The organism is Acidovorax sp. DMC1, from assembly GCF_056314325.1.
In genome coordinates this window covers 56174-110370 of record NZ_JBQUYO010000011.1, presented here as the reverse complement: position 1 = coordinate 110370, position 54197 = coordinate 56174, and the positions used below count along the sequence as shown (strand labels likewise).

The following is a 54197-nucleotide window of genomic DNA, read 5'->3' as shown; positions in this document are numbered from 1 at the left end:
CGGAGACCTGAGCAAGGTGATTGCGTTGGTCGATAAAACGGTGATGCCCAACGTCAACTTCCGCCGTATGACGGCAGCTGCCGTCGGCCCCGGCTGGCGCCAGGCCACGCCCGAGCAGCAAAAGCGCCTGCAGGACGAGTTCAAGATCCTGCTGGTGCGTACCTATGCCGGTGCGCTGGCCCAGGTCAACGACCAGACCATCCAGGTCAAACCCTTGCGCGCCGCCGCCGAAGACAAGGACGTGCTTGTCCGCACCGAAATCGTGGGCCGGGGCGACCCCATCCAGCTCGACTATCGCCTCGAAAAGACTCCTGGCGATGGTGCAGGCTGGAAGATCTACAACCTGAATGTGCTGGGTGTCTGGCTGGTGGAAACCTACCGTGGCCAGTTCGCGCAGGAGATCAATGCCAAGGGCATTGAAGGCCTGATCGACACACTGGCCGCCCGCAACAAGACCAATGCGGGCACAGCCAAGGGCTGACAGCCTCCTCGCCATGCTGGTGCTGCCCCCCGAACTCACCCACCGTCAGGCCACCGCCTGCCTGCACATGCTCAAGCAGGGGTTGCGGGTGCACCGCGACAGCACGGTGGTGGTGGACGCCCATGCGCTGACGGTGTTCGATACCTCGACCCTCGCCGTGCTGCTCGAATGCCGGCGCGAAGCCTTGTCCGAGGGCAAGCAGTTTGCCGTGCAAGGCATGCCCGCTGGTCTGGCGGGCATGGCGGGGTTGTATGGGGTGGATGCGCTGCTGGTCGCCGCACCTTGATACGAAATAACTTTCATGGTCCCGGGTGGCTTTGCCGCCCAGGCCATGAAACTGAGGGCCCGCAGCGCCCGCCAGGGGCCATTGAAGCGGCCGCCCCGCCTGCAGAGGGCTGAGGCCTTAAAATCGAAGGCTTCATGCCCGCAGTCTCCTTCCAAGCCATCTCCAAGACCTTTGCCACGCCCAAAGGCCCTTTTCAGGCACTGAACCAGGTCAACCTGGACATCGAGGAGGGCGAGTTCTTCGGGCTCCTCGGCCCCAACGGTGCCGGCAAAACCACCCTGATCAGCATCCTGGCCGGCCTGGCGCGTGCCACCAGCGGCCGCGTGCTGGTGCAGGGCAGTGACGTGCAGGCCCAGTACGCCGACGCCCGCCGCAAGCTGGGCATCGTGCCGCAAGAGTTGGTGTTCGACCCCTTTTTCAACGTGCGCGAGGCGCTGCGCATCCAGTCGGGCTACTTCGGCGTTAAGAACAACGACGCCTGGATCGACGAGCTGCTCGAAAACCTGGGCCTGGCCGACAAGGCCAACGCCAACATGCGCCAGCTCTCGGGCGGCATGAAGCGCCGCGTGCTGGTGGCGCAGGCGCTGGTGCACAAGCCGCCCATCATCGTGCTCGACGAGCCCACGGCCGGCGTGGATGTGGAACTGCGCCAGACCCTGTGGCACTTCATCGCCCGCCTGAACAAAGAGGGGCACACCGTGCTGCTCACCACCCATTACCTCGAAGAGGCCGAAGCCCTGTGCGGCCGCATCGCCATGCTCAAGGCCGGGCAGGTGGTGGCGCTCAACCGCACCAGCGAGCTGCTCAAGGCCGCCTCGGGCAGCGTGCTGCAGTTCAAGACCGACACGGCCCTGCCGCCCGCGCTGGCTGCCGTGGCGCGGGTCACCGGCCGCATCGTCCAGTTGCCCGCTCACGACGCGGCAGAGATTGAAAACCACCTGGCTGCCTTGCGCGTGGCCGGGGTCGAGGTGCAGGACATGGAGATTCGCCGGCCTGATCTGGAGGATGTGTTCCTGCAGGTGATGTCGGGCACGTCGGCGTCCAACATCCCACTGGAGGGCGTTGCGCTATGACCGGCTGGCAAACGCTGTTTTACAAGGAAGTACTGCGCTTCTGGAAGGTCAGCTTCCAGACCGTCGCGGCCCCCGTGCTCACGGCCGTGCTGTACCTGCTGATCTTTGGCCACGTGCTCGAAGACCATGTGAAGGTCTACGACCGCATCAGCTACACGGCCTTCCTGGTGCCGGGCCTCGTGATGATGAGCGTGTTGCAGAACGCGTTCGCCAACAGCTCGTCCAGCATCATCCAAAGCAAGATCATGGGCAGCCTGGTGTTTGTGCTGCTCACGCCGCTGTCGCACTGGGCGTGGTTCTGCGCGTACGTGGGCTCGTCGATCGTGCGCGGGCTGGTGGTGGGCCTGGGCGTGTTCATCGTCACGCTGGCGTTTGCGCGGCCCGAGTTTGCGGCGCCGCTGTGGATTCTGGCCTTTGCGCTGCTGGGCGCGGCGCTGCTGGCCACGCTGGGGTTGATCGCGGGGCTCTGGGCCGACAAGTTCGACCAGATGGCTGCGTTCCAGAACTTCATCATCGTGCCGATGACCTTCCTGTCGGGCGTGTTCTATTCGATCCAGTCGCTGCCTCCGTTCTGGCAGGCCGTGAGCCACCTCAACCCGTTCTTCTACATGATCGACGGCTTCCGCTACGGCTTCTTCGGCCAGAGCGACACCTCGCCCTGGCTCAGCCTGGGCATCGTGGGCATCGCCTGGCTGGCCGTGAGCGCGCTGGCCGTGCACCTCTTGCGCACGGGCTACAAGATTCGGAATTGACATGACTGCTGACCAACTCAAAGACATCATCACCGCTGGCCTGGCCTGCGAACACATCACGCTCGAAGGCGACGGCCGCCACTGGTACGCGACCATCGTCTCGGCCGAGTTCGAGGGCAAGCGCGCCATCCAGCGCCACCAGCGCGTGTACGCCACGCTGGGCGCGAAAATGCACACCGACGAGGTGCATGCGCTGTCGATGAAGACCTTCACCCCGGCCGAATGGGCTGCCCAGGCGCAGTAGCGCCTGCATACCCACTAGAACTCACTTTTTGATAGCTGCTGGCGCATATTCCACTAGCGCAAGCGGCACTTTTGACCCTATTTTGGTGATTTGAGATGGACAAACTCCTGATTCGCGGCGGACGCAGCTTGCAAGGCGAGGTGCTGGTCTCCGGCGCCAAGAACGCCGCCTTGCCGGAGTTGTGCGCCGCCCTGCTCACGGCCGAGCCCGTGACGCTGCTCAACGTGCCCCAGCTGCAGGACGTGAGCACCATGCTCAAGCTCATCCGCAACATGGGCGTGGCGGCGGAGAGGGCTGACGACGGCACGGTGCGCATCAACGCCAGCGCGCTGAGCACACCCGAGGCGCCCTACGAGCTGGTCAAGACCATGCGCGCCTCCGTGCTGGCCCTGGGCCCGCTGCTGGCGCGCTTTGGCGAGGCCACGGTGTCGCTGCCCGGCGGCTGCGCCATTGGCTCGCGCCCGGTGGACCAGCACATCAAGGGCCTGGCCGCCATGGGAGCCGAGATCGTGGTGGAGCACGGCTACATGATCGCCAAGCTGCCCGCCGGCTGGAAGCGCCTCAAGGGTGCGCGCATCACCACCGACATGGTCACGGTGACGGGCACCGAAAACTTCCTCATGGCTGCCGCGCTGGCCGAGGGTGAAACGGTGCTCGAAAACGCCGCGCAAGAGCCCGAGATTTCGGACCTGGCCGAGATGCTGATCGCCATGGGCGCAAAGATCGAAGGCCACGGCACCAGCCGCATCCGCATCCAGGGCGTTGAGAAGCTGCATGGCTGCACCCACCGCGTGGTGGCCGACCGCATCGAAGCAGGCACCTTCCTGTGCGCTGTGGCCGCCACGGGCGGTGATGTGGTGTTGCGCCACGGCCGCGCCGACCACCTCGACGCTGTGATTGAAAAGCTGCGCGAGGCCGGCGCCACCGTGCAGGCCGTGGACGGCGGCATCCGAGTGCAAAGCGCGGGCGGCGCCACGCTCAAGGCCCAGGGCTTTCGCACCACCGAATACCCCGGTTTCCCCACCGACATGCAGGCCCAGTTCATGGCGCTCAACTGCATTGCCCAGGGCACGGCCACGGTGACCGAGACGATTTTTGAAAACCGTTTCATGCACGTCAACGAGCTGGTTCGCCTGGGCGCCAAAATCCAGGTGGATGGCAAGGTGGCGGTGATTGAGGGTGTGCCCCGCCTGTCCGGCGCCACCGTCATGGCCACCGACCTGCGCGCGTCCGCCAGCTTGGTCATCGCGGGCCTGGTGGCCGACGGCGAGACCGTGGTGGACCGCATCTACCACCTGGACCGCGGCTACGACTGCATGGAAGCCAAACTGCGCGGCATCGGCGCTGACATCGAACGAGTAAAAGCATGAGCAGCAGCAACATGATCACCCTGGCGCTTTCCAAGGGCCGCATCTTTGACGAAACCCTGCCGCTGCTGGCCGCCGCAGGCATCGAGGTACTGGAAGACCCCGAAAAATCGCGCAAGCTCATCCTGCCCACCAACCAGCCCAACGTGCGCGTGGTGCTGGTGCGCGCCACCGACGTGCCCACCTATGTGGAATACGGCGGTGCCGACATCGGCGTGACCGGCAAGGACACCCTCATTGAGCATGGCGGTCAGGGCCTGTACCAGCCGCTAGACCTGCGCATTGCCAAGTGCCGCGTGAGCGTGGCCGTGCGCAACGACTTTGACTACGCCCAGGCCGTCAGGCAGGGCTCGCGTCTCAAGGTTGCCACCAAGTACACCGGCATTGCGCGCGACTTCTTTGCCAGCAAGGGCGTGCACGTGGACATGGTCAAGCTCTACGGCAGCATGGAACTGGCGCCGCTCACCGGCCTGGCCGATGCCATCGTGGACCTGGTCTCCACCGGCAACACCCTCAAGGCCAATAACCTCATCGAAGTGGAGCGCATCATGGACATCAGCTCCTACCTGGTCGTGAACCAGGCCGCGCTCAAGCTCAAGCAGGCGCCGCTGCGCCGCATCATCGATGCGTTTGCCTCGGCCATACCGGCTGACAAAAACTGATTCACCCTACGACTGACACTATGACTTTGGTAGCTGCTCCCGCCCGTCTGTCCACCACTGCGGCCACTTTTGAGGCTGATTTCGCAGCCCGCCTGCATTGGTCTGCCGACACCGACGCGGCCATCGAGCAGCGCGTGGCCGACATCCTGGCCGATGTGCAAAAGCGCGGCGACGCGGCCGTGCTGGAGTACACCGCCCGCTTCGACGGCCTCAGTGCCCCCAACATGGCGGCGCTGGAGTTGACGCAAGCCGACTTCAAGGCCGCGTTCGACGCCATTCCGCAGGCCCAGCGCGACGCGCTGCAGGCCGCTGCCAAGCGCGTGCGCAGCTACCACGAGGCGCAGAAGAAGGCCTCGGGCGAGAGCTGGAGCTACCGCGACGAAGACGGCACCCTGCTGGGCCAGAAGGTCACGCCGCTGGACCGCGTGGGCATCTACGTGCCCGGCGGCAAGGCTGCGTACCCGTCCAGCCTGCTGATGAACGCCATCCCGGCCCATGTGGCGGGTGTGCAGGAAATCATCATGGTCGTGCCCACCCCCGTGCGCGGCAGCGTGGCCACGGGCGGAACGGGCGAGGGCACGTCAACGAAGGGCGAGCGCAACGAGCTGGTGCTGGCCGCCGCCTACGTGGCGGGCGTCACCCGCGCGTTCACCATCGGCGGTGCACAGGCCGTGGCAGCATTGGCCTACGGCACGGCGACCGTGCCCAAGGTGGACAAGATCACCGGCCCCGGCAACGCCTACGTGGCCAGCGCCAAGAAGCGCGTGTTCGGCACCGTGGGCATCGACATGATTGCGGGCCCGAGTGAAATCCTGGTGCTGGCCGACGGCACCACGCCGCCCGACTGGGTGGCGATGGACCTCTTCAGCCAGGCCGAGCACGACGAACTGGCCCAGTCCATCCTGCTGTGCCCCGACGCCGCCTACCTCGACGCCGTGCAGCGCGAGATCGACCGCCTGCTGCCCACCATGCCGCGCGCCGAGATCATCGCCAAGAGCCTCACCGGCCGCGGCGCGCTGATCCTCACCAAGGACATGGAAGAAGCCTGCGCCATCAGTAACCGCATCGCGCCGGAACACCTTGAAGTGAGCAGCACTGACCCACACCGCTGGGAGCCGCTGTTGCGCCACGCCGGTGCCATCTTCCTGGGTGCCTACACCTCCGAAAGCCTGGGCGACTATTGCGCAGGTCCGAACCACGTGCTGCCCACCAGCGGCACGGCACGCTTCTCGTCCCCGCTGGGCGTGTACGACTTCCAAAAGCGCAGCAGCCTCATCGAGGTGAGCGAGGCCGGTGCCCAGGTGCTGGGCACCATCGCCGCCGAGCTGGCCTACGGCGAGGGTCTGCAGGCCCACGCACAAGCTGCAGAGATGCGGCTGACCACGCCCGTCAAGCCGCGCTGATGGCGCCCCGGGGCAGGGGGCTCTGCGTGGGGGCCGTTGCCTTGGGCTGAGAGGCTGCGGCCGGCGCGGAGGCTGTAGAGGGCGTAGGCGGATACGCGGCACCTTCCACGGCCCGGTGCTGTGCCCAGCTCAGCCGTGCAGGCCGGTGGCCTTCGGCGCTGACGCGCAGCCGCACCGGTCCGGCGAACGACAGGCGCTGTCCAGCCTCCAGAAAATAATCCTCCAGCAGGCCATCACAGGTCACCCAGACGCGGCCCTGTTCGACTTCGAGCAGAGCGATCTCGCCCGCGCGGAAGTCCAGCACCTGGACGGCCTGCAGCGGCGGCAGGGGCTGGCGCTTCCATTGCAGGGTGAGGGGCACCGCAGGCGGGGTGGGCAGCGTGGGCAACGGTGGGGTGGGGGTGTGTAGCGTGTTCATGCCTTCACTGTGCGGCCAGCTGCCGTGGGCCACCAGCCACAGGCGCGTGCGATCTGGCCCAGTACAGAACAGCGAACCGGCCCATCTGTACTGTACGCACTGGGCAGCCTCTGTACTGTCTGCCGGTCAGAGTGCCAGTACAGAATGCAGCATGGCCACCGATGACGCACCCCCGCTGTACCTTCAAATCGCCGAACAGCTTGCGCAGCTGATCCGCAACGGCACCCTGGCGCGTGGGGAAAAGCTGCCCTCGGTGCGCGAGCTGGCGCGCCAGCACGGCGTGGCGCAGACCACGGTGGTGCAGGCCTACCACTGGCTCGAAGATGCGCGCCTGATCACCGCGCGCCCACGCTCCGGCTTTTTTGTGGCGGCGCGGCCGGTGAGCCTGCCCGAGCCCAGCACGCCGCGCCCGATGCGCCGCCCGCGCGAGGTGTCGGTGGACTGGCTGGGCCAGCGCATCCTGGGGCGCAACCAGCCGGTGGATATCATTTCGTACAGCAGCGGCACGCCCGGCCCCGAGCTGTTCAACCCTGACCGCGTGCGCCGCGCCGTGGTGCGTGCCGCGCAGCGCCACCGCAATCTGCTGTGCACCTACCCCGGTTCGTCGGGCCACGAGGATGCGCGCCGCGCCCTGGCGCGCTACGCCGTCAGCCTGGGCTGCAGCCTGGACCCCGAGAACATCGTGATCACCGGAGGCTGCATGGACAGCATTGCGCTGTGCCTGCGCGCGGTGACGCAGCCGGGCGACGTGGTGGCGCTGGAGTCGCCCACGCATTTTTCGTTTCTGGAGGTGCTGCAGGGCCTGCACCTCAAGGCGCTGGAGATTCCCACCCACCCGCGCAACGGCCTCTCGCTGGATGCGCTGCAACTGGCGTTGGACACCCAGCCCGTCAAGGCCGTGATGGTGGTGCCCACGCTCAGCAACCCGCTGGGCAGCTGCATGCCCCAGGCCGAGCGCAAGCGCCTGGTGCAGATGGCGGCGCGGCACGACATGGCGGTCATCGAGGACGCGATCTACAACGACCTGGTCGAGGTGGACGAGATGCGCCGGACCGTCAAGTCGTACGACACCACCGGCCATGTGATGCTGTGCGACTCGTTCTCCAAGACGCTGGCGCCGGGCCTGCGCCTGGGCTGGCTGGAGGCCGGCCGCTGGGCCGACAAGCTGCGCGCCATCAAGGATCTGCAGGCGGGCGGCCAGTCCGCCGTGCTGGAATTGGCTCTGGCCGATCTCATCACCCAGGCGGGCCACGCCGCCGCCATGCGCCAGCTGCGCGCGGCCGTGGCGGCGCGCATGGACGAGGTGCGCCATGTGATTGCCGCGCACTTCCCGCAGGGTACGCGCGTGAGTGACCCGCCCGGCGGCCTGCTGCTGTGGCTGGAGCTGCCGCGTGCGCTCGATTCGGTGCAACTGCACGAAGCCTGCCTGGCCCGGCAGATCCTGATCGCACCCGGTACGGTGTTCAGCGCCAGCGGACGGTTCCGCAACTGCCTGCGCATCGGCGTGGGGGGCGACTGGACGCCCGCCCACCTTGAGGCGCTGCGCACCGTGGGTGACATGGCGTGCCAGATGCTGCAAGGCGGGGCACCCCGCAAGGCAGCTTGAATGGGATGTTTTAATCAACACGAAGTTCGTGGTGCACGAAGTTCGTGTAATATTTGATCCATGAAAAACATCACCGTGACCATGGACGACACCGTTGCCGAATGGGTGCGCGTGGAAGCCGCCAAGCGCGGCAGCAGCGTGTCCCGCCTGCTCGGTGAATGGCTGGCCGAAAAGATGCGCCAGGAAGACGCCTACGCCCAGGCCATGCGCGAGGCGCTGAGTTTTGAAAGCTGGGGTGCTTCGAGCGGGCCCTATGTGCCGCGCGAAACCCTGTTTCTGCGCTGAACGGGGCAGAGCGCATGGCCACCGTCCCCATCTTTGTCGATACCGAAATCCTGCTCGCCAGCGTGGACGACCGCGATGCCGAGCGCCAGGCGCGGGCGCGCGAATGGATCAGCTTTTGCTGGCAGACGCGCAGCGGCCGCATCAGCTCGCAGGTGCTCAACGAGCTGTACAACCAGGCCATCCAGCGTTTTGATGGCCCCCACGTGCTGCAGCAGGTGCGCGCCCAGGTGCGCCGCCTGCGCGTGTGGCTGCCGCCGCACCTGGACTCCTACACCGTGGACGGCGCCTGGGACCTGCAGGACCGCTACCGCCTGGGCTACTGGGACGCGCTCATCCTCTCGTCCGCCCACCAGCAGGGCTGCCGCTACCTGCTGACCGAGGCGCTGCCGCACGACCAGCCGATGGACGCCGTGCGCCCCATCAACCCCTTTCTTGTTGCACCTTCAGAACTGGACACTGCCGAATGACCACCTCCGCTGCTCCATCATCCCCCCTGCAAGCCCTGGCCCGCATCCGCCCCGACGTGCGCGCCATGCACTCCTACGTCGTGCAGCCCTCCACCGGCATGCTCAAGATGGACGCGATGGAGAACCCCTTCCGCCTGCCCGCGCACCTGCAGGTCGCGCTGGGCCAGCGGCTGGGTTCGGTGGCACTCAACCGCTACCCCGGCGACCGCATTGCCGACCTGAAGGCGGCCCTGGCGCAGTACGCGGGCATGCCCGAGGGCTATGGCATCGTGTTGGGCAACGGGTCGGACGAACTCATCACCCTGCTGGCCCTGGCATGCGCACAGCCGGGCACAGGTCAGCGCGCCACCATGCTGGCACCCATGCCCGGTTTTGTGATGTACCCGCTGTCGGCGCAGCTGCAGGGCCTGGACTTTGTCGGCGTGCCGCTCACGCCTGATTTCGAGCTGGACGAGCCCGCCATGCTGGCCGCCATCGCGCAGCACCGGCCCGCCATCACCTACATCGCCTACCCCAACAACCCTACGGCCACGCTGTGGGACGAGGGCGCGGTGCAGCGCATCATCGACGCTGCGGGCGCGCAGGGCGGCATCGTGGTCATGGACGAGGCCTACCAGCCCTTTGCCAGCCGCACCTGGATCGACCGCATGCGCGCAGAGCCTGCGCGCAATGCGCACGTGCTGCTCATGCGCACGCTCAGCAAGTTTGGTCTCGCGGGAGTGCGCCTGGGCTACCTCATCGGCCCGGCCGCCTTCGTGGGCGAGATCGACAAGGTGCGCCCGCCCTACAACGTGAGCGTGCTCAACTGCGAAGCCGCCCTGTTTGCGCTGGAACATGCCGAGGTTTTCGCTGCCCAGGCCGCTGAAATCCGTGCCGAGCGCACCACCCTCATCGCCGCGCTGCGCCAGATGCCCGGGGTCGAAAAGTGCTGGGACAGCGAGGCGAACATGGTCCTCCTGCGTGTGGCGGATTCCGCCAAGGCCTACGAGGACATGAAAAACCGCAAGGTGCTGGTCAAGAACGTTTCTACAATGCACCCATTGCTGGCCAACTGCCTGCGCCTGACGGTAGGAAATGCCGAAGACAACGCGCAAATGCTGGCCGCACTCCAAGCCTCCCTATGACTTCCTCCGCACTCGTACCCTCCGCCCCATCGGCCGACCCGATGGCCGACCGCATTGCCGAGGTCAGCCGCAACACCGCCGAAACGCGCATCAGCGTGCGCATCAACCTCGACGGCACCGGCCAGGCCAAGCTGCACACCGGCATCGGCTTCTTCGACCACATGCTCGACCAGATCGCCCGCCACGGGCTGATCGACCTCGACATCGACTGCGAAGGCGACCTGCACATCGACGGCCACCACACGGTGGAAGACGTGGGCATCACCTTGGGCCAGGCCTTTGCGCGCGCTGTGGGCGACAAGAAGGGCATTCGCCGCTACGGCCATGCCTACGTGCCGCTGGATGAAGCGCTGTCGCGCGTGGTGGTCGATTTTTCGGGCCGCCCCGGACTGCACATGGACGTGAAGTTCACGGCCGGGAGCATCGGCCAGCTCGACACGCAACTGGTGTTCGAATTCTTCCAGGGCTTTGTGAACCACGCGGGCGTGACGCTGCACATCGACAACCTCAAGGGCGTCAACGCACACCACCAGTGCGAAACCATCTTCAAGGCGTTCGGGCGCACGCTGCGTGCAGCGCTGGAGCGCGATCCGCGCTCGGCCGGTGTCATCCCCTCCACCAAGGGCTCTCTGTGAATTTTTCAGTCAAATCGGGCGTAAGCGCTTGATTTGTATGCGCTAGCAGCTATGAATATGGAAGCAAAAACAGTGGCGGTCGTGGACTACGGCATGGGCAACCTGCGCTCCGTGTCGCAGGCCGTGCAGGCCGCCGCCGAGGGCACGGGCTGGACCGTGATCGTCACCCAACGCCCCGAAGACGTGCGCGCCGCCCTGCGCATCGTGCTGCCAGGGCAGGGCGCCATGCCCGACTGCATGCGCGAGCTGCGCGAGTCCGGCCTGCAGGAATCGGTGCTCGAAGCCGCTGCCAGCAAGCCGATGTTTGGCGTGTGCGTGGGCATGCAGATGCTGCTGGACCACAGCGCCGAGGGTGACACCCCTGGGCTGGGCCTGATCCCTGGCGACGTGCTCAAGTTCGACCTGGCGGGCCGCACCCAGCCCGACGGCAGTCGCTTCAAAGTGCCCCAGATGGGCTGGAACCAGGTGCGGCAGATGCCCCACGCGCACCATGGGGGCGGCGTGCACCCGGTGTGGGCGGGCGTGCCGGACAACAGTTATTTCTACTTCGTGCACAGTTTCTACGCGGTGCCGCAAAATCCCGCCCATTGCGCCGGGCAGGCCGACTACGGCGGTTTGTTTGCTGCCGCCGTTGCGCGCGATAATATTTTTGCCACCCAGTTTCACCCGGAGAAGAGCGCGGAGCACGGCCTGGCCCTGTACCGCAATTTTCTGCACTGGAATCCCTGATCCCTTAACCCCCACCCGTTCGGGCCGAGCTGCGTCTCGCCCTTTTTCACCCGAACTTCACCACCATGCTGCTCATTCCCGCCATCGACCTCAAAGACGGCCACTGCGTACGCCTCAAGCAAGGCGATATGGACCAATCCACCACCTTTGGTGAAGACCCCGCCGCCATGGCGCGCAAGTGGGTGGATGCTGGGGCACGCCGCCTGCACCTGGTGGACCTGAACGGTGCGTTTGCGGGCGTGCCCAAGAACTACAGCGCCATCAAGTCCATCCTGAAAGAGGTGGGCGATGACATCCCCGTGCAGCTGGGCGGCGGCATCCGCGACCTGGACACCATCGAAAAATACATCGACGGCGGCCTGCGCTACGTGATCATCGGCACGGCAGCCGTGAAGAACCCCGGCTTCCTCAAAGACGCCTGCAGCGCCTTCGGCGGCCACATCATCGTGGGGCTCGACGCCAAGGACGGCAAGGTGGCCACCGACGGCTGGAGCAAGCTCACCGGCCACGAGGTCGTGGACCTGGCCAAGAAGTTCGAGGACTGGGGCGTCGAATCCATCATCTACACCGACATCGGCCGCGACGGCATGCTCTCGGGCATCAACATCGACGCCACCGTTAAGCTGGCCCAGGCGCTGACCATCCCCGTGATCGCCTCGGGTGGCCTGTCCAACATGGCCGACATCGAGCAGCTGTGCGCGGTGGAAGACGAGGGCGTGGAAGGTGTGATCTGCGGCCGCGCCATCTACAGCGGCGACCTGGACTTCGCGGCGGCGCAGGCGCGTGCCGACGAACTGAACGGCTGAAATCGACCATCCCCTGAGCGGCCTCGCCGCTTCCCTCTGGGGACGACGCCAGTGGCCTGGCGAAGCCAGTTCCACTGCGTCTGCTGGCCTCGGTAGCGCCTTATCAACGAATCGCTCACTGACATGCTCGCAAAACGAATCATTCCCTGTCTTGACGTCACCGGAGGCCGTGTGGTCAAGGGCGTCAATTTCGTCGAGCTGCGCGACGCAGGCGACCCGGTCGAAATTGCCGCGCGCTACAACGCGCAGGGCGCTGACGAGCTCACCTTCCTGGACATCACCGCCACCAGCGATGGCCGTGACCTCATCCTGCACATCATCGAGGCCGTGGCCAGCCAGGTGTTCATTCCGCTCACTGTGGGTGGTGGCGTGCGCACCGTGGACGACGTGCGCCGCCTGCTCAATGCCGGTGCGGACAAGACCAGCTTCAATTCGGCCGCCATTGCCAACCCCGACGTGATCAACGCCGTGTCGGCCAAGTACGGCGCGCAGTGCATCGTGGTGGCCATCGACGCCAAGCGCCGCTCGGCCGAAGACGCGCAACGCCTGGGCGCCAACGGCCAGCCCGTGGGTGCGGGCTGGGATGTGTACAGCCACGGCGGCCGCAAGAACACGGGTCTGGACGCCATCGCCTGGGCCACCGAAATGGCGCAGCGCGGTGCGGGCGAGATCCTGCTGACCAGCATGGACCGCGACGGCACCAAGGCGGGCTTTGACCTGGAGCTGACCCGCGCCGTCAGCGACGCGGTCAGCGTGCCCGTGATCGCCTCGGGCGGCGTGGGCAATCTCGACCACCTGGCCGACGGTATCCAGACCGGCGGTGCTGACGCGGTGCTGGCCGCCAGCATCTTCCACTACGGCGAATACACCGTGGGCCAGGCCAAGCAGCGCATGGCCGAGCGGGGCATCCCCGTGCGGATGTGATCAATATTCACTCCTGATTTGATAGCTGCTGGCGCATGTAATGCTTGCGCTTGCGGCCAAGAACGCCTGAAAAACGTGGATGCACGCCCTAGCGGGCACGGGCGCGCCACCCGGATCACCGACAATGGCTCCCATGAACTGGCTCAATGAAGTGAAATGGGATGCGCAGGGCCTGGTGCCCGTGATTGCGCAAGAGCAGGGCACGGGCGACGTGCTGATGTTTGCGTGGATGAACCGCGAGGCCCTGGCGAAGACCGCTGAGCTGGGCCGCGCCGTGTACTTCAGCCGCTCGCGCAAGAAGCTGTGGTTCAAGGGCGAAGAGTCCGGCCACGTGCAGACCGTGCACGAAATCCGCCTGGACTGCGACAACGACGTGGTGCTGCTCAAGGTCACCCAGCAGGGCCACGAGCCCGGCATCGCCTGCCACACGGGCCGCCACAGCTGCTTTTTCAGCGTGCTCAAGGACGGTGCCTGGCACGCGGTCGATCCGGTCTTGAAAGACCCCGAATCCATCTACAAGTAATGGCAATGGACGACAAGACCATGAGTTCCCACGATTCCCTGGCGCGCCTGGCCGCCGTCATCGAGAGCCGCAAGCCCGCCAACGGTGGCGACCCGGCCACCAGCTACGTGTCGCGCCTGCTGCACAAGGGGCCGGATTCCTTCCTGAAGAAGATCGGTGAAGAAGCCACCGAGGTGGTGATGGCCGCCAAGGACGTGGACCACGGCGCCGACAAGTCCAAGATCGTCTATGAAGTGGCCGACCTGTGGTTCCACACCATGGTGGCGCTGGCCCATTACGGCCTCACGCCCGGCGATGTGGTAGCCGAGCTGGAGCGCCGCGAAGGCACCAGCGGCATCGAGGAAAAGGCCCTGCGCAAGGTGGCGGAACGCGCTGCCGAAGAAGGTACACCGTGAGCGACATCATCGACGTGCAGACCAGCGAGCAGAAGGCCGAAGACCTCAAGGCCATCGGCTGGGTCAGCTATGTGCTGCACCTGATTGTGGCGCTGGGGGCGGTCATCCCGGGCGCACAGCCTGGCGCTGCGCTGCTGATCGTGGCGCTGGTGATCGACCTGGTGAAAAAAGGCGATGCCGAAGGCACCTGGCAGGCCAACCATTTCTCGTGGCGCATCCGCACGGTGATCTGGGCGGGCGTGCTTTACATCGTCACCGCGCCGCTGTGGCTGCTGTTCTTCCTGCCCGGCTGGATCGCCTGGGGCCTGATCTCCATCTGGTTCCTCTACCGCATCGTGCGCGGCATGGTCGCCATGAACAAGAGCCAGGCCGTGGATGCATGAGGCAACCCGTCCCCGCCCGCGTCTGAACCTGGCGCTGCAGGGCGGCGGTTCGCACGGCGCGCTCACCTGGGGCGTGCTCGACGCGCTGCTGGAGGACGGCCAGTGGCAGTTCGATGGTGTCAGTGGCACCAGCGCAGGCGCCATGAACGCCGTGGCCCTGGCGCACGGATTTGCGCAGGCCGCGCAGCAGCACAAGAACCCCGAAGACGCCCACCTCGCAGGCTGCGCCCTGGCCCGCGAATCGCTCACCCGGCTGTGGGAAGGGGTCGGGGCGCTGGGCAGCCTGACCTGGGGAACGCCGCTGTCCGCCGCCAACCCGCTGGTGGGCATGATGTCGCAGTGGTTCTCGCCTTACCAGACCAATCCGCTGGGCATAAACCCCTTGCGCAAGCTGCTGGAGCGCGAGGTGGACTTCAGCCTGCTGTGCTCCGCCCGCACCGGTGTGGTCGGCCCCAAGGTGTTTGTGTGTGCGACCAATGTGCGCACCGGCCGGGGCGAGATTTTCTTTGGGCCCCGGCTCAGTGCCGACGCAGTGATGGCATCGGCCTGCCTGCCCATGCTGTTCAAGGCGGTCGAGATCGAGGGCGAGGCGTACTGGGACGGCGGTTATTCGGGCAACCCCGCGCTGCACCCGCTGATCTACCAGACCGAGACTTCGGACATCCTGCTCGTGCAGATCAACCCCGTCGAGCACCTGGACGTGCCCAGCAGTGCCTCCGAGATCATGGAGCGCATGAACGAAGTCACCTTCAACGCCAGCCTGTTGGCCGAGCTGCGCGCCATCGAGTTCGTGCGCCGCCTGCTCGCCGAGGGCAAGCTCGATGCCCGCCGCTATAAAAGCGTGCGCATGCACCGCATCGATGGTGGCTCGGTGCTGGCGCCCTTCGGCGCCGACAGCAAGCTGCGCGCGGACCTGGCCTTTGTGCGCAAGCTGTTTGCGCTGGGCCGCACAGCAGGGCAGGAGTGGCTGCACGCACACCGCAAGGATGTGGGCGTGCGCCCCAGCATCAAGATCGCTGACAATGCCTAGGGATGTCCTGCATAACTCCCTGCGGTCTGTGATAGCGCGGTCTCGGGCGGTCCGCTGCGTTGCTTTTCTTGCCAATAGCCGGGCTATTGGCTGTAGAAAGACGCCTTGCGGCCCATCCCGATCCGCACTACCACCGACTCGCGAGGGTTATGCAGGACATCCCTCGCCCGCGCGCGAGGCACCCTCAGGGTTGATCCGCGCCTGTACCCCTGATTCCTTTTGCTCCGATCCCTCCCATGCACGATCCGAACTGCCTTTTCTGCAAAATCATCGCGGGCCAGATTCCGTCCAAGAAGGTCTATGAGGACGAAGAAATCTTCGCCTTCCACGACATCCACCCGTGGGCGCCGGTGCACTTTTTGATGGTGCCCAAACTGCATATCCCTTCCATGGCACAGGTCACCCCGGAGCATGCCGGCGTGCTGGGGCGCATGATGGCGCTGGCGCCGAAGCTGGCGCTGGAGCAGGGCTGCAACCCGTATCCGGATGGTGGCTTTCGCGTCGTGGTAAACACGGGGCTTGAAGGTGGGCAGGAAATCCACCACCTGCATATCCATGTGATGGGCGGACCCCGCCCGTGGCTCAAAGGCTGAACCAGGCTGACGATCGGGGCAGATACAGCGGTGCCGGCATGTCCCGGCATTGAACTCCTGTCACGCCCCCCGTCTAAAATGATTGCAATTCGTTAGGAGATATTTCATGGGCTCTTTTTCCATCTGGCACTGGCTGATCGTGCTGTTGATCGTTGTGATGGTGTTCGGTACCAAGAAGCTCAAGAACATGGGCTCCGACCTGGGCGGCGCCGTGAAGGGCTTCAAGGACGGCATGAAGGACGGCGCTTCGGACGCCCCCGCTGCTGCCACGCCCCCCGCTGGCCAGGTGGCCAACAGCCAGGCTGCCGACAAGACCACCATCGATGTCGAAGCCAAGCAAAAGAGCTGAGCGGGTGCCATCGACCTGCAGCCTTTGCCTGCCTTGTACGGGCGCCTGATCCATGATTGATATTGGTCTGTCCAAAATGGCGCTGATCGGTGCCGTGGCGTTGATCGTCATCGGCCCCGAAAAGCTGCCCCGCGTGGCCCGCACCGTTGGCACCTTGCTGGGCAAGGCGCAGCGCTATGTCTCCGATGTGAAGGCGGAGGTCAACCGGTCCATGGAGCTCGATGAGCTCAAGAAGATGAAGGACACGGTGGAGAACGCCGCGCGCGACGTGCACAACACTATCCAGACCAGCGCCAGCGAGTTCGAGAAGGACTGGAACGAGGCCATCGATTCGAGCAGCAACGCCGATCTGCGCGAGCAGGCGGCCGTGGTGCCTGCCTACAAGCACCCCGGCAAGAACTGGCGCCTCAAGCGCGGCGCGGTGCCCCAGTGGTACAAGGCGCGCAGCGGTGTGCGCACCAAGGCACAGTCTGGCGCAGCCCGCGTAGCACGCTACCGCCCCCAAAAATTCCACTGACGCAGCCTGCCGCGCCCCCTGCGCTGCATGGGCGGCCTTGACGCCCACGAAAACCCACCATGTCCGAAACCCCCTCCAAAGAAGACGAACTTGCCGGCACCGAGCAGCCGTTCGTACAGCACCTCATGGAGCTGCGCGACCGCCTGGTCAAGGCCATGATCGCCATCGCCATTGCGGCGGCCATCCTGTTCTTCTTCCCGGGCCCCGGCGCGCTGTACGACTTTCTGGCCGCCCCCCTGGTGGCCCATCTGCCCAAGGGGGCCACGTTGATCGCCACCTCGGTGATCTCGCCCTTCATGGTGCCGCTCAAGATCTTGCTGATGTCGGCGTTTTTGCTGGCGCTGCCCTTTGTGCTGTGGCAGATCTGGGCTTTTGTGGCGCCCGGCCTGTATTCGCACGAGAAGAAGCTGGTGCTGCCGCTGGTGATCTCCAGCACGCTGCTGTTTTTCGTGGGAGTGGCGTTTTGCTACTACCTGGTGTTTGGCCAGGTGTTTGCGTTCATCCAGAGCTTTGCCCCCAAGAGCATCACGGCCGCACCTGACATCGAGGCCTACCTGAGTTTTGTGCTGTCCATGTTCCTGGCGTTTGGCATGGCCTTCGAGGTGCCGATTGCCGTGGTGGTGCTGGCGCGCATGGGCATCGTGAGCGTGCAGAAGCTGCGCGAGTTTCGTGGCTATTTCATCGTGCTGGCCTTTGTGGTGGCCGCCGTCGTGACGCCGCCCGATGTGGTGTCGCAGCTGTCGCTGGCCGTGCCGATGTGCCTGCTGTACGAGGTGGGCATCTGGGCCGCGCAGATCTTCATCAAGCACACCCAGGCGCCCGAAGAGCCTGGCGAATCCGCTTCCGCATCCTGACCCTCTGGCCTCGCAGGCGGGCGGGGCTGCGACGGGGGGATGCGCAGATCACGTCTCTGGGGCTCCGCCCAGGCTGTGAAAGCGAATATTCAATAAAAACAGCCGCAAGCGCTAGTTTTATATACGCTTGCAGCTATCATTTTCATAGTGCTGCGTGGAGTTGGCTGCACACGCGTTGGCGTGACATGATCCATCCGATACCTTCGTGCTGGCCTGTGCTTCACTCCCGCCTGACCTTGCACCAGGGCCATCGAGGCCGTCACCCTTCGCCAACCTCGCCCCACGCTCCGCCGCATTGACGGCTTGTCCCCGGCGCTGGTGAGGCCGATCCGGGCTTGCTAGCTAAGACGTCAGCGCCTCACATTGCGCTGGGGCCGGGGGCGCACGCCCGGGTTGATACTCAGCTCCACCCGCTTGTCGGCCCGTTGCACATCAAACGCCGCCGCCTGGCCGGGCTTGAGCGCTGCCACAGCGGTCAGCAGCTGCGACACATTGCTCACGGCCTTGCCATCCACCTGCACGATCACGTCGCCGGGCCGCATGCCGGCCTGGGCGGCGGGGCCATCCTGCAGCACACCGGTGATGATCACGCCCTCGGTGGCCTTCTTCACTCCAAAGGTTTCGGCCAGTTCGGGCGAGAGTTCGTTGGGCTCCACACCGATCCAGCCGCGTGTGACCTGGCCGTCCTTCACGATGCCGTCGAGCACCATGCGCGCGGTGGACACGGGGATGGCAAAGCCGATGCCCATGCTGCCGCCGGAGCGCGAGTAGATCGCGGTATTGATGCCCATGAGGTTGCCGTTCACATCGACCAGCGCGCCGCCCGAATTGCCGGGGTTGATGGCTGCGTCGGTCTGGATGAAGTTCTCGAAGGTGTTGATGCCCAGCTGGCTGCGGCCCAGTGCGCTCACGATGCCGCTGGTCACGGTCTGCCCCACGCCGAAGGGGTTGCCGATGGCCAGCACCTGGTCGCCCACGTCCAGGGCGTCGGAGTTGCCCAGCACGATGACTGGCAGCTTGTCGAGTTCGATCTTGAGGATGGCCAGGTCGGTGTCGGGGTCGGTGCCGATCACGCGCGCACGGGCGCGGCGGCTGTCGGTCAGGGTCACCTCGATCTCGTCCGCGCCTTCGACCACATGGTTGTTGGTCAGGATGTAGCCCTCGGGGCTCACAATCACGCCGCTGCCGAGGCCCGCCTGCGCCTGGCTGCCCTGGTCGCCAAAGAAGAACTGGAACCAGGGGTCGTTGCTGCGCGGGTGGCGCACTTCCTTGCTGGTGTTGATGCTGACCACGGCCGGTGCCGCCTTGCGCGCCGCGCCGCTGAAGCTGCCCGCTGCGGGCTGGGAGGGCGGCGTGGCGGGCGCCTCCAGCAGCGCAATGCCCGCCCCGGAGCGCGTGGTGCCCCGGCCCAGCCATTCAGGCTGGAGCGTGGCGACAACAAAGTAGGCCGCAACGAGGACCGTCACGGACTGGGAAAACAGCAGCCAGAGTCGCTTCATGAAAGGTGCTTACCGGTGGTGGTACAGGGTGGCGATGGAGGCGGGCCCCGCAGATTCTCCTGGGCGGCCCGGTGTATTCCTCCAGTGCGGGATTGTCTCCCAATGTGGGGTGCGGACGGCGCGCCACAATAGCGGCATGAGCATTCACCGCAGTCAACTTTTGCAGGCGTTTGATAGCCTGCTGCAACCCGAGCGCTTCAAGGACTACGGCCCGAACGGCCTGCAGGTCGAGGGCAAGGCCGAGATCCAGCGCGTGGTGAGCGGCGTCACCGCCAGCCGTGCCCTGATCGAGGCGGCCATTGCAGCGCAGGCCGACGCTATCTTTGTGCACCACGGCCTGTTCTGGCGCGGGCAGGACGGCCGCATCACGGGCTGGATGAAGCAGCGGCTGCAGCTGCTGCTGGCACACGACATCAACCTGTTTGCCTACCACCTGCCGCTCGATGCCCATGCCGAACTGGGCAACAACGCGCAGCTGGGCCGGGTGCTGGGTTTTGCTGCCGATGCGCGGTTTGGCGAGCAGGATCTGGGCTTTGCGGCGCCCGCGGCGTTCGACAATGTCCAGGCCGTGGCCGACCATGTGGCCCAGGCGCTCGGCCGCCCCGTGACCCTGGTGTCGCCGGGTGAGGTGGGCGGTGGTGCCGCTGCACGGCGCCCAGTGCGCCGCGTGGCGTGGTGCACGGGCGGCGCGCAGGGGTATTTCGAGTCGGCCATTGCGGCGGGGGCGGATGTTTTCATTACCGGCGAAATCTCCGAGCCCCAGGCGCATCTGGCGCGCGAGACAGGCGTGGGCTTCATAGCCGCCGGGCACCATGCCACGGAGCGCTACGGCGCCCCCGCTGTGGCGGCCCATGTGGCAGAACAGTGCGGGCTGAGCCACCAGTTCATCGAGATCGACAACCCCGCCTAAACGATGGCAAGACACCGCACAACAAGGCGTCGCTTCGTCGGGTTGTGTGGTTCAGTTTGCTCACTTATTAATAGCTAATGGCGCATGATCAACTAGCGCTACAGGCACTTTTGGCTTCAAACCCATGCAACCCATCGCCATCACCCAGGGAGACCCCGCCGGCATCGGCCCCGAGATCGTGGCCAAGGCTTTTCGGGATGCGCCCGATGCGCTGCGCCATTGTTTTGTCGTCGGTGACTTGGCCACTGTGCGCCGCGCTGCGGGCGTCATCACACGCCCCGGCGTGCCCGGTGTGCCCGTGGCCCAGATCGGGACCCCGGGCGAAGCGGCGGACGCTCCGCCCCGCTGCATCCCGGTGCTGCAACTGCCCGGTATCCCGGGGGCCCAGCCTTGGGGCGAGATCAGCGCCGCCGCGGGCCGCGCTGCGGCGGACAGCGTGATCTGGGCGGCGCGTGCCGCGTTGCGTGGGGAGGTGGCGGCGCTGGTGACGGCACCCTTGCACAAGGAGGCGTTGTCCGCGGCCGGCGTGGACTTTCCGGGGCACACGGAGCTGTTGCAGGCAGAGGCCGCCGCGCACCAGGGCGTGTCGCTGGCCCAGATGCCGGTGCGCATGATGCTGGCCAATGACGAGCTGCGCACCGTGCTCGTCAGCATCCATGTGTCGCTGCGCGACGCCATTGCCGCAGTCACACAAGACAACGTGCTGCAGACGCTGCGCATCACCCACGCGGCCTTGCAGCGCAGCCTGGGCCGCGTGCCGCGCATCGGCGTGGCGGGGCTCAATCCCCATGCGGGCGAGGGTGGGCTGTTCGGCCGCGAAGAGCTGGAGGTGATCGCTCCGGCCATTGCCGCCGCGCGTGGCGCGGGGCTGGACGTGCACGGCCCCTTTGCGCCCGACACGGTGTTCATGCGCGCCCGCAGCACGCCGCAGCGCGCGTGCGAATTCGACGCGGTGATTGCCATGTACCACGACCAGGGCCTGATCCCGGTGAAGTACCTGGGGGTGGAAAAGGGCGTGAACGTGACCCTGGGCCTGCCCCTGGTGCGAACCAGCCCCGACCATGGCACGGCGTTTGATATTGCAGGGCAGGGCGTTGCAGATGCCTCCAGCCTGATCGAGGCGGTGCGCATGGCGCGGGCGCTGTGCGGTTGATGTCGGTCGCCGAGGCTTTACAGCCTGGCGCTGATCGAAATCAAACGAACGGCTGAAAAAGTGGGTGCCTGGCCGGGCGCAGCGGGCCCCAAGCTGTCCAGAAAAGCCAACGCCACCGGCGGCTGGTCGTAACAGCGCAGCGGTGGCGTGGTGTGCGGCCGCAAGGGCCGCGTGCCCAGGGGGCTACTTCTTCAGGCTGTCGCGGATTTCGCGCAGCAGCACGATGTCTTCGGGAGGCGCCACCGGTGCGGCGGGGGCGGGAGGGGCTTCGCGCTTGAGGCGGTTGATCTGCTTGATCATCATGAAGATGATGAACGCCAGGATCACAAAGTTGACCGCCACGGTCAGGAAGTTGCCATAGGCAAACACGGGCACGCCCGCTTTTTTGAGGGCATCGAGCGTGGTGCCCGTGCCCGGGGGTACGGTGCCCAGCACGATGAACAGGTTGGAGAAATCGAGCTTGCCAAAGACCAGCCCCACCACGGGCATGATCAGGTCTGCTACCACCGAATCCACGATCTTGCCAAAGGCACCGCCAATGATGACGCCCACCGCGAGGTCAATCACATTGCCCTTGACCGCGAACTCCCTGAACTCTTGCATCATCCCCATGTAGTTTCTCCTTGTAAAACGGTGATGGGCGAGTATTGCCCGGTTCGCCCCTCTGTCAAGGCAGCAAACCACTTGGAAATAACCATTTTCACTCCGCTACAATTCGCGGTTGACCCCAATCTAGCGATGTTCATCGAGGATCCCCATGAGTGACACTCCAATCGACTCCAGCAAGCGGACGTGGATCATCACGTCAGCATGTGCTGGTGCGGTGGGCGGCGTGGCAACCGCCGTTCCTTTCGTGAGTACTTTCCAGCCCTCAGAGCGTGCCAAAGCCGCTGGTGCTGCAGTCGAGGTGGATATCTCCGCCCTCAAACCTGGAGAAAAGGTCACTGTGGAGTGGCGCGGCAAGCCCGTCTGGATCATCAAGCGCACGCCCGAGCAACTGGCAGAGCTGCCCAAGCTCGACGGCCAGCTCGCCGATCCCAAGTCGGAGCGCAAGCCCTCCGAACTCACGCCCGAGTACGCCCGCAACGAGGCGCGTTCGATCAAGCCAGAAATTTTTGTGGGTGTGGGCATCTGCTCGCACTTGGGTTGCTCGCCCTCCGACAAGTTCCAGCCCGGTGCACAGCCTTCGCTGCCCGATGACTGGAAGGGCGGCTTCCTGTGCCCCTGCCACGGCTCCACGTTCGACATGGCGGGCCGCGTCTTCAAGAACAAGCCAGCCCCCGACAACCTCGAGGTGCCTCCGCACATGTACCTGTCCGATACGCGCCTGCTGATCGGTGAAGACAAGAAGGCTTGACGGAGAACGACATGGCCCACGAATTCAAAGAAATCTCGCCGAACGCCTCCGCAGGCGCCAAGGTCACCAACTGGTTCGAGAACCGGTTCCCGACGGCCTTTGACGCCTACAAGGTCCACATGTCGGAGTACTACGCTCCGAAGAACTTCAACTTCTGGTACATCTTCGGCTCGCTCGCGCTGGTCGTGCTGGTGATCCAGATCGTGACCGGCATCTTCCTGGTCATGCACTACAAGCCGGACGCCAATCTGGCGTTTGCCTCGGTCGAATACATCATGCGCGATGTGCCCTGGGGCTGGCTGATCCGCTACATGCACTCCACGGGCGCCTCGGCGTTCTTCGTGGTGGTGTATCTGCACATGTTCCGTGGCCTCATCTACGGCAGCTACCGCAAGCCGCGCGAGCTGGTCTGGATCTTTGGCTGCGCGATCTTCCTGTGCCTCATGGCTGAAGCCTTCATGGGCTACCTGCTGCCCTGGGGCCAGATGTCCTACTGGGGCGCCCAGGTGATCGTGAACCTGTTTGCCGCCATTCCCTTTATTGGTCCAGACCTGGCCCTGTTGATCCGTGGCGACTATGTGGTGGGCGACGCGACGCTGAACCGCTTCTTCAGCTTCCACGTGATTGCCGTGCCTCTGGTGCTGTTGGGCCTGGTGGTGGCGCACTTGCTGGCGCTGCACGACGTGGGCTCCAACAACCCCGACGGTGTGGAAATCAAGGGCCCCAAGGCTCCCAAGGATGCCAATGGCAAGCCGCTCGATGGCGTGCCCTTCCACCCTTACTACACGGTGCATGACATCTTCGCGCTGAGCATGTTCCTGATGGCGTTCACGGCCGTGGTGTTCTTTGCTCCCGAGTTCGGTGGCTACTTCCTCGAATACAACAACTTCATCCCCGCGGATCCGCTCAAGACCCCGGCCCACATTGCCCCGGTCTGGTACTTCACGCCGTTCTATTCGATGCTGCGTGCCATCACCACCGAGATGATGTATGTGCTTGTGCTGTGCGTGGTCGCTGGCGCCGGTTTTGGCGTGCTCAAGGCCAAGCTGCCCAGCTTTGTGAAGGCGGGTATCGCCGGTGCGGCCGTGGTGGTCATCGCCATGATGCTGTCCATCGATGCCAAGTTCTGGGGTGTGGTGGTGATGGGTGGCGCTGTGATCATCCTGTTCTTCCTGCCCTGGCTGGATCACAGCCCCGTCAAGTCGATCCGCTACCGCCCTGACTGGCACAAGTACCTCTACGGCGTGTTCGTGATCATCTTCCTGATCCTGGGCTACCTGGGTGTGCAGCCACCGTCGCCGATCGGCGAGCGGGTGTCGCAAGTCGGAACGCTGTTCTACTTCGGCTTCTTCCTGCTGATGCCCTGGTGGAGCCGCATCGGTGAAACCAAGCCCGTGCCTGACCGCGTGACCTTTGTGGCGCACTGAGCCTGGAGATAACAACAATGAAGAAAATCATCCTCACGTTGATCGCCGCTGTGGGTCTGGTCACTGGCGCTGCCCATGCGGCAGGCGCTGACACCATCGCCTGGGACAAGGCGCCCAACAAGACCAACGACCTGGCCTCGCTGCAAAACGGCGCCAAGATCTTCGTCAACTACTGCCTCAGCTGCCACTCCGCTGCGTTCATGCGTTTCAACCGCCTGCGCGACATCGGCCTGACGGAGCAGCAGATCAAGGACAACCTGCTGTTCACCACCGACAAGGTGGGCGAAACCATGAAGGCGTCGATCGATCCCAAGCAGGCCAAGGAATGGTTTGGCGCCAACCCGCCCGACCTCACCGTGATCGCACGTTCGCGTGCAGGCCACGGCGGTACGGGGGCTGACTATCTGTACACCTTCCTGCGTACCTTCTACCGCGACGACACCAAGGCCACGGGCTGGAACAACCTGGCTTTCCCCAGCGTGGGCATGCCCCATGTGCTGTGGCAAATGCAGGGCGAGCGTCGTCCCGTGTTTGAAGAGCACGAGAGCCATGGCCACAAGACCCAGGTGTTCAAGGGCTGGGAGCAGATCACTCCCGGCACGATGACGCCGCTGCAGTTCGACCAGAACATTGGCGATCTGGTGAACTATCTGCAGTGGATGGGTGAACCCGCGCAAAACACCCGGTGGCGCGTCGGCGTCTGGGTGCTGATTTTCCTGGGCGTGTTCACCGTCATCGCCTGGCGCCTGAACGCTGCGTTCTGGAAGGACGTCAAGTAAACACCAGATCCATTCCCAGCACCCTGCGGGGTGCCATTGGATTTATTGCAGAGTGGGCGCTTTTAGCGTCCCACTCTTTTGATTTTTAGGAGCCTCCCACCATGATGGTGCTTTATTCGGGTACGACCTGTCCCTTCTCCCACCGCTGCCGTTTTGTCCTGTTTGAAAAGGGCATGGACTTTGAAATCCGCGATGTGGACCTGTACAACAAGCCCGAAGACATCAGCGTGATGAACCCGTACGGCCAGGTGCCCATCCTGGTCGAGCGTGACCTGATCCTGTACGAGTCGAACATCATCAATGAGTACATCGATGAGCGTTTTCCTCACCCCCAACTGATGCCCGGTGACCCGGTGGATCGTGCCCGCGTGCGCCTGTTCCTGCTCAACTTCGAGAAGGAACTGTTCGTGCACGTGAACACGCTCGAATCGCGCGCCACCAAGGGCAATGAAAAGGCGCTGGAAAAGGCCCGCGCGCACATTCGCGACCGCCTGACGCAGCTGGCCCCCGTGTTCCTCAAGAACAAGTACATGCTGGGCGACAACTTCTCGATGCTGGACGTGGCCATCGCACCGCTGCTGTGGCGCCTCGACTACTACGGCATTGACCTGTCCAAGAATGCGGCCCCGCTGCTCAAGTACGCAGAGCGCATCTTCTCGCGCCCCGCCTACATCGAAGCGCTGACGCCGTCCGAAAAGGTCATGCGCAAGTAAGCAGCGGCCTGCAGACTTCACTTCTTCCATCGCAGCCGTAACAACGCCATCCATGACCGCACAGGAATCGACCTCTACGCGCCCCTATCTCATTCGTGCACTCTACGAATGGTGCACCGACAACGGGCTGACGCCTTATGTGGCGGTGCGTGTGGACGATTCCGTGCAGGTTCCGCGCGAGTACGTGAAGGACGGTGAGATTGTTCTGAACATCAGCTTTGATGCCACCAGCGCGTTGCAGCTGGGCAATGAATTCATCGAATTCAAAGCCCGATTTGGCGGCAAGCCCCGCGAAATCCTGGTGCCCGTGGGTCGTGTGATTGCCATCTATGCCCGCGAGAACGGTCAAGGCATGGCGTTTCCGCCCCCGGTGGACCTGCTGCCATCTGCTGAAGGGGCTCCGGCAGCACTGTCTGCGGCAGGGGCTCCTACTGCCGTGCCAGCGGAGGAGGCGTCGGCCGTAGCTGCTGAAGATCGCGTTGTGCAACTGGTGGGGGTGGAAGACGGCCACAAGGACGATGGGGGCGATGCGCCCCGGCCTCCGCCTTCTCAGGGTGGCGCGCGTCCCTCGCTGAAGCGCATCAAATAACGGGTTTTCAAATTTCGGGCGGTTTTTACAGGATAAAATACTGCCTTCGCCGGTTTAGCTCAGTTGGTAGAGCACCCGCCTTGTAAGCGGTAGGTCGTCAGTTCGATTCCGACAACCGGCACCATCTTTCTTCTTTTCGCATTCCCTGGCCAGACGCTTGCCGTCAGGTTTGAACTTTCAGGCGAATCGCGTTAACCTCCCACCCCCGACTGCGCAGATGCGCCTGCAAAGCAGGCAGCAGCTGGCGAATTTTTGCCGCCGCAGCGTTGCTCTTTACCAGCAGGCACCAGCTGTCCCCGTCGATGGGACCCGCCTGAACTGCGGGGCGCAGTGCAGCGGGGATCAGCAATTCAATGGCCTTGAGCCGATCACTGGAGTCGCGTGTCAGCGCTGTGAGCCTGGCCAGTGTGGGGGATTCCTCACTGGCCTGCTGCAGGGTGACGGCGTAGTGGCGGCGATTCATGGCGTAGCGTCTTCGGGCGTGGAGTATGGACAGTGCATTTGATTATCACGGACGCCAGGCTGGCGCGCAGCCGGGCCATTCATTTGTCTGGCACCCGCCTGGTGCTGGCGGGTCTTGCGTTATCGCTGTGCTTGATGGTGGTGGCGGCGGGCCTGTACCACTGGGTGTTTCTGAAAGGCGCGCGTGAGGGCTGGCCCATTGTGGGCTCGCTGGTGCGTCTGGTGGTCAAGGACGAGTTTGCGGAGCGTGACCGTTTCATGCGCGCCAACCTGGACGCCATGGCCCGGCGGGTGGGTGAAATGCAGGCGCGTATGGTGCAGCTGGAGTCCCTGGGGGACCGTGTGCTGGGCTTGGCAGGCATGGCCCCTGCGGACATCCCGAAACAGGATGCGCGCGGCGGTGCATTGGTCAGTGCTCGCAATCTTTCGATGGAAGAGCTGCAGGCCACGCTGGATGATCTGGAACGCCTAACCAACCAGCGTGTGGATCTGATGACGGTGCTGGAGTCCCGTTTGTTCGACCAGCACATCCGCAAGAAGATGATCCCGACCCATGCGCCTGTCACGGGGCGCGTGGCAGGTTCTGGATTTGGCTGGCGCGTCGATCCCATCACGGGGCAGTCGGCCTTGCACACGGGGCTGGATTTCCAGGCCGACACCGGCACGCCCATCCTGGCGGCCGCCGGGGGCGTGGTCGTGACCCAGGAATACCACCCCGCCTACGGCAACATGGTCGAGGTGGACCATGGCAACCAGCTGGTGACACGCTACGCCCATGCCTCGCGCGTACTGGTCAAACAAGGCGATATCGTGCGTCGCGGGCAAAAGATTGCAGAGATTGGCACCACCGGTCGCTCCACGGGCCCCCATCTGCACTTTGAGGTGCTGGTGCAGGGGGTTTTCCAGGACCCTCAGAAGTTCCTGAATGCGGGCGGTACGGCCACCGGGGCGCAGGTCGCCGCCGTTCAGCCCTCCCCATTGGCGGGACAGCCGGCTACCCCGGCAACGGGCAGGTAAAATCGCGGGTCCGGCGTTCTCTGCCCGCCGTTGCAATGCTTGCAATACCGGTCGCAGGACCCATCTGAACTCAATTCATCTTAGGGATTTCGGTCGCCTGACGCGCTGATGGCAGCGGGACAGGCGGTCCTGTTCGCATGGCCACCAACTTCCTCACCAAAATATTCGGCAGCCGCAATGACCGGCTCCTCAAGCAGTACCGCAAGACGGTGAACCGCATCAATGCGATGGAGCCCGAGTACGAGAAACTGTCGGACGAGCAGCTCCGGGTCAAGACGCAGGAGTTCAAGGACCGCGTGGCCAAAGGTGAGTCGCTGGACAGCATCCTTCCCGAAGCGTTTGCCGTGGTGCGCGAGGGCTCCAAGCGCATCATGAAGATGCGGCACTTTGATGTGCAGCTGCTGGGCGGCATGGCGCTGCACTTCGGCAAGATCGCCGAAATGCGCACCGGCGAAGGCAAGACCCTGACGGCCACGTTGCCGGTCTACCTCAATGCCCTCTCGGGCAAGGGCGTGCATGTGGTGACGGTGAATGACTACCTCGCCAACCGCGACGCGCAGTGGATGGGTCGCCTGTACAACTTCCTGGGCCTCACGGTGGGCATCAACCTGCCCAACATGCCCCGTGAAGAAAAGCAGGCGGCGTACCGGGCCGACATCACCTACGGCACCAACAACGAATACGGCTTTGACTACCTGCGCGACAACATGGTCTATGAAGCGCAGGACCGCGTGCAGCAGGGCCTGAACTTTGCCATCGTGGACGAGGTGGACTCGATCCTGATCGACGAAGCCCGCACGCCGCTCATCATCAGCGGCCAGGCCGAAGACCACACGGCGATGTACATCGCCATGAACAAGGTGGTGCCCCTGCTGGTGCGCCAAGAGGGCGAAGCCGACCCCCGCACGGGCGAGGGCGTGACCAAGCCCGGCGACTTCACGCTGGACGAAAAAACCCACCAGGTGTTCCTGACCGAGCAAGGCCACGAAACGGCCGAACGCATTCTGGCGTCCCACGGCCTGATCGCCGAAGGTGCGTCGGTGTACGACCCGGCCAATATCACGCTGATGCACCACCTGTATGCGGCGCTGCGGGCCAACCACCTGTACCACCGCGATCAGCACTACGTGGTGCAAAACGGCGAGATCGTGATCGTGGACGAGTTCACCGGCCGCCTGATGTCGGGCCGCCGCTGGAGCGAAGGCCTGCACCAGGCCGTGGAAGCCAAGGAAGGCGTGAACATCCAGGCCGAGAACCAGACGCTGGCCTCCATCACCTTCCAGAACTATTTCCGCCTGTACAGCAAGCTCGCTGGCATGACGGGCACAGCCGACACCGAAGCCTATGAGTTCCAGGAAATCTATGGCCTGGAAACCATGGTCATCCCACCCAACCGGCCCAGCAAGCGCGACGACCAGCTGGACCGCGTGTACAAGACCACGCGTGAGAAGTACGAAGCCGCGATCAAGGACATCCGCGAATGCCACGAGCGCGGCCAGCCCGTGTTGGTGGGCACGACGTCGATCGAGAACTCCGAAATCATCGACCAGTTGCTGAACAAGGAAGGCCTGCCCCACCAGGTGCTCAATGCCAAGCAGCACGCCCGTGAGGCCGATATCGTGGCCCAGGCGGGTCGTGAGGGCATGATCACCATCGCCACCAACATGGCCGGTCGTGGTACCGACATCGTGCTGGGCGGCAACATCGAGAAGGATGTGGCAGCCATCGAAGCCGACGAGTCCCTGTCCGAGTCCGAGCGCGCCGCCAAGGTGGCCGCGCTGCGCGAGCAGTGGAAGGTGGACCACGAGAAGGTGAAGGCACTGGGCGGCCTGCGCATCATCGCCACCGAGCGCCATGAGTCGCGCCGCATCGACAACCAGCTGCGTGGCCGTTCGGGCCGCCAGGGCGACCCCGGTTCCTCACGTTTCTACCTGAGCCTGGACGATTCGCTCATGCGCATCTTCGCGGGCGACCGCGTCAAGGCTATCATGGACCGCCTGAAGATGCCCGATGGCGAAGCCATTGAAGCGGGCATCGTGACGCGCAGCATCGAATCGGCCCAGCGCAAGGTGGAGGCCCGCAACTTCGACATCCGCAAACAGTTGCTGGAGTACGACGACGTGGCCAACGACCAGCGCAAGGTGATCTACCAGCAGCGCAACGACATCCTGGACGCCTCTGACCTGTCGGATGTGATTGCGGCCATGCGCGAAGACTGCATGACCGATCTGGTGCGCCAGTATGTGCCTGCCGAATCGGTGGAGGAGCAGTGGGATCTGGCCGCGCTGGAAAAGGCGCTCGCAGAAGAATGGCAGGTGCCAATCGCGCTGCAGCAGGAAGTGCAGGGCGCCAATGCGATCACCGACGATGAAATCCTGGACAAGGTCTTGCAGGCAGCACATGCGGCCTTCAATGCCAAGGTCGAGCAGGTCGGCCGCGAGAACTTCACACAGTTTGAGCGTGTGGTGCTGCTGCAGAACTTTGACTCCAACTGGCGCGATCATCTGAGCGCCCTCGACTACCTGCGCCAGGGCATTCATCTGCGCGGCTATGCGCAAAAGCAGCCCAAGCAGGAGTACAAGCGCGAGGCCTTCGAGCTGTTCCGTCAGCTCATCGACCAGGTCAAGAACGAGGTCACCAAGATCCTCATGACCGTGCAGGTGCAGTCGCAAGCGCAGCTCGACCAGGCAGCGCAGGACATGGAGCAGCGCGCCGAGAGCATTGCCAACGTGACCTACACCGCACCCACCGAAACCGGCGAGGTGGAGACCACGGTGGATGCACAGACCGTGGCCCAGCAAGCGGTGCCTGAAGGCATGCGCGTGGGCCGCAACGACCCCTGCCCTTGCGGCAGCGGCAAGAAGTACAAACAGTGCCACGGCAAACTGGCTTGATTTCCTGATCCAGACAACACGGGCTTCGGCCCGTGTTTTCATTGGCGCGCCACGGTTTTCCGGATAATCGGCCGCAGTTTTTTGAGAAAGACCCCCATGCCCGTCAATCTAGTCGCTCCCGTTGCTGCCGATCTGCACCCCATCGCCGGTGTGCGCATCGGTGTTGCCGAAGCCGGTGTCCGCAAGGCCCACCGCAAGGACCTCACCGTATTTCTGCTGGACGAGGGCGCCAGCGTGGCGGGCGTGTTCACGCAGAACCGCTTTTGCGCAGCGCCGGTGCAGATCAGCCGCGAGCATCTGGCCAGCGGTCAACCCATCCGCGCCATGGTCATCAACACCGGCAACGCCAACGCGGGCACGGGGGGAGACGGCCTGGCGCGTGCGCGCTCCACCTGCATTGCGCTCGCCCGCCAGCTGAGCGTGGCGCCCGAGCAGATCCTGCCGTTCTCGACCGGCGTGATCATGGAGCCGCTGCCCAACGACCGCATCGAAGCGGGACTGCCCGCCGCCATCGCCGATGCGCAGCCGGGCCACTGGGCGCGTGCCGCCGAGGGCATCATGACCACCGACACACTGCCCAAGGCATTCTCTGCGCAGGTGCAGATCGGTGGTGCCACGGTGTCCATCACGGGCATCAGCAAGGGTGCGGGCATGATCCGCCCCAACATGGCCACCATGCTGGGCTTCCTGGCCACAGACGCTTGCGTGGCGCCCGCCGTCATGCAGCAACTGGCGCGCGAACTGGCGGACGGCTCCTTCAACCGCGTCACCATCGACGGCGACACATCGACGAATGACTCCTTCGTGGTCGTTGCCACTAACAAGGCAGCGCATGCCCCGGTGACCTCGCTGGACAGCGCGGACGGCCAGGCCCTCAAGGCTGCGATGCTTTCGGTGTCGCAAAAGCTGGCGCAGGCCATCGTGCGGGATGGCGAGGGGGCGACCAAGTTCATCACGGTGCGGGTTGAGGGCGGCAAGACCGGTGAGGAGTGCCGCAAGGTGGCCTACGCCATTGCCCATTCGCCGCTGGTCAAGACGGCCTTTTTTGCAAGCGACCCGAACCTGGGCCGCATCCTGGCGGCCGTGGGCTACGCTGGCATTGACGACCTGGACCAGACCGGCATCGACCTGTACCTGGACGATGTGCATGTGGCGCAGCAAGGCGGGCGCAACCCCGCCTATCGCGAAGAAGACGGCCAGCGCGTGATGAAGCAGAGCGAGATCACCGTGAGGGTGCTGCTGGGACGTGGAACCGCAGCAGACACGGTGTGGACCTGCGACTTCAGCCACGAGTACGTGACCATCAACGCAGACTACCGTTCTTGAGCTGGGTTTTGCTATCTTTGTGATAGCTGTTGAGGCATATTCCACTTGCGCATGTCGCCACAATGAACGAAAGATTTGAACGCCTGGTCGAGCGTGCCGAGCAGCTCATCGCCCGCATCGAGTCGGTACTGCCCAAGCCGCTGGGAGCACCCGATTGGTCTGCCTCCATTGCCTGGCGATACCGCAAGCGCAGCAGCGGGCATGGCACGCTGGAGCCCGTACGCCACGTGGGCGCGATGCGGCTGGCGGACCTCAAGGAAATCGATCCGCAAAAAGAAAAGATCGAGCGCAATACGCAGCAGTTTGTGCAGGGCAAGCCCGCCAACAACGTGCTACTGACCGGTGCGCGTGGCACCGGCAAATCTTCGCTCATCAAGGCCTGCCTGAACGCCTATGCGGCCGAAGGCCTGCGCCTGATCGAGGTGGACAAGGCCGACCTGACCGATCTGCCGGACATCGTGGATGTGGTGTCTGACCGCCCTGAAAAATTCATCGTCTTCTGCGATGACCTGAGTTTTGAGGACGGCGAGCCAGGCTACAAGGCGCTCAAGTCGATTCTGGACGGCTCGGTGGCCGCGGCCACGCCCAACGTGCTGATCTACGCCACAAGCAACCGGCGCCACCTGCTGCCGGAGTACATGGCCGACAACCTCACGTACACCCACACCGAAGACGGCGAGGTGCACCCGGGCGAGGTGGTGGAGGAGAAGATTTCGCTGTCGGAGCGCTTCGGCCTGTGGGTCAGTTTCTACCCGTTCAGCCAGCAGGAGTACCTGACCATCGTGGCGCAGTGGCTGTCGTCGTTCGGCGTGCCCGCGCAGGCCATTGAGGAGGCGCGGCCTGAGGCGCTGGTCTGGGCGCTGGAGCGGGGCTCGCGCAGCGGCCGCGTGGCGTACCAGTTTGCGCGCGACTATGCGGGGCGTCATGGTGGCTGAAAATATCGCCCCCAATGGCACGCCAGCCGTTACCGAACGCAAACACACCGAAGTGGCTGTGGGCATCCTGCTGCGCGCTGATGGCGCGATGCTGTTGTCCACCCGCCCGCCGGGCAAGCCCTACGCAGGGTACTGGGAGTTTCCGGGCGGCAAGCTCGAAGCGGGTGAGACGGTGGAGCAGGCCCTGCGCCGCGAGCTGATCGAGGAGCTGGGCGTGACCATCGGCCCGGCCAGCGTCTGGAAAGTGACCGAACACGATTACCCCCATGCGCTGGTTCGCCTGCACTGGTGCAAGGTCTGGGAATGGACCGGTGAGTTCGAGATGCGTGAAGGCCAGACCATGGCCTGGCAGCAGATGCCGATCACGGTGTCTCCCGTGCTGCCCGGTGCCTATCCGGTGCTGCAATGGCTGGCCGAGGAGCGAGGCTCTCAGTCTGCGGTGGAGTGAGATTCCCGTCTGTGCGGGACTGATTTGCTATTGAATTGGTAGCTTCTCAGGCATGTGCTACTAGCGCTACCGCTGGTTTTGGATGAAATGGCTCCTGAATGGAGTCTGTGACCTTGGTCAATGCTGCTGGCGCGGGTCGCCATGGGGGGCGTCGTCTGGCGGCGCTTCGGTGGGCATGCGAAAGGTTTCGCTGGCCCACGCGCCGAGGTCTATCTGTTTGCAGCGCTCACTGCAAAAAGGGCGGTACACGTTCGCGGGGCTGTACACGCTATCGCCGCCGCAGCTGGGGCAGGTGACGATGCGCGCCTGCGAGGAGGGGGCTGGGGAGTGGGGCATCCTGGGGTGATCCTCTTGCTCAAATCGGCTGGCCCGATCTTCTGCGGGTCTCGGCGCGATGCAGTCTTCGGGCTTGGGCTGGCTAAGGCCTATGCACACAAGGTCAGTTCAAACGCCGCATCTTCGTTGCATGCGTGCAAGCGTCCATCAGCTTCCAGCCGCATGAGCCGCACCGAGACAATCAAGCGGTTGCCACTGATTTCCGGAATCAGGTTCAGTGCCGGGTCGATGCGCAGCCGCAGCAGCTGGAAGGTGCGGCCCTGGGGCAGGTTTTGCTGAAACTGTCCTCGTTCGGCAGCCACCTTTTGGGGCACGCCTGAATCGCGCAGCAGCTTGAGCAGCACATAGATCGACTCGGCAAGGGGGGCCAGGGTGGAGGCCCATTCTTCCAGCGCCTGCTGGCGCACTGCGGGAGTATGGTGTTGCCACGCGTAATAGGCGGGCAGGTCAAAGCCGCAGGTCCCGCCCGGAATGCCGATACGGCTGCGGATGCTCATCAGCCAATCGTTTTCCGTCAGTGCGTGGCCCGACTTGCCGCTTTGGGTGTTGAGCGCCGCGAAGCACCGGTCCAACTGGCTGATGACTGCGTCGAGCGCCGCTTCCGAAATGGAGGGGTTGCCCCGGTAGGCGTCGAGCTGGTGCTTGTGCTTTTCAATGTCCTTGAGCACATCCGATTTCAGATCGGCCCGGGCGGCCACGTCCATGATCTCGAAAATCGTCACCAGTGCGAAATGGTGATCCAGCGCGTGGGACCGGGGGATCAATTCCCCCAAGCGGCGGAACAGCTGCTCCAGCCGCAGGTAGGTTCTGAGACGCTCGTTAAAGGGGTATTCGTAAAGGATCACGCTGGCGGGTTCCTGGAGGCTCAGGCAGTATTCTGACGCCGGTGGCGCACGGCATGGGGTGAAAGCACAAACGGTTTCGTGCGCATCATAGCCCGAACAGTGTGCCCACTTGCCGTACCTCGGCCTGCAACTGCTGCAGTGTGCAGTGTGCTTCGTTGGCAATCACCACATCGGCCACTGCCCTGCGCGCTGAGCGCGTGGCTTGTGAGGCCATGATGCCCTGTACAGCTTCGGCGGACAGGCCGCTGCGCTGCATGACCCGAGCGATCTGTGTCTGCTCTGTGCAGTCCACCACAACCACGGCGTCAAGCTGGCGAGCCCATCGCCCGGACTCGGCGAGCAGCGGGATGTCGTGCACGATCAATCCGGCGCCAGCCTGCAAGGCCTGCTCAATCCGTTGCTCGCTGCGCAGGGCCACCAAAGGGTGCACGATGGCCTCCAGCTGGCTGCGGGCCTCCGGTTGGCTGAAGGCCAGTTGCCGCATACGCGCACGGTCCAACGCGCCCGAGGCATCGACATACGCGTCACCAAAGGCACTTTGGATGGCTGGCATGGCCGCGCCCCCGGGCCCGGTCACTTCCCGGGAAATCTGGTCGGCGTCTATCAGGACAGCGCCAAGGGCTGTCAGCATCTGGCCCACGGTGCTCTTGCCGCTGCCAATGCCGCCTGTCAGTCCCACGCGCAAGGGCTGTCGGGAGGTTGCCATGGAGGTCTGTCAGAGTCCGAAGAGCCCGAGCACCGTACCCAGAATGGCGTTGGGCCCAAACACCATCGCAGTGAGCCCTGCGCCGACCAGAAAGGGGCCGAATGGGATGTAGCCACCCTCACGCAAGCTGCTGAAAATCTTCATGGCGATCCCGATGATGGCGCCAATGACCGAAGACATCAGAATGATGGGCACCAGGGCTTGCCAGCCGAACCAGGCGCCTAATGCAGCAAACAACTTGAAGTCTCCGTAGCCCATCCCTTCCTTGCCGGTGGCCAGCTTGAATCCCCAATACACCAGCCAGAGTGACAGGTACCCTGCGGCTGCACCCATGACCGAGGCAAACAACGGCACGTTGATCCATTGCAGGGCCGACGCCAGCAGTCCCGCCCAGAGCAAGGGCAGGGTAATGTCATCCGGCAAGAGTGTGGTGTCCCAGTCAATGAATGCCAGAGCCACCAGAGCGGCCGAAAAGCCGCACCATGCCAACCCAGCAGGTGTCGCGCTCCAGCGGTGGATACAGAAAAAGAACAGCGCGCCCGTCGCCAGCTCGACCAGCGGGTAGCGGGTGCTGATGCGTGTCTTGCAGGACGAGCAACGTCCACGCAAGAACAGGTAACTCACAACCGGAATGTTTTCATGCCACCGAACCACATGCCCGCAAGCCGGACACCGGGACCGAGGCGTCATAAGGTTGAAGGTAGGCTGTGTGTCCTGGGGCGGCTCTTTGCCCTGGTTGGATGCCTCGACCTGCGCCAGCTCTGCCGCCCATTGCCTTTCCATCATTTTGGGAAGGCGGTAGATCACCACATTGAGAAAACTACCGAAAAGCAAACCAATCACGCCGCCAATAGCGGCATCCAACCATGCTTCCAGCACCATTACACAACCTGACCGAGCTTGAAGATGGGGAGGTACATCGACACCACGATACCGCCGATGAGTGTGCCCAGAAACACGATGATGATGGGTTCCATCAGACTGGATAGGCCTGCGACCATGTCGTCCACTTCGGCTTCATAGAAGTCTGCGGCCTTGCCGAGCATGTGGTCGATGGAGCCGGATTCCTCACCGATAGCGCACATCTGCAGCACCATGGACGGAAAAATATTGGCATTTCCCATGGCTGCGGTGAGGCTAGTGCCTGTGGAGACTTCCTGCTGGATCTTGTCTGTGGCCATGGCGTACACCGAGTTGCCCGCAGCTCCCCCTACCGAATCGAGCGCCTCAACCAGTGGTACTCCGGCGGCGAACATGGTGGCGAGGGTTCGAGTCCAGCGGGCAACGCAGGACTTATCGATCAACTCCCCAAAAACAGGAACTCGGAGCAGAAGCCTGTCCATAAACATCTGCATTTTTTCATTACGACGCCATGCTTGCATAAAAAAGAAAAAACCCCCGCCGATAACTCCGAAAATTAACCACCACCATTTGACGAATATCTCACTAATCGCCATGACAAACAGTGTGGGTGCTGGCAAATCTGCGCCGAATGAGGTAAAAACCTCCTTGAATGCAGGAATTACGAAAATCATGATAACCGTCACAACCACGAATGCAACGATAATCACCGAGGCGGGGTACATCAGTGCTGATTTAATTTTTGATTTAATCGCTTCCGTTTTCTCCATGTAGGTAGCCAAGCGATCTAGCAGGGCTTCCAAAATGCCAGCAGCTTCGCCGGCTTCTACCAAATTACAATATAAACTATCAAAGTACATCGGGTACTTTCTAAAAGCACCATTGAGCGATGTTCCGGTCTCAATATCTGAGCGGACATCGTTAAGCAGTTTGGTAACGCTGGCATTGGTATTTCCGCGGCCAACAATGTCGAAGGCTTGCAATAATGGCACACCCGCCTTCATCATGGTTGCCAGCTGACGAGTAAATAAAGCAATATCTTTGGGCTTAATTTTTTTGCCTGATCGCATGCGACGTTTCTTGATTTTTGTGGGGAAAACCCCTTGTCGCCGCAGTGTAGCCTGCACTTGATTTTCACCTGATGCACGAATTTCGCCTTGGACAATCTTTCCATTGCGATCTTTGCCTTGCCATTCGAAGACAAAATCTTTGATGTCTTTAGCTGATGCCGCTGTCGCCATGATGTCCTCGCGATCGGATATTATTCATTGGTAACTGCCAGTACTTCTTCTAGGGAGGTGAGCCCCAGCTTTGCTTTGTAGAGTCCAGATTCCCGCAGTGAGCGAACTCCTTCTGCGCGTGCCTGCTCTGCAATTTCTAACGCACTCCCATCACGAAGGATAATCCTTTGAATTTCTTCGGAAACAGGCATGACTTGGTAAATGCCAACTCGACCTTTGTAGCCATTGTTGCATGCGGAACATCCAACAGGGCGATAGGTAACCCAAGATCCGTCGAGATCGTGCTCTTGGTATCCTGCATCTACTAGAGCTTCGTGGGGAATATCGGCAGGGGCTTTGCATGTCGGACACAATCGACGTGCCAGCCGTTGTGCTGTAATGAGAATTACGCTAGATGCAATATTGAATGGCGCTATCCCCATGTTGCGCATGCGCGTAAGCGTGGTAGGGGCGTCATTGGTATGCAGAGTAGAAAGCACCAAGTGGCCTGTCTGCGCCGCTTTTATGGAAATATCTGCAGTCTCTAGATCTCGAATTTCACCCACCATAATGATGTCGGGATCTTGGCGCAGAAATGACTTCAATGCCACTGCAAAGGTCAGTCCTGCCTTCTCATTCACATTGACCTGATTAACACCAGGCAAGTTGATTTCGGAAGGGTCTTCGGCTGTTGCGATATTGACGCCAGGCTTGTTTAGCAGGTTCAAGCAGGTGTAAAGGGACACAGTTTTGCCTGAACCTGTAGGACCCGTGACCAGAATCATTCCATAGGGACGACCGATGGCTTGGAGCAATCGCTCTTTTTCTATCGGCTCATAGCCCAACGCATCAATGCCAAGTTTGGCACTGCTCGGATCCAGAATACGGATCACGATTTTTTCACCAAATAAGGTTGGCAAGGTGCTCACGCGAAAGTCGATCACCCGATCCGGCCCCACCTTAAGCTTCATGCGTCCGTCTTGAGGCACGCGCTTTTCGGAAATATCCAGTCGCGAAATTACTTTTATGCGCGACGCCAGCTTGTCTTTGATGGCAATCGGGGGGGAGGCTATTTCGCGCAGTTCTCCGTCAATGCGAAATCGAACACGGTATTGGTGTTCGTAAGGTTCGAAATGCAGATCTGATGCGCGCATATTGAACGCGTCAAGCAGCATTTTGTGCAGAAACTTGACAATCGGTGCATCTTCTACTTCCGTTGTCCCTGTATCGGCTTCTTCAGGGGCGTCCTCGATGGTAACGTCATCAAAAGAAAAATCGCCTCCTCCACTAATTAACGTGTCCATAGACTCGCTCGTGGATTTGGTGGTCGCTTCTACCAGTCTGCTGAGCTTGTCATACTCCGCAATAATCCAGTCCACCCCCATTTGAGTGGTGAACTTGATTTTTTCTGCGGCTTCTTGGTCTGTCGGGTCGGCCGTAGCAACAATCAGTCGGTTATTTCGTTTGCTCAGAACCACCACGCGATATGCCTGGCATATCTTGTTATCCAGCAGTTCTTTGGGCAGGCGCAGCGGATCAATGGCATCCAGATCGAGCAACGGTGCGCCAAAAACCGCCGACACTGTATGTGCGAGATCGGCTGCAGAAACAGCGCCCGAACCCGTCAGTTCCGCAATGAAACTGGTTCGACTGATTTGTGATTTTTTGTAAATGTCTTCCGCTGACTTTTGGGTCAGTTTGCCGGCGGACATCAGGGCACGGCCAAGCCCCGGCAGAGCGACTGCGGAAGCTTCTTTGAGGGCGGTATCAACAGCGGCCATGTAACCGGAAATATGTTAGGTGTGGAAAAGAAACCATCCTATCATCACCGATCAACCATGGACTGTACAGCGGCGCATATTGGCAACGGCGCCACAAACCAAGGCTTGGAAGCGTAATCGCGCAGTGCTTTTTGGTCGGGGTGAGAGGATTCGAACCTCCGGCCTCTACGTCCCGAACGTAGCGCTCTACCAGGCTAAGCTACACCCCGCATATTGCAATCGCGTTTTCAAATGAATTGAATGCCTTTTTCAATTCCGCCGCTGCAGCAACTGTGAAGCCAATTCTAGCAAACCCTCCGAGTAGGCATTGGCTGGTAAACGTCGGGCGGCGGCCATGGCGCGGTGCGCTTCGGCGAACGCTGCGGCGCGCGTAACGTCCAAGGCGCCGGTCTTGCGGACAATGTTCACGATCTCCGCCAGTTGTTCGGTCGAACCTTGCTCGATGGCGTCGCGAACCACTTCCGCTTGACTAGAAGTCCCCCGCTCCATGGCGGCGATCAGCGGGAGTGTGGATTTGCCTTCGCGCAAGTCATCCCCGAGATTTTTGCCCATTTCTGCGGCGTCGCCGTCGTAGTCCAGTACATCGTCAATGATCTGGAAAGCGGTGCCCAGTGCCTGCCCGTAAGTTGCACATGCTTCTTCCACGTCGGGGGGGCTGTTGGCAAGGATGGCGCCCAGCCGGGCGCTGGCTTCGAACAGTTTGGCCGTTTTGGAGCGGATAACACGCAAATAGCCTGCCTCGTCCAGTGAGGCATCGTGCATGTTCATGAGCTGGAGCACTTCACCTTCAGCAATCACGTTCGTGGCTTCGGAGAGAATTTCCATGATGCGCATGCTTCCGGCCTCAACCATCATCTGGAATGACCGGGTGTGCAGAAAGTCGCCCACGAGGACACTGGCAGGGTTGCCGAAGGTTTCGTTCGCTGTGGGGCGGCCACGGCGCAGCGTGGATGCGTCCACCACATCGTCATGCAGCAATGTCGCTGTGTGAATCAGTTCGACCACCGCAGCCAGGCTGTGCCGATGGGCGCCGCGGTAACCTAAGGCTCCGCATACCATCAGTAACAGGGCAGGGCGCAGGCGCTTGCCGCCCGCAGCGATGATGTATTGCGAAATCTGGGCCACCAGAGGGACGCTGGATGTCAGTCGCTGACCGATGACCTTGTCAACCTCGTGCATGTCTTGTGCAACGAGCGCGAGGGGGGAAGCTGCGGGGGCGGTATGGTCAGTCAAGATGATGGTCACAGAAAGTGCCGGAATTATAGGAAGGCGCGCCGCGCCGACCGTAAGCCCATCGGCATTTGACGCCCCCATGCCGAGTGGTGCGATGGGGTCTGGTCAAACGTCGGGAGAAGCGCTATACTCGCGGGCTCTGTGGAAATTCGTCTGCAGAACTCAAATTAAGAGGTCAACATGTACGCGGTCATAAAAACCGGCGGCAAGCAGTATCGCGTTGCTTCCGGCGAAAAAATTAAAGTAGAACAGATTGCTGCGGACGTAGGCCAGGAAATTGTGATCGACCAAGTTCTGGCTGTCGGCAACGGCGCTGAGCTGAAGGTTGGTACACCCCTGGTGTCCGGCGCAACCGTGAAAGCCACTGTCGTGGCCCACGGCAAGCACGACAAAGTGCACATCTTCAAGATGCGCCGTCGCAAGCACTATCAAAAACGCCAAGGCCATCGCCAGCAGTTCACTGAGCTGCAAATCGGTGCGATTGCTGCTTAATCGAAGGAGCTAGTCATGGCACAGAAAAAAGGCGGCGGCTCTACGCGAAACGGGCGTGACTCCAAGCCAAAGATGCTGGGTGTCAAGGCCTTTGGTGGTGAACTGATCAGCGCTGGCTCGATCATCGTGCGCCAACGTGGCACGCGTTTTCACCCCGGCACCAATGTCGGTGTGGGCAAGGATCACACCTTGTTTGCCTTGGTGGATGGCCACGTGTCGTTCGGCACTAAGGGTGCATTGTCCAAGTCCACGGTCAATGTGACTCCCGCCTGAGGATTTTCCCTCTGGCACCCATCGAAGCCCCGCTTTGCCGGGGCTTTGTTGTTTGGTCTGTACGCGTTGCGAGTGTGTTGTTGGTGTGTGGCGGCTGGAGTACGCGTCGCCATTCCGCCACAATGGATTGCCAGCGGATACTGCGGACCCTTTTGTAAACTGGATACCCCATGAAGTTCGTCGATGAAGCCTTTATTGACATTGCCGCTGGTGATGGTGGCAATGGCTGCGTGTCGTTCCGGCACGAAAAATACAAGGAGTTCGGCGGCCCCAATGGTGGTGACGGGGGGCGCGGCGGGCATGTGTTCGCCGTGGCTGACCCCAATCTGAATACCTTGGTGGACTATCGCTACTCGCGCCGCCATGAGGCCAAACGCGGTGAGCATGGCATGGGCTCCGACATGTTCGGTGCTGCAGGTACCGACATCACACTCAAGATGCCGGTTGGCACCATCATCAGCGATGCCGAGACGGGTGAGGTGCTATATGAGCTGCTGACACCGGGCGAGGTCATCACCATTGCCAAGGGCGGCGATGGCGGCTTTGGCAACTTGCGTTTCAAGAGCGCTATCAACCGCGCTCCGCGCCAAAAAACGCCCGGCTGGCCCGGAGAGAAAAAGAATCTGAAGCTGGAATTGAAGGTGCTGGCCGATGTGGGCCTGCTGGGCATGCCCAACGCGGGCAAGTCCACCTTCATCACTGCGGTGTCTAACGCGCGGCCGAAGATTGCGGACTACCCGTTCACCACATTGCATCCCAATCTGGGCGTTGTGCGGGTGGGGCCTGAGCAGAGTTTTGTGGTGGCCGACATTCCCGGTCTGATCGAGGGTGCGTCCGAAGGCGCCGGTTTGGGTCACCAGTTCCTGCGCCATCTGCAGCGCACGCGCTTGTTGCTGCATATCGTTGACGTGGCGCCGTTCGATGAGGCGGTGGACCCAGTAGCCCAGGCCAAAGCTATCGTGAACGAGCTCAAGAAATACGACCAGCAGCTCTACAACAAGCCGCGCTGGCTGGTTTTGAACAAGCTGGACATGGTGCCCGCCGAGGAGCGCGAGGCGCGTGTGAAGGACTTTGTGAAACGCTTCAAATGGAAGGGGCCGGTGTTCGAGATCTCCGCATTGACCCGTGAAGGCTGCGAGCCGCTGATCCACGCCATCTTCCGCCACGTGCAGTCCGAGCAGCGCACAGAGAACGAGCTTATCGAGGTGGATCCTCGTTTTGCTGGTGACGCGCCGGCTTGACGCCTTGAGGTCCAGAGCACAGAATTGCTATATTTTTGATAGCTACTTAGGCATGAAGCAGTAGCGCTATCGGCATCAAAGACATCAAAATGGTTTCCAGCGTATTGAGAGATGCCCGCCGCATCGTGGTGAAGGTGGGTTCCAGCCTTGTGACCAATGAAGGGCGTGGATTGGATGAAACTGCCATCGGCGAGTGGAGTCGCCAACTGGCCGCTCTGGTACGCGGTGACGGGGGCGCCCCGCGCGAGGTGGTGATGGTGTCCAGTGGCGCCATTGCAGAAGGCATGAAGCGCTTGGGCTGGACCACGCGACCCCAGGAAGTCCACGAGTTGCAGGCTGCTGCAGCAGTGGGGCAGATGGGTCTGGCGCAGATGTACGAGACCAAGCTGCGCGAGCAGGGCATGGGCAGCGCGCAGGTGCTGCTTACCCATGCCGATCTGGCCGACCGCGAGCGTTATCTCAATGCACGCTCTACCTTGCTCACGCTGCTGCGTTTGGGTGTGGTGCCGGTGATCAACGAAAACGACACGGTGGTCAATGACGAGATCAAGTTTGGCGACAACGACACGCTGGGTGCGCTGGTGGCCAACCTCGTGGAGGCCGACGCCCTGATCATCCTCACCGACCAGAAGGGTCTGTACACCGCTGACCCGCGCCGTGATCCCTCCGCAGAATTTGTGCACGAGGCGAAGGCAGGTGATCTGGCGCTGGAAGCGATGGCGGGCGGCGCGGGCTCCAGCATCGGCAAGGGCGGCATGATCACCAAGATCCTGGCGGCCAAGCGTGCGGCGGGCTCCGGCGCATCGACCGTGATCGCCTGGGGACGCGAGCTCGATGTGCTGGTTCGGCTCGTGAATGGCGAGGCATTGGGCACGCTCCTGGTCGCCCAAACGCAGAAAAAGCAGGCCCGCAAGCAGTGGATGGCCGACCATCTGCAGCTGCGCGGCTCCGTGGTGGTGGACGCGGGTGCGGCCGCCAAGGTGCGCGACGAGGGCAAAAGTTTGCTGCCCATCGGCATGACGGCGGTGGAGGGCGACTTCTCGCGTGGCGATGTGATTGCCGTGCGCGACGGGTCAGGAGCCGAGATTGCACGTGGCTTGGCCAACTATGCGGCTGCCGAAGCGCGCCTGCTGTGCCGCAAGCCGTCAACGGAGTTTGAGAAACTGCTCGGTTACATGGCGGAGCCGGAGATGGTCCACCGCGACAATCTCGTGCTGGCGCAGGGTGCCTAGAGGCTGACGGCGCGCATCGAACAGCCCGTGCTCTTGCCGGTTCTGGGCTGAGGGCAATCCACCCACCAAAACAAAACGCCTGCATTTGCAGGCGTTTTGCATGGAGCGCTCCTGGGTCAGCGCGGTGTATCTGATACCGATGGCATACCGTCGAGCTCTCCTGGCATGCTGTTTTGCGGGTCGGGGTCGAAGCTGGCGCCTGGCGGGAGCTCCATTCCCGGGTTGACGAGCATGGAGCCTGTGCGAAACATGTTCGCAGCGCCGGTGTGTTCTCCCTCTCTGGTGCGCAAGCCACTGCGCAAATAACGGTTGCGCTGTTCGTGGCGCGGAAGATACCGGGCCAGTTCGGTGAGCGCCATCTCGTAAACGCCACGTTTGAACTCGACCACCACATCCAGCGGAACCCAATAGTCGTTCCACCGCCAAGCGTCAAACTCCGGGTGGTTGGTGGCGCGCAGGTTCAAGTCCCAGTCGTGCCCCATCAATTGCAACAGGTACCAGATCTGCTTCTGGCCCTTGTAGTGGCCGCGTGCATCGCGGCGGATGTACCGGTCAGGCACCTCATAGCGCAACCAGTCCCGGGTGCGGGCCACCACGCGAACGTGGTTGGGCAATAATCCCACCTCCTCATGCAGCTCACGGAACATGGCCTGCTCGGGGGTCTCGCCCCGGTCAATGCCACCCTGCGGGAACTGCCAGCTGTGGGTGCGTATACGCTTGCCCCAAAACACCTGGTTTTTCTGGTTGAGCAGGATGATGCCGACGTTCGGCCGAAAGCCGTCCCGGTCAAGCATAATCAAACCCCAAATTTTTAAACTGTGTCCATTATGCACGGCGCCTAGCGCGCAGCAAGTGGACGGCCCCGTTCTGCCTGCAATCGAATCCCGATGAAAGCCTCCCAATTCTTCATTTCCACCCTCAAGGAAGCTCCGGCGGATGCCGAAGTGGTCAGCCACAAACTCATGACGCGGGCCGGGCTGATCAAGAAGCTGGGCGCTGGCATCTATAACTACATGCCGCTGGGCCTGCGCGTGATCCGCAAGGTGGAAGCCATCGTGCGCGAGGAAATGAACCGCGCGGGCGCCGTGGAGCTGACCATGCCGGTGGTGCAGCCCGCCGAGCTCTGGCAGGAAACGGGCCGCTTTGAGAAAATGGGTCCCGAGTTGCTGCGCATCCAGGATCGCCATGGCCGCGACTTTGTGGTGCAGCCCACCAGCGAAGAAGTGATCACTGACATTGCACGCCAGGAGCTCAAGAGCTACAAGCAGCTGCCGAAGAACTTCTACCAGATCCAGACCAAGTTCCGCGACGAGCGCCGTCCCCGTTTTGGCCTCATGCGCGGCCGTGAGTTCATCATGAAGGATGCCTACAGCTTTGACCGCGACCAGGCGGCCGCCAAGGCCAGCTACCAGGTGATGGCGCAGGCCTACCGGCGGATCTTTGACCGCTTCGGCCTGACCTATCGTGCCGTGGCCGCTGACAGCGGCGCCATCGGTGGTGACCTGTCGGAAGAATTCCAGGTGATTGCTGCAACCGGTGAAGACGCTATCGTCTACTGTCCGCAGAGCGACTACGCCGCCAATATGGAAAAGGCCGAAGCGCTGGCCCCCGCCGGACCACGCGGCGCTGCCACGCAGGCGCTGACCAAGACGGCGACCCCGGGCAAGAGCACCTGCGCCGATGTGGCGGAACTGCTGGGTGTTCCGCTCAACACCACCGTGAAGTCGCTGGTGCTGGCTACAGACGAAACCAACGAAGCCGGTGAGATTGTCAAGACCCAGGTCTGGCTGCTGCTGCTGCGCGGCGACCATGACATGAACGAGATCAAGGTCGGCAAGGTGCCCGGACTGGCGGGCTTCCGCTTCGCGACGCTGGGCGAAATCGAGGACCACTTTGGCTGCAAGCCGGGGTACCTGGGCCCCATTGGCCTCAAGAAACCTTTGAAGATCGTGGTGGACCGCGAAGTTGCTGTGATGGCAGACTGGATTTGCGGCGCCAACGAAGTGGACTTTCACATCACCGGCGTCAACTGGGGTCGCGACCTGCCCGAGCCCGACATGGTGGCTGACCTGCGCAACGTGGTAGCGGGCGACCGCTCCCCGGACGGCAAGGGCGAGCTGGCGATCGAGCGCGGCATCGAAGTGGGCCATGTGTTCTACCTGGGCACCAAGTACAGCAAGGGCATGAACGCAACCTTCCTGGGCGACGATGGCAAGCCAGCATTCTTCGAAATGGGTTGCTACGGCATTGGCGTGACGCGCCTGCCCGCCGCCGCCATTGAACAAAACCACGACGAGCGCGGCATCATCTGGCCGGACGCCATTGCACCGTTCACGGTGGTGGTCTGCCCCGTGGGCATGGACCGCAGCGAGGCCGTCAAGGCTACGGCCGAGCAGCTGTATGCCGACCTGCTGGCCGCAGGCGTGGACGTGATCCTGGACGACCGTGGCGAGCGTCCCGGCGCCATGTTTGCCGACTGGGAGCTTATCGGCGTGCCCCACCGCGTGACCATCGGCGACAAGAGCCTGAAGGAAGGTGTGGTCGAGTACCAGCACCGCCGTGATGCCGCAGCCACCAAGGTGGCCGTGGCCGACATCCTGGCCCACGTGAAGGGCCGCATGGCCGTATGAGCAAGAGCGGCGCCATCTTGAACCCTCCGTGGGCTGCTGCCGCTGGCGGCCCCGGGGGGGTGTCACGCCGCGGCTGCCTGGTATCGCTGGCGTCGCTGGCAGCGCCCGCTGCCTGGCTGGGTGCTCCGCAGGTGGCGCACGCCGGCGGGCAGCTGGAGGAGCCCCTGATGGACTCGGTGCGTACCGCACTCAGCTCGGCCATTGCCAACCAGGCGCCGCCCGAACCGGAGTTTTTCACCACCGAAGCGCGCCTGCACTACCTGCGGTGGCTGGGTACGCAAAGCGATCGCCTCCGCCCGCGCAAGCCGGACCTGGAGGTACGCCGCGACTTCCTGCAGACGGTCTGGTACGAATCCAAGCGCGCCGGGCTGGATGTCTCTCTGGTCCTGGGGCTGATCCAGGTGGAAAGCGGATTCCGCAAGTTTGCGGTGTCCAGCGTCGGAGCGCGGGGCTACATGCAGGTCATGCCGTTCTGGACGCGCGTGATTGGCGACGGCGACCCGGGCAAGCTGTTTCACATGCAGACCAACCTGCGTTTTGGCTGCGTCATCCTGCGCCACTACATTGACCGGGAGCAGGGCGACCTGTTCATGGCCCTGGGCCGCTACAACGGCAGCCGAGGCCGGTCGCCCTACCCGGATGCCGTGTTTGCGGCCCAGCGCAAGTGGCTGTTTGCCGACCGGCCGCAGTCGCCCGCCGCTTAAATTAGTGGACGGGGCATGACACCGGCCGGGCCCCGGTCACTGCGCGGTGGTTGCTGCGGGGGCTGACGGGTTCGCCGCAGTGCCGCCAGAGGCCCCGCCTAGCCGGGACACCATGACCTGGTCGATGCGGTAGCTGTCCACATCCAGCACCTCAAACTTGTAGCCGTCCCAGCTCACGCTGTCGGTGCGGCGCGGCACGCGGCGCAGCATCACCATCAGAAAGCCCGCCAGGGTTTCGTATTCGCCGGTGTGCGGCAACTCGTCCAGTGACAGCGCGTGCAGCACATCCTCGATGGGCGTCACACCGTCGATGAGCCAGGAGTTTTCATCCCGCCGCACGATCTGCTCCTCATCCACCGGGCCCACCAGGTCACCCATCACGGTGCTCATCACGTCGTTCAGCGTGACCACGCCCACCACCAGGCTGTATTCGTTCACGATGACCGCAAAGTCCTCGTGCACTTGGCGGAACTGCTCCAGCACTTCCGACAACGTGAGCCGGTCGGGCACGATCAGCACTTTGCGCACCAGACTGTCGTCGGCCAGCGAAATCGGCTGGTTGTTCAGCACGCGCTGGAACAAATCCTTGGCATCCACATAGCCGACCACATGGTCGATGTCCCCCTCGCACACCGGATAGGTCGAAAACGGCTCGGCCGCAATGCGCAGGCGGATCACCGAGTCGGGCTCGTCGCGCAGGAAGAACGCCACCCGGTCGCGCGGCGACATGGCGCTGGACACCGTGCGCGTGTCCAGCTCAAACACGTTGGTGATGACCTGTTGCTCGCGCGCTGCCAGCACCCCGGCGCGGGCGCCGGCCTCCATCATGGCCAGGATGTCGTCCGAGGTGATGCGATCGTCCCGCAGCGACGACAAGCCCAGCAGGCGGAACAGCGCATCCGCCCCCCGGCTGTAGAACCATACCAGCGGCCGCAGCAGCGTCATGCACCAGGCCATGGGCTGGGCGAGCCGCACCACCAGCCGTTCGGGCTCGGCCATGCCCAGGCGTTTGGGGAACAGGTCGGCAAACAGGATGAACAGCGAGGTGATGATGAGGAAAGACGCTAGGAAACCCGCCCGCTCGGCCGTGGGGCCCGACATCCACAGCGCAAACAGTTCGCTGAAGTGCGGGCTCAGCGCCCCTTCGCCCACGATACCGCCTAGGATGGCCACGGCGTTTTGACCCACCTGCACCACCGTGAAGTAGTCGCCCGGCTGCTCTTGCATGCGCAGCACCCGGTCCGCGCGCGCGTCGCCTTCGTCGGCCATCTGGCGCAGGCGCAGGCGGCGGGCGGCCGCGAGCGAAATCTCGGCCATGGAGAAAAAGGCGCTGGCTGCAATCAGCAGCCCGATCACGAAGAGGCTTTGGGACAGGGTCATGGGACGGGGTTGGAGCCGGTGCACGGAGTGTGTGCCACGGGCCACCAAGTGTATCTGCGCACCTCGTGCGCCGGCCTGCTGATGCTGCCTGGGTGGGTGGTGGCAACCCCGCGCCAGGCCTTTGCTTGGCGTGGCGTGGGAGGCAGCACCAGCAGGCGACGAACGCGCTACTTACTGCACAAACCCTATGCGGTTGCGCCCCGTGGCGGCCTTGGGCAGGTCGGTGATCTCCACGGTAGACCGGCGGTCCAGCCGCGCGTTGCCAAAGCCTGTCATCAGCGCCCGCCGCATCTCGCGCGGGGGCATCTGGGCCAGGTGGTCGAGCACGTCGTCCAGCGGTTCGGGGTCGATCAGGCGGCCCCAGTCATGCCCCGCGCGGATGCCCTGGTACAGATTGCGGGCGATGGTGCGGGCCTGATCCAGCGTGGGCGCCTCCACCTCGAACACGTTCATGCGGTTCAGGATGGGGTCGGGAATGCCGCGTGTGTCATTGGCCGTGGTGATCCAGATCACCTGGCTCGCATCGATGGCCACCTCGGCAAACTCGTCGGTAAAGCTCTGCGCCGTGTCGTATTCGAGCAGGCTGTACAGCGCGCCCAGCGGGTCGTACTGCGCATCGCTGCTGGCTTTGTCGATCTCGTCCACCACGATGACCGGATTGGCGTATTCGCCCTCCACAAGCGCTTCAAACACTTTGCCAGGCCGCGCGCCCTTCCATTGTGCGGACGAGCCCGAGAGCAACCAGCCAGCGGTCATAGAGCTCATCGGCAGCAGGTTCATGCCCGTGCCCAGCAGCTCGGCCAGGTGGCGTGCAAAGTGGGTCTTGCCGATGCCGGGTGGGCCCAGCAGCAGCATGGGCGTGACTTCCAGGCCGTCGCTGCTGTCCTGTGCCAGCGCCACGTGGCGCTTCACGTCGTCCAGCACCTCGGTGAAGTTGGGCAACTGCTCGTACAGGCTGGCCATGTCGGGCACGCCAGAGGGCTTGACCTGAAAACGCTCCGGGCCACGCTCCAGCATGCGTTCGTACACGGTGCGCAGGGTTTCGTATTCGCGCTGGTTGCCCGACTCTTGCAACCGGGCCAGCTTGCGTTCCACATCACCCGGATGGAACACGTTGCGCATCTGGGCCACCGGCAGGCGCAGGGCGGGGGACTGGGGAACAAGGCTATGGCTGGTCATTGCATGCTCCTGTGAGGGTTACGTCACGCAATCATTCAAGCACACAACATGCCCGCTGCTCCATCGGAAAAGCCCCTGATTGGTGCCTCTGTTGCGGGCAAACAAAAAGGCCGCCCGAAGGCGGCCTGATGGCGGGTGGCGCAACGGCTGCCTCGATCAGCCCTCGGTGCCCAGCACCTGCTTGAGTTCGCCCGATTCGTACATCTCCATCATGATGTCCGAGCCGCCAATGAACTCGCCCTTCACGTACAGCTGGGGGATCGTGGGCCAGTTGCTGTATTCCTTGATGCCCTGGCGGATTTCGTCGTCTTCCAGCACGTTGACGGTGACCACGCTCTTGGGGTCCACGCCGCAGGCTTTCAGGATCTGGATGGCGCGGCCGGAGAAACCGCACATGGGGAAGCTGGCGCTGCCCTTCATGAACAGCAGGATGTCGCTGGATTTGACGAGGGCGTCGATGCGTTGTTGGGTGTCGCTCATGGGAAAACTCCTTGGATGGGGCGGGCGAGAAATGCTGAGAGCCCGCGATGGGGTGGATTATTTCACTGTCTGTGCCGCAGGCCACTGCCCGCCCGTGCAACGCGCAATGCCAGCGAGGTCATTGCGGCTTTGCACCTGGGCAAAGCCGTGGGCGGCAAGCAGGGCCTGCACGGCTTGTGCCTGGTCATAGCCATGCTCCAGCAGCAGCCAGCCGCCGGGGCGCAGGTGGGTGGGCGCCTGGGCCACGATGGTGCGGATGTCTTCCAGGCCGTCTGCGCCGCTGGCCAGGGCCTGCAGCGGCTCGTGCGTCAGCGCGGCCAGGTGCGGGTCGGCGCTGGGGATGTAGGGCGGGTTGGAGACGATGGCATCGAAGGGGCCCTCCACGCCCGTCAGCCAGTTCGCTGGCTGGAACTGCACGGGCAGGCCCAGCCGCTCGGCGTTGGCCTGCGCCACGGCCAGCGCATCGGTACTGGCATCTACCGCGAGCACCTGGGCGTCGGTGCGCTGGCTTTGCAGCGCCAGGGCGATGGCGCCGCTGCCGGTGCCCAGGTCCACCACCCGGGGCGATGCCAGCGGGGCGATCACCTCCAGCGCCCAGTCCACCAGGGTTTCGGTGTCGGGGCGCGGGTCCAGCACGCGCGCGTCCACCTGCAGCGGCAGGCCGTAGAACTCCTTGCGGCCGGTGAGGTAGGCCACCGGCTCGCCCGCCAAACGGCGCTGGCACAGGGCGATGAACTGGGTGTGCACGGTGTCGTCCATGGCGTCGGAGTCGTGCGCCAGCAGCCAGGCGCGGCCTGCGTCAGGGCGACCCACAGCGTGCAGCAGCAGCAGTTGCGCGTCGATACGCGCCAGGCCCAGGGTGTGGGCCTGCGCCAAAGCCTGGGCGAGGGTGGGAGCGGTGGTGTGGTTCACTATTGTTTTGATAGCTGTTCAGGCATATGAATCTAGCGCTACCAGCCAATTTTTCTCAAATTCTGGCCTGGCTCACCCGGTGGCGCCCATCTCCAGCTCTTCCAGCTGCTCGGCCTCGCGGGCATGCTGCAGGGCCTGCAGCACATCGCCCAGGTCGCCTTCCATCACGGCCAGCAGCTTGTACAGCGTGAGGTTGATGCGGTGGTCGGTCAGGCGCCCCTGCGGGAAGTTGTAGGTGCGGATGCGGTCGCTGCGGTCGCCGCTGCCGATCAGGCCCTTGCGCAGCGCGGCTTCTTTGGCGGCGCGTTCGCTGCGCTCTTTCTCCTGGATGCGGGCCTGCAGCACCTGCAGCGCCTTGGCCTTGTTGCTGTGCTGGCTGCGGCCGTCCTGGCACTCGGCCACGATGCCGGTGGGCAAGTGCACCACGCGTACGGCCGAGTCGGTCTTGTTGATGTGCTGGCCGCCCGCGCCGCTGGCGCGGAAGGTGTCGATGCGCAGGTCGGCCGGATTCAGCGTAATGGCCTGGTGCTCGTCGGGCTCGGGCATCACGGCCACGGTGCAGGCGCTGGTGTGGATGCGGCCCTGCGTCTCAGTGGCGGGCACGCGCTGCACGCGGTGGCCGCCGGATTCGAACTTGAGCGCGCCGTACACGTGGTCGCCCTCCACGCGCAGCACGAGTTCCTTGTAGCCGCCCAGCTCGCTTTCGTTGGCGCTCATGATCTCCACCTTCCAGCCCTGGGTGGCGGCGTAGCGGGTGTACATGCGGGTCAGGTCGGCGGCGAACAGGGCGGATTCATCGCCGCCCGTGCCCGCGCGGATTTCGACGAAGGCATTGCGCGCGTCGTCGGGGTCCTTGGGCAGCAGCAGGCGCTGGAGTTCATCCTCCAGCTGCACCAGCTCGGCCTCGGCGCTGGTGATTTCTTCCTGTGCCATCTCGGCCATGTCGGGGTCGGCCAGCATCTCGCGGGCACCCGCGAGGTCGGCCTCGCGCTGCTGGTAGCGGGCGTAGCGGCCTGCGACCTGCGTGACCTCGGCATGCTCCACGGAGATGCGCCGGTACTGCGCCATGTCGCTCATGATGTCTTCGCGCGAGAGCAGAAAGTCGAGTTCGCCCAGGCGTTGTGCGTAGCGCTCCAGCTGGCTTCGGAGAAAGGGTTTCATGGAATTCTGGGAAAAAGATTTGCTACAGATTGGGTAGCTGGTAGCGCAGATAGATCATGCGCTTGGGGCCGATTTGACTCAAATCGGAACGGCTGTGGAGCGGGAGAGCGCCGCTACAGGCCGTTGTTGTGGGGGGTCTTGCTTTGCGAGCGCAGGAACAGGCGCGAGACGGTCTGGGCCGTCTGGGCGCGCATCTCGGCATCGCCCGCGCGCAGCTCGGCCAGGGTGCCGTGCAGCATCTTTTGTGTGAGGCCGCGCGAGAGGGCTTCGAGCACGGCGTCCACGTCCTCGCCCTTGGCCAGCAGCTTCTTGGCGCGGGCGATTTCCAGCGCACGCCATTCGTCCGTCTGAGCGTTGAGCTGCTGGATCAACGGCACCACGCCACCCTCGGCCGCGGCGGGGCTGCGCAGCTCCATCCAGTGCATGAAGCTCTGCACGCCCGCATCGATGATCGCCTCGGCCTGCGCCACGGCGGCCTGACGGTTGGCCTGCGCGGTCTGGACCACGGTGGCCAGGTCGTCCACGGTGTACAGGTAGACGTCGCCCAGGGCTTTCACCTCGGGCTCGATGTCGCGCGGTACGGCCAGGTCCACCATGAAGATGGGGCGGTGGCGGCGCTTCTTCAAAGCGCGCTCCACAGCGCCCAGGCCGATGATGGGCAGGCTGCTGGCGGTGCAGCTGATGACGGCGTCGAACTCGTGCAGGCGCTCGGGCAGGTCGGCCAGGCGCATCACCTCACCGCCAAAGCGGGTGGCGAGCTTTTCGCCGCGTTCCAGCGTGCGGTTGGCAATGGCGATGGCCTTGGGGTTCTTGGCCGCGAAGTGCGTGGCGCACAGCTCGATCATCTCGCCCGCGCCCACAAACAGCACACGGATCTTGGAGAGGTCTTCAAACAGCTGGCTGGCCAGGCGCACGGCGGCGGCGGCCATGCTGATGCTGTGCGCGCCAATCTCGGTGCTGGTGCGCACCTCTTTGGCCACCGCAAAGCTGCGCTGGAACAGCTGGTTGAGCGTGGTGCCCAGTGCGCCGGCTGTTTCGGCTGCGCGCACGGCGTCTTTCATCTGGCCCAGGATCTGGGCCTCGCCCAGCACCATCGAATCGAGCCCGCTGGCCACGCGGAAGGCATGGCGGGCGACGAGGCTGTCTTCGAGGGTGTAGGAGTGCGAGCGCAGCAGGGCCGGGCTCACGCCACCGCTCTGTGCCAGCCAGCCCAGCGTGTGGTCCATGGCCGGCGCCTCGGCAGCGCAGTAAATTTCGGTGCGGTTGCAGGTGGAAATGATGGCGGTTTCCACGCCGGGGTGCCGGGTGTTACTGCCCAGCGACTGGCGCAAACCCTGCAACGTGGGCGCAATCTGGTCGAGCGCAAACGCAAACCGGCCACGCAGATCGAGCGGCGCGGTGGTGTGGTTGATGCCGAGGGCCCAGACTGCCATAAGCTGCAATTATAAAATTGTTGGCCCGAACAGGCGGCCTTGCTTGTTCAAGCCTTGATTTGGGTCAATTCCATGGGTCCGCTGGACATCGCCAACCACCTCCTCAACTTTGTTGCACCCGCTGCCGCCGTGGCGCTCGTGCTGGTGCTTTCGGGCCGCCTGGTGGGCTCGCGCAGCGTCTCTGCGATGTCGGTGTGGCTGCGTGGGGCGATTCTGTTTGCCGTAGGGGTGGCGGTGCTCGCGGCAGGGCTGGTGCTGTGGGGGCGCGACGGCAAGATGCTCACCTATGCCGCGCTGGTCGTGGCCTGCGCCACCTGCCAGTGGGTGCTGGTGCGGGGCTGGAAGGCCTGAAGCTTTCAGCAAGCCGTCGCATTTTTTGAGGGTTTGCGAGAGGTGCTCTGGAGGGCTGCCGTGCCCTCGGGTCTGATAGCCTCTTTGCATCTTCCCAAGCGGCTGCCATGGTCCGCGTCGGCGGAAGCGGCAAGCATCCCTCACACCCATAACCCAAGCTGGAGACAACCCCATGAAGCTGCTGCGTACCTGCATCACCCTGGCCGCAGGCCTGGCCTTGGCTGCCGTCGCGCATGCGCAGGCGTTTCCGTCCAAGCCCGTTCGTATCGTGGTGGGCTTCCCCGCTGGCGGGCCGCTGGACCAGCATGCGCGCCTGCTGTCCGACAAGCTGC

The 54197-nt window shown here is 63.4% G+C and carries 62 protein-coding genes and 2 tRNA genes (2 of these 64 running past the window's edge); 45 read left to right on the top strand and 19 right to left on the bottom strand.

Features of this window, described 5'->3' with window-relative positions; genetic code table 11:
• From ACT531_RS20080 to hisD, 8 genes are all read left to right on the top strand, one after another.
• Positions 1-481: the 3' portion of an MlaC/ttg2D family ABC transporter substrate-binding protein gene (locus ACT531_RS20080; protein WP_476018553.1), read on the top strand. The gene continues 167 nt to the left of window position 1, outside the view; 481 of the gene's 648 nt are visible here — the last part of the coding sequence; the start codon falls outside the window, past its left edge; it ends in the stop codon at positions 479-481.
• Between the two features lie 13 nt (positions 482-494).
• Positions 495-767 carry an STAS domain-containing protein gene (locus tag ACT531_RS20075; RefSeq protein ID WP_476018552.1) on the top strand — a complete coding sequence of 91 codons (273 nt, stop codon included), beginning with the start codon at positions 495-497 and terminating at the stop codon, positions 765-767.
• 134 nt (positions 768-901) lie between these two features.
• Positions 902-1840 (top strand): ABC transporter ATP-binding protein, encoded by a 939-nt coding sequence (locus tag ACT531_RS20070; protein ID WP_015012675.1) that lies wholly within the window; start codon positions 902-904, stop codon positions 1838-1840.
• Positions 1837-2592: an ABC transporter permease gene (locus ACT531_RS20065; protein ID WP_056060224.1), complete on the top strand. Its 756-nt coding sequence runs from the start codon at positions 1837-1839 to the stop codon at positions 2590-2592. The genes ACT531_RS20070 and ACT531_RS20065 overlap by 4 nt, the downstream gene beginning before the upstream one ends.
• A gap of 1 nt (position 2593) precedes the next feature.
• On the top strand, positions 2594-2836 hold the full coding sequence (locus tag ACT531_RS20060) for a BolA family protein (protein WP_015012677.1): 243 nt from the start codon (positions 2594-2596) through the stop codon (positions 2834-2836).
• 95 nt (positions 2837-2931) lie between these two features.
• Complete coding sequence (gene murA, locus ACT531_RS20055) at positions 2932-4206, top strand: UDP-N-acetylglucosamine 1-carboxyvinyltransferase (protein ID WP_291445509.1); 1275 nt, start codon at positions 2932-2934, stop codon at positions 4204-4206.
• An 11-nt stretch (positions 4207-4217) separates the two neighbouring features.
• Positions 4218-4865 (top strand): ATP phosphoribosyltransferase, encoded by a 648-nt coding sequence (hisG, locus tag ACT531_RS20050; RefSeq protein ID WP_476018611.1) that lies wholly within the window; start codon positions 4218-4220, stop codon positions 4863-4865.
• Between the two features lie 20 nt (positions 4866-4885).
• Complete coding sequence (gene hisD, locus ACT531_RS20045; RefSeq protein ID WP_343736447.1) at positions 4886-6268, top strand: histidinol dehydrogenase; 1383 nt, start codon at positions 4886-4888, stop codon at positions 6266-6268.
• On the opposite strand, the gene ACT531_RS20040 is transcribed toward hisD, so the two are convergent.
• Positions 6255-6686: a DUF2917 domain-containing protein gene (locus ACT531_RS20040; protein ID WP_476018551.1), complete on the bottom strand. Its 432-nt coding sequence runs from the start codon at positions 6684-6686 to the stop codon at positions 6255-6257. The genes hisD and ACT531_RS20040 overlap by 14 nt on opposite strands.
• Before the next feature lie 151 nt (positions 6687-6837).
• Between ACT531_RS20040 and ACT531_RS20035 the strand changes: the two genes are divergently transcribed.
• From ACT531_RS20035 to tatC, 16 genes are all read left to right on the top strand, one after another.
• Positions 6838-8292: an aminotransferase-like domain-containing protein gene (locus tag ACT531_RS20035; protein ID WP_476018550.1), complete on the top strand. Its 1455-nt coding sequence runs from the start codon at positions 6838-6840 to the stop codon at positions 8290-8292.
• Between the two features lie 60 nt (positions 8293-8352).
• Complete coding sequence (locus ACT531_RS20030; RefSeq protein WP_069103652.1) at positions 8353-8577, top strand: CopG family transcriptional regulator; 225 nt, start codon at positions 8353-8355, stop codon at positions 8575-8577.
• Between the two features lie 14 nt (positions 8578-8591).
• Positions 8592-9044, top strand: a complete 453-nt coding sequence (locus ACT531_RS20025) for a PIN domain-containing protein (RefSeq protein ID WP_291517626.1) — start codon at positions 8592-8594, stop codon at positions 9042-9044.
• Complete coding sequence (hisC, locus tag ACT531_RS20020) at positions 9041-10168, top strand: histidinol-phosphate transaminase (protein WP_476018549.1); 1128 nt, start codon at positions 9041-9043, stop codon at positions 10166-10168. Before ACT531_RS20025 ends, hisC begins: the two co-directional genes overlap by 4 nt.
• Complete coding sequence (hisB, locus tag ACT531_RS20015; protein WP_015012685.1) at positions 10165-10803, top strand: imidazoleglycerol-phosphate dehydratase HisB; 639 nt, start codon at positions 10165-10167, stop codon at positions 10801-10803. Before hisC ends, hisB begins: the two co-directional genes overlap by 4 nt.
• A 51-nt stretch (positions 10804-10854) precedes the next feature.
• Positions 10855-11532, top strand: coding sequence for an imidazole glycerol phosphate synthase subunit HisH (hisH, locus tag ACT531_RS20010; protein ID WP_476018548.1), 678 nt, complete (start codon positions 10855-10857; stop codon positions 11530-11532).
• Positions 11533-11597: 65 nt separating this feature from the next.
• On the top strand, positions 11598-12338 hold the full coding sequence (gene hisA, locus ACT531_RS20005) for a 1-(5-phosphoribosyl)-5-[(5-phosphoribosylamino)methylideneamino]imidazole-4-carboxamide isomerase (RefSeq protein ID WP_015012687.1): 741 nt from the start codon (positions 11598-11600) through the stop codon (positions 12336-12338).
• A gap of 123 nt (positions 12339-12461) precedes the next feature.
• Positions 12462-13262, top strand: coding sequence for an imidazole glycerol phosphate synthase subunit HisF (gene hisF, locus ACT531_RS20000; RefSeq protein ID WP_060984276.1), 801 nt, complete (start codon positions 12462-12464; stop codon positions 13260-13262).
• A 124-nt stretch (positions 13263-13386) separates the two neighbouring features.
• On the top strand, positions 13387-13785 hold the full coding sequence (gene hisI, locus ACT531_RS19995; protein WP_082522382.1) for a phosphoribosyl-AMP cyclohydrolase: 399 nt from the start codon (positions 13387-13389) through the stop codon (positions 13783-13785).
• Between the two features lie 20 nt (positions 13786-13805).
• A complete protein-coding gene (locus ACT531_RS19990) occupies positions 13806-14180 on the top strand; it encodes a phosphoribosyl-ATP diphosphatase (protein WP_060984286.1) in 375 nt (124 codons plus the stop codon).
• The gene (locus ACT531_RS19985) at positions 14177-14563 is read left to right on the top strand and encodes a DUF4870 family protein (RefSeq protein ID WP_476018547.1); all 387 of its coding nucleotides are present in this window, start codon (positions 14177-14179) and stop codon (positions 14561-14563) included. The genes ACT531_RS19990 and ACT531_RS19985 overlap by 4 nt, the downstream gene beginning before the upstream one ends.
• A complete protein-coding gene (locus ACT531_RS19980) occupies positions 14556-15593 on the top strand; it encodes a patatin-like phospholipase family protein (RefSeq protein WP_476018546.1) in 1038 nt (345 codons plus the stop codon). Before ACT531_RS19985 ends, ACT531_RS19980 begins: the two co-directional genes overlap by 8 nt.
• 236 nt (positions 15594-15829) lie before the next feature.
• Positions 15830-16186 (top strand): histidine triad nucleotide-binding protein, encoded by a 357-nt coding sequence (locus tag ACT531_RS19975; RefSeq protein WP_015012693.1) that lies wholly within the window; start codon positions 15830-15832, stop codon positions 16184-16186.
• 106 nt (positions 16187-16292) lie between these two features.
• Positions 16293-16535, top strand: coding sequence for a Sec-independent protein translocase subunit TatA (tatA, locus tag ACT531_RS19970; protein ID WP_015012694.1), 243 nt, complete (start codon positions 16293-16295; stop codon positions 16533-16535).
• Between the two features lie 52 nt (positions 16536-16587).
• Positions 16588-17052 carry a Sec-independent protein translocase protein TatB gene (tatB, locus tag ACT531_RS19965; protein WP_015012695.1) on the top strand — a complete coding sequence of 155 codons (465 nt, stop codon included), beginning with the start codon at positions 16588-16590 and terminating at the stop codon, positions 17050-17052.
• 59 nt (positions 17053-17111) lie between these two features.
• The gene (gene tatC, locus ACT531_RS19960; protein WP_110959728.1) at positions 17112-17906 is read left to right on the top strand and encodes a twin-arginine translocase subunit TatC; all 795 of its coding nucleotides are present in this window, start codon (positions 17112-17114) and stop codon (positions 17904-17906) included.
• Between the two features lie 350 nt (positions 17907-18256).
• Here the strand turns inward: tatC and ACT531_RS19955 are convergent, their stop codons facing one another.
• Entirely contained in the window at positions 18257-19405 is a 1149-nt protein-coding gene (locus ACT531_RS19955; RefSeq protein WP_291445535.1) for a Do family serine endopeptidase, read from the bottom strand.
• Between the two features lie 136 nt (positions 19406-19541).
• Here ACT531_RS19955 and ACT531_RS19950 point away from each other — a divergent pair, with 136 nt between their 5' ends.
• Both ACT531_RS19950 and pdxA read left to right on the top strand, forming a co-directional pair.
• A complete protein-coding gene (locus ACT531_RS19950) occupies positions 19542-20315 on the top strand; it encodes a Nif3-like dinuclear metal center hexameric protein (protein ID WP_476018545.1) in 774 nt (257 codons plus the stop codon).
• Between the two features lie 124 nt (positions 20316-20439).
• Positions 20440-21468 carry a 4-hydroxythreonine-4-phosphate dehydrogenase PdxA gene (gene pdxA / locus ACT531_RS19945; protein ID WP_476018544.1) on the top strand — a complete coding sequence of 343 codons (1029 nt, stop codon included), beginning with the start codon at positions 20440-20442 and terminating at the stop codon, positions 21466-21468.
• Positions 21469-21651: 183 nt separating this feature from the next.
• Here pdxA and mscL read toward each other — a convergent pair whose 3' ends face one another.
• Entirely contained in the window at positions 21652-22080 is a 429-nt protein-coding gene (gene mscL, locus ACT531_RS19940; RefSeq protein ID WP_015012700.1) for a large conductance mechanosensitive channel protein MscL, read from the bottom strand.
• Positions 22081-22225: 145 nt separating this feature from the next.
• Here mscL and petA point away from each other — a divergent pair, with 145 nt between their 5' ends.
• The 6 genes from petA (at position 22226) to ACT531_RS19910 (ending at position 26457) form a co-directional block, all read left to right on the top strand.
• Positions 22226-22825 (top strand): ubiquinol-cytochrome c reductase iron-sulfur subunit, encoded by a 600-nt coding sequence (petA, locus tag ACT531_RS19935; protein WP_015012701.1) that lies wholly within the window; start codon positions 22226-22228, stop codon positions 22823-22825.
• An 11-nt stretch (positions 22826-22836) separates the two neighbouring features.
• The gene (locus tag ACT531_RS19930; protein WP_015012702.1) at positions 22837-24252 is read left to right on the top strand and encodes a cytochrome b; all 1416 of its coding nucleotides are present in this window, start codon (positions 22837-22839) and stop codon (positions 24250-24252) included.
• A gap of 17 nt (positions 24253-24269) precedes the next feature.
• A complete protein-coding gene (locus tag ACT531_RS19925; RefSeq protein WP_476018543.1) occupies positions 24270-25031 on the top strand; it encodes a cytochrome c1 in 762 nt (253 codons plus the stop codon).
• Between the two features lie 101 nt (positions 25032-25132).
• On the top strand, positions 25133-25744 hold the full coding sequence (locus tag ACT531_RS19920; protein WP_005794209.1) for a glutathione S-transferase N-terminal domain-containing protein: 612 nt from the start codon (positions 25133-25135) through the stop codon (positions 25742-25744).
• A 52-nt stretch (positions 25745-25796) separates the two neighbouring features.
• Entirely contained in the window at positions 25797-26333 is a 537-nt protein-coding gene (locus tag ACT531_RS19915; protein WP_476018542.1) for a ClpXP protease specificity-enhancing factor, read from the top strand.
• A gap of 48 nt (positions 26334-26381) precedes the next feature.
• Positions 26382-26457: transfer RNA gene (locus ACT531_RS19910), tRNA-Thr, on the top strand.
• A 39-nt stretch (positions 26458-26496) separates the two neighbouring features.
• Here the strand turns inward: ACT531_RS19910 and ACT531_RS19905 are convergent.
• The gene (locus tag ACT531_RS19905) at positions 26497-26796 is read right to left on the bottom strand and encodes a hypothetical protein (protein WP_015012705.1); all 300 of its coding nucleotides are present in this window, start codon (positions 26794-26796) and stop codon (positions 26497-26499) included.
• Positions 26797-26828: 32 nt separating this feature from the next.
• Here ACT531_RS19905 and ACT531_RS19900 point away from each other — a divergent pair, with 32 nt between their 5' ends.
• From ACT531_RS19900 to ACT531_RS19880, 5 genes are all read left to right on the top strand, one after another.
• Positions 26829-27812, top strand: a complete 984-nt coding sequence (locus tag ACT531_RS19900; RefSeq protein ID WP_476018541.1) for a M23 family metallopeptidase — start codon at positions 26829-26831, stop codon at positions 27810-27812.
• Positions 27813-27949: 137 nt separating this feature from the next.
• The gene (gene secA, locus ACT531_RS19895; RefSeq protein WP_476018540.1) at positions 27950-30706 is read left to right on the top strand and encodes a preprotein translocase subunit SecA; all 2757 of its coding nucleotides are present in this window, start codon (positions 27950-27952) and stop codon (positions 30704-30706) included.
• A 96-nt stretch (positions 30707-30802) separates the two neighbouring features.
• Positions 30803-32032, top strand: a complete 1230-nt coding sequence (argJ, locus tag ACT531_RS19890; RefSeq protein WP_476018539.1) for a bifunctional glutamate N-acetyltransferase/amino-acid acetyltransferase ArgJ — start codon at positions 30803-30805, stop codon at positions 32030-32032.
• Positions 32033-32094: 62 nt separating this feature from the next.
• Positions 32095-32967, top strand: coding sequence for an ATP-binding protein (locus ACT531_RS19885; protein WP_476018538.1), 873 nt, complete (start codon positions 32095-32097; stop codon positions 32965-32967).
• Positions 32945-33415, top strand: a complete 471-nt coding sequence (locus tag ACT531_RS19880) for an NUDIX domain-containing protein (protein ID WP_476018537.1) — start codon at positions 32945-32947, stop codon at positions 33413-33415. Before ACT531_RS19885 ends, ACT531_RS19880 begins: the two co-directional genes overlap by 23 nt.
• A gap of 117 nt (positions 33416-33532) precedes the next feature.
• Here the strand turns inward: ACT531_RS19880 and ACT531_RS19875 are convergent, their stop codons facing one another.
• The 8 genes from ACT531_RS19875 to ACT531_RS19840 form a co-directional block, all read right to left on the bottom strand.
• On the bottom strand, positions 33533-33751 hold the full coding sequence (locus ACT531_RS19875; RefSeq protein ID WP_343736459.1) for a DNA gyrase inhibitor YacG: 219 nt from the start codon (positions 33749-33751) through the stop codon (positions 33533-33535).
• 89 nt (positions 33752-33840) lie between these two features.
• A complete protein-coding gene (gene zapD / locus ACT531_RS19870) occupies positions 33841-34596 on the bottom strand; it encodes a cell division protein ZapD (protein ID WP_476018536.1) in 756 nt (251 codons plus the stop codon).
• Positions 34597-34681: 85 nt separating this feature from the next.
• Positions 34682-35302, bottom strand: coding sequence for a dephospho-CoA kinase (coaE, locus tag ACT531_RS19865; RefSeq protein WP_343736461.1), 621 nt, complete (start codon positions 35300-35302; stop codon positions 34682-34684).
• A 9-nt stretch (positions 35303-35311) separates the two neighbouring features.
• Positions 35312-36184 carry a prepilin peptidase gene (locus tag ACT531_RS19860; protein WP_343736462.1) on the bottom strand — a complete coding sequence of 291 codons (873 nt, stop codon included), beginning with the start codon at positions 36182-36184 and terminating at the stop codon, positions 35312-35314.
• The gene (locus ACT531_RS19855; RefSeq protein ID WP_476018535.1) at positions 36184-37404 is read right to left on the bottom strand and encodes a type II secretion system F family protein; all 1221 of its coding nucleotides are present in this window, start codon (positions 37402-37404) and stop codon (positions 36184-36186) included. The genes ACT531_RS19860 and ACT531_RS19855 overlap by 1 nt, the downstream gene beginning before the upstream one ends.
• Before the next feature lie 20 nt (positions 37405-37424).
• Complete coding sequence (gene pilB / locus ACT531_RS19850) at positions 37425-39164, bottom strand: type IV-A pilus assembly ATPase PilB (protein ID WP_476018534.1); 1740 nt, start codon at positions 39162-39164, stop codon at positions 37425-37427.
• 132 nt (positions 39165-39296) lie between these two features.
• Positions 39297-39373: transfer RNA gene (locus ACT531_RS19845), tRNA-Pro, on the bottom strand.
• 40 nt (positions 39374-39413) lie between these two features.
• Positions 39414-40343 (bottom strand): polyprenyl synthetase family protein, encoded by a 930-nt coding sequence (locus ACT531_RS19840; protein ID WP_476018610.1) that lies wholly within the window; start codon positions 40341-40343, stop codon positions 39414-39416.
• A gap of 234 nt (positions 40344-40577) precedes the next feature.
• Between ACT531_RS19840 and rplU the strand changes: the two genes are divergently transcribed.
• From rplU to proB, 4 genes are all read left to right on the top strand, one after another.
• A complete protein-coding gene (gene rplU, locus ACT531_RS19835) occupies positions 40578-40889 on the top strand; it encodes a 50S ribosomal protein L21 (protein WP_005794184.1) in 312 nt (103 codons plus the stop codon).
• Positions 40890-40904: 15 nt separating this feature from the next.
• On the top strand, positions 40905-41162 hold the full coding sequence (gene rpmA / locus ACT531_RS19830) for a 50S ribosomal protein L27 (RefSeq protein WP_005794180.1): 258 nt from the start codon (positions 40905-40907) through the stop codon (positions 41160-41162).
• A 170-nt stretch (positions 41163-41332) separates the two neighbouring features.
• Entirely contained in the window at positions 41333-42403 is a 1071-nt protein-coding gene (gene cgtA / locus ACT531_RS19825; protein WP_291445566.1) for an Obg family GTPase CgtA, read from the top strand.
• Positions 42404-42492: 89 nt separating this feature from the next.
• Positions 42493-43635: a glutamate 5-kinase gene (gene proB, locus ACT531_RS19820; RefSeq protein ID WP_476018533.1), complete on the top strand. Its 1143-nt coding sequence runs from the start codon at positions 42493-42495 to the stop codon at positions 43633-43635.
• 116 nt (positions 43636-43751) lie between these two features.
• Here the strand turns inward: proB and ACT531_RS19815 are convergent, their stop codons facing one another.
• The gene (locus ACT531_RS19815) at positions 43752-44429 is read right to left on the bottom strand and encodes an RNA pyrophosphohydrolase (protein ID WP_015012721.1); all 678 of its coding nucleotides are present in this window, start codon (positions 44427-44429) and stop codon (positions 43752-43754) included.
• A 93-nt stretch (positions 44430-44522) separates the two neighbouring features.
• On the opposite strand from ACT531_RS19815, the gene ACT531_RS19810 reads away from it, so the two are divergent.
• Both ACT531_RS19810 and ACT531_RS19805 read left to right on the top strand, forming a co-directional pair.
• Positions 44523-46265 (top strand): proline--tRNA ligase, encoded by a 1743-nt coding sequence (locus ACT531_RS19810; RefSeq protein ID WP_343736466.1) that lies wholly within the window; start codon positions 44523-44525, stop codon positions 46263-46265.
• Positions 46262-46969 (top strand): lytic transglycosylase domain-containing protein, encoded by a 708-nt coding sequence (locus tag ACT531_RS19805; protein WP_476018532.1) that lies wholly within the window; start codon positions 46262-46264, stop codon positions 46967-46969. Before ACT531_RS19810 ends, ACT531_RS19805 begins: the two co-directional genes overlap by 4 nt.
• Positions 46970-47005: 36 nt before the next feature.
• On the opposite strand, the gene paeA is transcribed toward ACT531_RS19805, so the two are convergent.
• The 6 genes from paeA to hemA form a co-directional block, all read right to left on the bottom strand.
• On the bottom strand, positions 47006-48349 hold the full coding sequence (paeA, locus tag ACT531_RS19800; protein ID WP_476018531.1) for a polyamine export protein PaeA: 1344 nt from the start codon (positions 48347-48349) through the stop codon (positions 47006-47008).
• A 171-nt stretch (positions 48350-48520) separates the two neighbouring features.
• A complete protein-coding gene (locus ACT531_RS19795; protein WP_476018530.1) occupies positions 48521-49528 on the bottom strand; it encodes an AAA family ATPase in 1008 nt (335 codons plus the stop codon).
• A gap of 156 nt (positions 49529-49684) precedes the next feature.
• A complete protein-coding gene (gene grxD, locus ACT531_RS19790) occupies positions 49685-50008 on the bottom strand; it encodes a Grx4 family monothiol glutaredoxin (protein WP_015012726.1) in 324 nt (107 codons plus the stop codon).
• Positions 50009-50065: 57 nt separating this feature from the next.
• The gene (prmC, locus tag ACT531_RS19785) at positions 50066-50920 is read right to left on the bottom strand and encodes a peptide chain release factor N(5)-glutamine methyltransferase (RefSeq protein ID WP_476018529.1); all 855 of its coding nucleotides are present in this window, start codon (positions 50918-50920) and stop codon (positions 50066-50068) included.
• A gap of 72 nt (positions 50921-50992) precedes the next feature.
• On the bottom strand, positions 50993-52081 hold the full coding sequence (gene prfA / locus ACT531_RS19780) for a peptide chain release factor 1 (protein WP_476018528.1): 1089 nt from the start codon (positions 52079-52081) through the stop codon (positions 50993-50995).
• A 113-nt stretch (positions 52082-52194) separates the two neighbouring features.
• Positions 52195-53514 carry a glutamyl-tRNA reductase gene (gene hemA, locus ACT531_RS19775; RefSeq protein ID WP_110959702.1) on the bottom strand — a complete coding sequence of 440 codons (1320 nt, stop codon included), beginning with the start codon at positions 53512-53514 and terminating at the stop codon, positions 52195-52197.
• Positions 53515-53586: 72 nt separating this feature from the next.
• On the opposite strand from hemA, the gene ACT531_RS19770 reads away from it, so the two are divergent.
• Positions 53587-53865, top strand: coding sequence for a hypothetical protein (locus tag ACT531_RS19770; protein WP_476018527.1), 279 nt, complete (start codon positions 53587-53589; stop codon positions 53863-53865).
• A gap of 172 nt (positions 53866-54037) precedes the next feature.
• A protein-coding gene (locus ACT531_RS19765) for a Bug family tripartite tricarboxylate transporter substrate binding protein (protein WP_476018526.1) crosses the window boundary here: on the top strand, positions 54038-54197 show its beginning. The gene runs 809 nt beyond the window's last position; only the first 160 of its 969 coding nucleotides appear in the window; its start codon is at positions 54038-54040; the stop codon falls past the right edge of the window.

Excerpts from the sequence above, each read along its gene's own strand:
- ACT531_RS20075 (WP_476018552.1), top strand. The coding sequence starts at position 495 with ATGCTGGTGCTGCCCCCCGAACTCACCCACCGTCAGGCCACCGCCTGC.
- ACT531_RS20070 (WP_015012675.1), top strand. The coding sequence starts at position 902 with ATGCCCGCAGTCTCCTTCCAAGCCATCTCCAAGACCTTTGCCACGCCC.
- ACT531_RS20065 (WP_056060224.1), top strand. The coding sequence starts at position 1,837 with ATGACCGGCTGGCAAACGCTGTTTTACAAGGAAGTACTGCGCTTCTGG.
- ACT531_RS20060 (WP_015012677.1), top strand. The coding sequence starts at position 2,594 with ATGACTGCTGACCAACTCAAAGACATCATCACCGCTGGCCTGGCCTGC.
- murA (WP_291445509.1), top strand. The coding sequence starts at position 2,932 with ATGGACAAACTCCTGATTCGCGGCGGACGCAGCTTGCAAGGCGAGGTG.
- hisG (WP_476018611.1), top strand. The coding sequence starts at position 4,218 with ATGATCACCCTGGCGCTTTCCAAGGGCCGCATCTTTGACGAAACCCTG.
- hisD (WP_343736447.1), top strand. The coding sequence starts at position 4,886 with ATGACTTTGGTAGCTGCTCCCGCCCGTCTGTCCACCACTGCGGCCACT.
- ACT531_RS20040 (WP_476018551.1), bottom strand. The coding sequence starts at position 6,686 with ATGAACACGCTACACACCCCCACCCCACCGTTGCCCACGCTGCCCACC.
- ACT531_RS20035 (WP_476018550.1), top strand. The coding sequence starts at position 6,838 with ATGGCCACCGATGACGCACCCCCGCTGTACCTTCAAATCGCCGAACAG.
- ACT531_RS20030 (WP_069103652.1), top strand. The coding sequence starts at position 8,353 with ATGAAAAACATCACCGTGACCATGGACGACACCGTTGCCGAATGGGTG.
- ACT531_RS20025 (WP_291517626.1), top strand. The coding sequence starts at position 8,592 with ATGGCCACCGTCCCCATCTTTGTCGATACCGAAATCCTGCTCGCCAGC.
- hisC (WP_476018549.1), top strand. The coding sequence starts at position 9,041 with ATGACCACCTCCGCTGCTCCATCATCCCCCCTGCAAGCCCTGGCCCGC.
- hisB (WP_015012685.1), top strand. The coding sequence starts at position 10,165 with ATGACTTCCTCCGCACTCGTACCCTCCGCCCCATCGGCCGACCCGATG.
- hisH (WP_476018548.1), top strand. The coding sequence starts at position 10,855 with ATGAATATGGAAGCAAAAACAGTGGCGGTCGTGGACTACGGCATGGGC.
- hisA (WP_015012687.1), top strand. The coding sequence starts at position 11,598 with ATGCTGCTCATTCCCGCCATCGACCTCAAAGACGGCCACTGCGTACGC.
- hisF (WP_060984276.1), top strand. The coding sequence starts at position 12,462 with ATGCTCGCAAAACGAATCATTCCCTGTCTTGACGTCACCGGAGGCCGT.
- hisI (WP_082522382.1), top strand. The coding sequence starts at position 13,387 with ATGGCTCCCATGAACTGGCTCAATGAAGTGAAATGGGATGCGCAGGGC.
- ACT531_RS19990 (WP_060984286.1), top strand. The coding sequence starts at position 13,806 with ATGAGTTCCCACGATTCCCTGGCGCGCCTGGCCGCCGTCATCGAGAGC.
- ACT531_RS19980 (WP_476018546.1), top strand. The coding sequence starts at position 14,556 with ATGCATGAGGCAACCCGTCCCCGCCCGCGTCTGAACCTGGCGCTGCAG.
- ACT531_RS19975 (WP_015012693.1), top strand. The coding sequence starts at position 15,830 with ATGCACGATCCGAACTGCCTTTTCTGCAAAATCATCGCGGGCCAGATT.
- tatA (WP_015012694.1), top strand. The coding sequence starts at position 16,293 with ATGGGCTCTTTTTCCATCTGGCACTGGCTGATCGTGCTGTTGATCGTT.
- tatB (WP_015012695.1), top strand. The coding sequence starts at position 16,588 with ATGATTGATATTGGTCTGTCCAAAATGGCGCTGATCGGTGCCGTGGCG.
- tatC (WP_110959728.1), top strand. The coding sequence starts at position 17,112 with ATGTCCGAAACCCCCTCCAAAGAAGACGAACTTGCCGGCACCGAGCAG.
- ACT531_RS19955 (WP_291445535.1), bottom strand. The coding sequence starts at position 19,405 with ATGAAGCGACTCTGGCTGCTGTTTTCCCAGTCCGTGACGGTCCTCGTT.
- ACT531_RS19950 (WP_476018545.1), top strand. The coding sequence starts at position 19,542 with ATGAGCATTCACCGCAGTCAACTTTTGCAGGCGTTTGATAGCCTGCTG.
- pdxA (WP_476018544.1), top strand. The coding sequence starts at position 20,440 with ATGCAACCCATCGCCATCACCCAGGGAGACCCCGCCGGCATCGGCCCC.
- mscL (WP_015012700.1), bottom strand. The coding sequence starts at position 22,080 with ATGGGGATGATGCAAGAGTTCAGGGAGTTCGCGGTCAAGGGCAATGTG.
- petA (WP_015012701.1), top strand. The coding sequence starts at position 22,226 with ATGAGTGACACTCCAATCGACTCCAGCAAGCGGACGTGGATCATCACG.
- ACT531_RS19930 (WP_015012702.1), top strand. The coding sequence starts at position 22,837 with ATGGCCCACGAATTCAAAGAAATCTCGCCGAACGCCTCCGCAGGCGCC.
- ACT531_RS19925 (WP_476018543.1), top strand. The coding sequence starts at position 24,270 with ATGAAGAAAATCATCCTCACGTTGATCGCCGCTGTGGGTCTGGTCACT.
- ACT531_RS19920 (WP_005794209.1), top strand. The coding sequence starts at position 25,133 with ATGATGGTGCTTTATTCGGGTACGACCTGTCCCTTCTCCCACCGCTGC.
- ACT531_RS19915 (WP_476018542.1), top strand. The coding sequence starts at position 25,797 with ATGACCGCACAGGAATCGACCTCTACGCGCCCCTATCTCATTCGTGCA.
- ACT531_RS19905 (WP_015012705.1), bottom strand. The coding sequence starts at position 26,796 with ATGAATCGCCGCCACTACGCCGTCACCCTGCAGCAGGCCAGTGAGGAA.
- secA (WP_476018540.1), top strand. The coding sequence starts at position 27,950 with ATGGCCACCAACTTCCTCACCAAAATATTCGGCAGCCGCAATGACCGG.
- argJ (WP_476018539.1), top strand. The coding sequence starts at position 30,803 with ATGCCCGTCAATCTAGTCGCTCCCGTTGCTGCCGATCTGCACCCCATC.
- ACT531_RS19885 (WP_476018538.1), top strand. The coding sequence starts at position 32,095 with ATGAACGAAAGATTTGAACGCCTGGTCGAGCGTGCCGAGCAGCTCATC.
- ACT531_RS19880 (WP_476018537.1), top strand. The coding sequence starts at position 32,945 with ATGCGGGGCGTCATGGTGGCTGAAAATATCGCCCCCAATGGCACGCCA.
- ACT531_RS19875 (WP_343736459.1), bottom strand. The coding sequence starts at position 33,751 with ATGCCCCACTCCCCAGCCCCCTCCTCGCAGGCGCGCATCGTCACCTGC.
- coaE (WP_343736461.1), bottom strand. The coding sequence starts at position 35,302 with ATGGCAACCTCCCGACAGCCCTTGCGCGTGGGACTGACAGGCGGCATT.
- ACT531_RS19860 (WP_343736462.1), bottom strand. The coding sequence starts at position 36,184 with ATGGTGCTGGAAGCATGGTTGGATGCCGCTATTGGCGGCGTGATTGGT.
- ACT531_RS19855 (WP_476018535.1), bottom strand. The coding sequence starts at position 37,404 with ATGGCGACAGCGGCATCAGCTAAAGACATCAAAGATTTTGTCTTCGAA.
- pilB (WP_476018534.1), bottom strand. The coding sequence starts at position 39,164 with ATGGCCGCTGTTGATACCGCCCTCAAAGAAGCTTCCGCAGTCGCTCTG.
- ACT531_RS19840 (WP_476018610.1), bottom strand. The coding sequence starts at position 40,343 with ATGCACGAGGTTGACAAGGTCATCGGTCAGCGACTGACATCCAGCGTC.
- rplU (WP_005794184.1), top strand. The coding sequence starts at position 40,578 with ATGTACGCGGTCATAAAAACCGGCGGCAAGCAGTATCGCGTTGCTTCC.
- rpmA (WP_005794180.1), top strand. The coding sequence starts at position 40,905 with ATGGCACAGAAAAAAGGCGGCGGCTCTACGCGAAACGGGCGTGACTCC.
- cgtA (WP_291445566.1), top strand. The coding sequence starts at position 41,333 with ATGAAGTTCGTCGATGAAGCCTTTATTGACATTGCCGCTGGTGATGGT.
- proB (WP_476018533.1), top strand. The coding sequence starts at position 42,493 with ATGGTTTCCAGCGTATTGAGAGATGCCCGCCGCATCGTGGTGAAGGTG.
- ACT531_RS19815 (WP_015012721.1), bottom strand. The coding sequence starts at position 44,429 with ATGCTTGACCGGGACGGCTTTCGGCCGAACGTCGGCATCATCCTGCTC.
- ACT531_RS19810 (WP_343736466.1), top strand. The coding sequence starts at position 44,523 with ATGAAAGCCTCCCAATTCTTCATTTCCACCCTCAAGGAAGCTCCGGCG.
- ACT531_RS19805 (WP_476018532.1), top strand. The coding sequence starts at position 46,262 with ATGAGCAAGAGCGGCGCCATCTTGAACCCTCCGTGGGCTGCTGCCGCT.
- paeA (WP_476018531.1), bottom strand. The coding sequence starts at position 48,349 with ATGACCCTGTCCCAAAGCCTCTTCGTGATCGGGCTGCTGATTGCAGCC.
- ACT531_RS19795 (WP_476018530.1), bottom strand. The coding sequence starts at position 49,528 with ATGACCAGCCATAGCCTTGTTCCCCAGTCCCCCGCCCTGCGCCTGCCG.
- grxD (WP_015012726.1), bottom strand. The coding sequence starts at position 50,008 with ATGAGCGACACCCAACAACGCATCGACGCCCTCGTCAAATCCAGCGAC.
- prfA (WP_476018528.1), bottom strand. The coding sequence starts at position 52,081 with ATGAAACCCTTTCTCCGAAGCCAGCTGGAGCGCTACGCACAACGCCTG.
- hemA (WP_110959702.1), bottom strand. The coding sequence starts at position 53,514 with ATGGCAGTCTGGGCCCTCGGCATCAACCACACCACCGCGCCGCTCGAT.
- ACT531_RS19770 (WP_476018527.1), top strand. The coding sequence starts at position 53,587 with ATGGGTCCGCTGGACATCGCCAACCACCTCCTCAACTTTGTTGCACCC.